The 56,208-nt window shown below is 73.8% G+C and carries 55 protein-coding genes and 3 tRNA genes (2 of these 58 cut by a window edge); 30 read left to right on the forward strand and 28 right to left on the reverse strand.

Features of this window, described 5'->3' with window-relative positions:
- Positions 1 to 527: the 3' portion of a crotonase/enoyl-CoA hydratase family protein gene (locus C5N14_RS10690; protein WP_117667926.1), read on the forward strand. 241 nt of this gene lie to the left of the window's left edge; only the last 527 of its 768 coding nucleotides appear in the window; the start codon falls outside the window, past its left edge; the stop codon is at positions 525 to 527.
- A gap of 68 nt (positions 528 to 595) precedes the next feature.
- Here the strand turns inward: C5N14_RS10690 and C5N14_RS10695 are convergent, their stop codons facing one another.
- Both C5N14_RS10695 and C5N14_RS10700 read right to left on the reverse strand, forming a co-directional pair.
- Entirely contained in the window at positions 596 to 2,044 is a 1,449-nt protein-coding gene (locus C5N14_RS10695) for an NAD(P)/FAD-dependent oxidoreductase (RefSeq protein ID WP_117667927.1), read from the reverse strand.
- A 160-nt stretch (positions 2,045 to 2,204) separates the two neighbouring features.
- On the reverse strand, positions 2,205 to 3,128 hold the full coding sequence (locus C5N14_RS10700) for a phytoene/squalene synthase family protein (RefSeq protein WP_117667928.1): 924 nt from the start codon (positions 3,126 to 3,128) through the stop codon (positions 2,205 to 2,207).
- Positions 3,129 to 3,193: 65 nt separating this feature from the next.
- Here C5N14_RS10700 and C5N14_RS33010 point away from each other — a divergent pair, with 65 nt between their 5' ends.
- The 10 genes from C5N14_RS33010 (at position 3,194) to C5N14_RS10750 (ending at position 10,779) form a co-directional block, all read left to right on the forward strand.
- Positions 3,194 to 3,457 carry a hypothetical protein gene (locus tag C5N14_RS33010; protein ID WP_243639426.1) on the forward strand — a complete coding sequence of 88 codons (264 nt, stop codon included), beginning with the start codon at positions 3,194 to 3,196 and terminating at the stop codon, positions 3,455 to 3,457.
- On the forward strand, positions 3,445 to 4,926 hold the full coding sequence (gene crtI / locus C5N14_RS10710) for a phytoene desaturase family protein (RefSeq protein WP_117667929.1): 1,482 nt from the start codon (positions 3,445 to 3,447) through the stop codon (positions 4,924 to 4,926). Before C5N14_RS33010 ends, crtI begins: the two co-directional genes overlap by 13 nt.
- A complete protein-coding gene (idi, locus tag C5N14_RS10715; protein ID WP_117667930.1) occupies positions 4,923 to 5,534 on the forward strand; it encodes an isopentenyl-diphosphate Delta-isomerase in 612 nt (203 codons plus the stop codon). Before crtI ends, idi begins: the two co-directional genes overlap by 4 nt.
- Complete coding sequence (locus tag C5N14_RS10720) at positions 5,524 to 6,483, forward strand: MerR family transcriptional regulator (protein ID WP_117667931.1); 960 nt, start codon at positions 5,524 to 5,526, stop codon at positions 6,481 to 6,483. The genes idi and C5N14_RS10720 overlap by 11 nt, the downstream gene beginning before the upstream one ends.
- Before the next feature lie 69 nt (positions 6,484 to 6,552).
- Positions 6,553 to 7,359 (forward strand): polysaccharide deacetylase family protein, encoded by an 807-nt coding sequence (locus C5N14_RS10725; protein WP_117668014.1) that lies wholly within the window; start codon positions 6,553 to 6,555, stop codon positions 7,357 to 7,359.
- 155 nt (positions 7,360 to 7,514) lie between these two features.
- A tRNA-Glu gene (locus C5N14_RS10730) sits at positions 7,515 to 7,587 on the forward strand.
- 31 nt (positions 7,588 to 7,618) lie between these two features.
- Positions 7,619 to 7,692, forward strand: a tRNA-Asp gene (locus C5N14_RS10735).
- A 103-nt stretch (positions 7,693 to 7,795) separates the two neighbouring features.
- Positions 7,796 to 7,869, forward strand: a tRNA-Phe gene (locus C5N14_RS10740).
- A gap of 1,664 nt (positions 7,870 to 9,533) precedes the next feature.
- Positions 9,534 to 9,905: a hypothetical protein gene (locus C5N14_RS10745; RefSeq protein WP_128763554.1), complete on the forward strand. Its 372-nt coding sequence runs from the start codon at positions 9,534 to 9,536 to the stop codon at positions 9,903 to 9,905.
- A gap of 364 nt (positions 9,906 to 10,269) precedes the next feature.
- Positions 10,270 to 10,779, forward strand: a complete 510-nt coding sequence (locus tag C5N14_RS10750; RefSeq protein ID WP_117667933.1) for an SRPBCC family protein — start codon at positions 10,270 to 10,272, stop codon at positions 10,777 to 10,779.
- Positions 10,780 to 10,799: 20 nt separating this feature from the next.
- Here C5N14_RS10750 and C5N14_RS10755 read toward each other — a convergent pair whose 3' ends face one another.
- The gene (locus C5N14_RS10755) at positions 10,800 to 11,501 is read right to left on the reverse strand and encodes a DUF2786 domain-containing protein (protein WP_117667934.1); all 702 of its coding nucleotides are present in this window, start codon (positions 11,499 to 11,501) and stop codon (positions 10,800 to 10,802) included.
- A gap of 124 nt (positions 11,502 to 11,625) precedes the next feature.
- Between C5N14_RS10755 and C5N14_RS10760 the strand changes: the two genes are divergently transcribed.
- Positions 11,626 to 12,072, forward strand: coding sequence for a hypothetical protein (locus C5N14_RS10760; protein ID WP_117667935.1), 447 nt, complete (start codon positions 11,626 to 11,628; stop codon positions 12,070 to 12,072).
- 46 nt (positions 12,073 to 12,118) lie between these two features.
- On the opposite strand, the gene C5N14_RS10765 is transcribed toward C5N14_RS10760, so the two are convergent.
- Positions 12,119 to 12,508 (reverse strand): hypothetical protein, encoded by a 390-nt coding sequence (locus tag C5N14_RS10765; protein WP_117667936.1) that lies wholly within the window; start codon positions 12,506 to 12,508, stop codon positions 12,119 to 12,121.
- Between the two features lie 169 nt (positions 12,509 to 12,677).
- Between C5N14_RS10765 and C5N14_RS10770 the strand changes: the two genes are divergently transcribed.
- Complete coding sequence (locus tag C5N14_RS10770) at positions 12,678 to 14,015, forward strand: ABC transporter substrate-binding protein (RefSeq protein WP_117667937.1); 1,338 nt, start codon at positions 12,678 to 12,680, stop codon at positions 14,013 to 14,015.
- Positions 14,016 to 14,108: 93 nt separating this feature from the next.
- Here the strand turns inward: C5N14_RS10770 and C5N14_RS10775 are convergent, their stop codons facing one another.
- Both C5N14_RS10775 and C5N14_RS10780 read right to left on the reverse strand, forming a co-directional pair.
- Entirely contained in the window at positions 14,109 to 14,852 is a 744-nt protein-coding gene (locus C5N14_RS10775) for an enoyl-CoA hydratase/isomerase family protein (RefSeq protein ID WP_117667938.1), read from the reverse strand.
- Positions 14,849 to 15,706: a 3-hydroxyacyl-CoA dehydrogenase family protein gene (locus C5N14_RS10780; RefSeq protein WP_117667939.1), complete on the reverse strand. Its 858-nt coding sequence runs from the start codon at positions 15,704 to 15,706 to the stop codon at positions 14,849 to 14,851. The genes C5N14_RS10775 and C5N14_RS10780 overlap by 4 nt, the downstream gene beginning before the upstream one ends.
- A gap of 161 nt (positions 15,707 to 15,867) precedes the next feature.
- On the opposite strand from C5N14_RS10780, the gene C5N14_RS10785 reads away from it, so the two are divergent.
- Positions 15,868 to 16,155 (forward strand): hypothetical protein, encoded by a 288-nt coding sequence (locus C5N14_RS10785; protein WP_117667940.1) that lies wholly within the window; start codon positions 15,868 to 15,870, stop codon positions 16,153 to 16,155.
- Between the two features lie 78 nt (positions 16,156 to 16,233).
- Here the strand turns inward: C5N14_RS10785 and C5N14_RS10790 are convergent, their stop codons facing one another.
- Complete coding sequence (locus C5N14_RS10790; RefSeq protein WP_117668015.1) at positions 16,234 to 17,013, reverse strand: bifunctional 2-polyprenyl-6-hydroxyphenol methylase/3-demethylubiquinol 3-O-methyltransferase UbiG; 780 nt, start codon at positions 17,011 to 17,013, stop codon at positions 16,234 to 16,236.
- A gap of 53 nt (positions 17,014 to 17,066) precedes the next feature.
- Here C5N14_RS10790 and C5N14_RS10795 point away from each other — a divergent pair, with 53 nt between their 5' ends.
- Positions 17,067 to 17,447, forward strand: a complete 381-nt coding sequence (locus C5N14_RS10795) for a PPOX class F420-dependent oxidoreductase (protein WP_117667941.1) — start codon at positions 17,067 to 17,069, stop codon at positions 17,445 to 17,447.
- 79 nt (positions 17,448 to 17,526) lie between these two features.
- Here the strand turns inward: C5N14_RS10795 and C5N14_RS10800 are convergent, their stop codons facing one another.
- Both C5N14_RS10800 and C5N14_RS10805 read right to left on the reverse strand, forming a co-directional pair.
- Complete coding sequence (locus tag C5N14_RS10800; RefSeq protein WP_007073996.1) at positions 17,527 to 17,736, reverse strand: BldC family transcriptional regulator; 210 nt, start codon at positions 17,734 to 17,736, stop codon at positions 17,527 to 17,529.
- 283 nt (positions 17,737 to 18,019) lie between these two features.
- Positions 18,020 to 18,859: a hypothetical protein gene (locus tag C5N14_RS10805; RefSeq protein WP_117667942.1), complete on the reverse strand. Its 840-nt coding sequence runs from the start codon at positions 18,857 to 18,859 to the stop codon at positions 18,020 to 18,022.
- Between the two features lie 213 nt (positions 18,860 to 19,072).
- On the opposite strand from C5N14_RS10805, the gene C5N14_RS10810 reads away from it, so the two are divergent.
- Both C5N14_RS10810 and C5N14_RS10815 read left to right on the forward strand, forming a co-directional pair.
- Positions 19,073 to 20,155, forward strand: a complete 1,083-nt coding sequence (locus C5N14_RS10810; RefSeq protein WP_117667943.1) for a Glu/Leu/Phe/Val dehydrogenase — start codon at positions 19,073 to 19,075, stop codon at positions 20,153 to 20,155.
- Between the two features lie 313 nt (positions 20,156 to 20,468).
- Positions 20,469 to 20,684 carry a DUF3073 domain-containing protein gene (locus C5N14_RS10815; protein ID WP_117667944.1) on the forward strand — a complete coding sequence of 72 codons (216 nt, stop codon included), beginning with the start codon at positions 20,469 to 20,471 and terminating at the stop codon, positions 20,682 to 20,684.
- 148 nt (positions 20,685 to 20,832) lie between these two features.
- Here the strand turns inward: C5N14_RS10815 and amcA are convergent, their stop codons facing one another.
- The 5 genes from amcA to C5N14_RS10840 form a co-directional block, all read right to left on the reverse strand.
- Positions 20,833 to 21,069 (reverse strand): multiple cyclophane-containing RiPP AmcA, encoded by a 237-nt coding sequence (gene amcA / locus C5N14_RS10820; RefSeq protein WP_117667945.1) that lies wholly within the window; start codon positions 21,067 to 21,069, stop codon positions 20,833 to 20,835.
- Entirely contained in the window at positions 21,038 to 22,144 is a 1,107-nt protein-coding gene (amcB, locus tag C5N14_RS10825; RefSeq protein WP_305792064.1) for a cyclophane-forming radical SAM peptide maturase AmcB, read from the reverse strand. The genes amcA and amcB overlap by 32 nt, the downstream gene beginning before the upstream one ends.
- A 130-nt stretch (positions 22,145 to 22,274) precedes the next feature.
- Complete coding sequence (purM, locus tag C5N14_RS10830) at positions 22,275 to 23,429, reverse strand: phosphoribosylformylglycinamidine cyclo-ligase (protein WP_117667947.1); 1,155 nt, start codon at positions 23,427 to 23,429, stop codon at positions 22,275 to 22,277.
- Between the two features lie 64 nt (positions 23,430 to 23,493).
- A complete protein-coding gene (gene purF, locus C5N14_RS10835; RefSeq protein ID WP_117668016.1) occupies positions 23,494 to 25,032 on the reverse strand; it encodes an amidophosphoribosyltransferase in 1,539 nt (512 codons plus the stop codon).
- A 161-nt stretch (positions 25,033 to 25,193) separates the two neighbouring features.
- Positions 25,194 to 25,529 carry a sterol carrier family protein gene (locus C5N14_RS10840; protein ID WP_117668017.1) on the reverse strand — a complete coding sequence of 112 codons (336 nt, stop codon included), beginning with the start codon at positions 25,527 to 25,529 and terminating at the stop codon, positions 25,194 to 25,196.
- A gap of 132 nt (positions 25,530 to 25,661) precedes the next feature.
- On the opposite strand from C5N14_RS10840, the gene C5N14_RS10845 reads away from it, so the two are divergent.
- On the forward strand, positions 25,662 to 27,902 hold the full coding sequence (locus tag C5N14_RS10845; protein ID WP_133305762.1) for a carboxypeptidase-like regulatory domain-containing protein: 2,241 nt from the start codon (positions 25,662 to 25,664) through the stop codon (positions 27,900 to 27,902).
- Positions 27,903 to 28,024: 122 nt separating this feature from the next.
- Here the strand turns inward: C5N14_RS10845 and C5N14_RS10850 are convergent, their stop codons facing one another.
- The 4 genes from C5N14_RS10850 to purS all read right to left on the reverse strand — a co-directional run bounded on the left by C5N14_RS10850 (position 28,025) and on the right by purS (position 32,615).
- The gene (locus C5N14_RS10850) at positions 28,025 to 28,780 is read right to left on the reverse strand and encodes a 2-phosphosulfolactate phosphatase (RefSeq protein WP_117668018.1); all 756 of its coding nucleotides are present in this window, start codon (positions 28,778 to 28,780) and stop codon (positions 28,025 to 28,027) included.
- 4 nt (positions 28,781 to 28,784) lie between these two features.
- Positions 28,785 to 31,607: a phosphoribosylformylglycinamidine synthase subunit PurL gene (purL, locus tag C5N14_RS10855; RefSeq protein ID WP_117667949.1), complete on the reverse strand. Its 2,823-nt coding sequence runs from the start codon at positions 31,605 to 31,607 to the stop codon at positions 28,785 to 28,787.
- A gap of 64 nt (positions 31,608 to 31,671) precedes the next feature.
- Entirely contained in the window at positions 31,672 to 32,355 is a 684-nt protein-coding gene (purQ, locus tag C5N14_RS10860) for a phosphoribosylformylglycinamidine synthase subunit PurQ (RefSeq protein ID WP_117667950.1), read from the reverse strand.
- Entirely contained in the window at positions 32,352 to 32,615 is a 264-nt protein-coding gene (purS, locus tag C5N14_RS10865) for a phosphoribosylformylglycinamidine synthase subunit PurS (RefSeq protein ID WP_117667951.1), read from the reverse strand. The genes purQ and purS overlap by 4 nt, the downstream gene beginning before the upstream one ends.
- 367 nt (positions 32,616 to 32,982) lie before the next feature.
- Here purS and C5N14_RS10870 point away from each other — a divergent pair, with 367 nt between their 5' ends.
- Together C5N14_RS10870 and C5N14_RS10875 are read left to right on the forward strand one after the other, a co-directional pair.
- Entirely contained in the window at positions 32,983 to 33,666 is a 684-nt protein-coding gene (locus tag C5N14_RS10870) for a DUF1986 domain-containing protein (RefSeq protein ID WP_117667952.1), read from the forward strand.
- Positions 33,667 to 33,726: 60 nt separating this feature from the next.
- Positions 33,727 to 34,293, forward strand: coding sequence for a YbjQ family protein (locus C5N14_RS10875; RefSeq protein ID WP_117667953.1), 567 nt, complete (start codon positions 33,727 to 33,729; stop codon positions 34,291 to 34,293).
- An 80-nt stretch (positions 34,294 to 34,373) separates the two neighbouring features.
- Here the strand turns inward: C5N14_RS10875 and purB are convergent, their stop codons facing one another.
- From purB to C5N14_RS10900, 5 genes are all read right to left on the reverse strand, one after another.
- Positions 34,374 to 35,798 carry an adenylosuccinate lyase gene (gene purB / locus C5N14_RS10880; protein ID WP_117667954.1) on the reverse strand — a complete coding sequence of 475 codons (1,425 nt, stop codon included), beginning with the start codon at positions 35,796 to 35,798 and terminating at the stop codon, positions 34,374 to 34,376.
- A 53-nt stretch (positions 35,799 to 35,851) separates the two neighbouring features.
- Positions 35,852 to 36,490, reverse strand: coding sequence for a hypothetical protein (locus tag C5N14_RS10885; RefSeq protein ID WP_128763555.1), 639 nt, complete (start codon positions 36,488 to 36,490; stop codon positions 35,852 to 35,854).
- Positions 36,491 to 36,627: 137 nt separating this feature from the next.
- Positions 36,628 to 36,879, reverse strand: coding sequence for a hypothetical protein (locus C5N14_RS10890; protein ID WP_117667956.1), 252 nt, complete (start codon positions 36,877 to 36,879; stop codon positions 36,628 to 36,630).
- Positions 36,880 to 36,908: 29 nt separating this feature from the next.
- Positions 36,909 to 37,739, reverse strand: a complete 831-nt coding sequence (locus tag C5N14_RS10895; protein ID WP_128763556.1) for a TNT domain-containing protein — start codon at positions 37,737 to 37,739, stop codon at positions 36,909 to 36,911.
- A gap of 155 nt (positions 37,740 to 37,894) precedes the next feature.
- Entirely contained in the window at positions 37,895 to 39,187 is a 1,293-nt protein-coding gene (locus tag C5N14_RS10900; RefSeq protein WP_117667958.1) for an acetyl-CoA C-acetyltransferase, read from the reverse strand.
- Positions 39,188 to 39,243: 56 nt separating this feature from the next.
- Between C5N14_RS10900 and C5N14_RS10905 the strand changes: the two genes are divergently transcribed.
- From C5N14_RS10905 to C5N14_RS10930, 6 genes are all read left to right on the forward strand, one after another.
- Positions 39,244 to 40,602 carry a 3-oxoacyl-ACP reductase gene (locus tag C5N14_RS10905; RefSeq protein WP_117667959.1) on the forward strand — a complete coding sequence of 453 codons (1,359 nt, stop codon included), beginning with the start codon at positions 39,244 to 39,246 and terminating at the stop codon, positions 40,600 to 40,602.
- Positions 40,602 to 41,465 (forward strand): MaoC/PaaZ C-terminal domain-containing protein, encoded by an 864-nt coding sequence (locus C5N14_RS10910; RefSeq protein ID WP_117667960.1) that lies wholly within the window; start codon positions 40,602 to 40,604, stop codon positions 41,463 to 41,465. Before C5N14_RS10905 ends, C5N14_RS10910 begins: the two co-directional genes overlap by 1 nt.
- Before the next feature lie 96 nt (positions 41,466 to 41,561).
- Positions 41,562 to 42,314: an NUDIX domain-containing protein gene (locus C5N14_RS10915; protein WP_117667961.1), complete on the forward strand. Its 753-nt coding sequence runs from the start codon at positions 41,562 to 41,564 to the stop codon at positions 42,312 to 42,314.
- On the forward strand, positions 42,311 to 43,285 hold the full coding sequence (locus C5N14_RS10920; protein ID WP_117667962.1) for a serine/threonine protein kinase: 975 nt from the start codon (positions 42,311 to 42,313) through the stop codon (positions 43,283 to 43,285). The genes C5N14_RS10915 and C5N14_RS10920 overlap by 4 nt, the downstream gene beginning before the upstream one ends.
- A 10-nt stretch (positions 43,286 to 43,295) precedes the next feature.
- The gene (locus C5N14_RS10925; RefSeq protein WP_117667963.1) at positions 43,296 to 44,261 is read left to right on the forward strand and encodes a hypothetical protein; all 966 of its coding nucleotides are present in this window, start codon (positions 43,296 to 43,298) and stop codon (positions 44,259 to 44,261) included.
- Positions 44,258 to 45,511: an adenylosuccinate synthetase gene (locus tag C5N14_RS10930; RefSeq protein ID WP_117668019.1), complete on the forward strand. Its 1,254-nt coding sequence runs from the start codon at positions 44,258 to 44,260 to the stop codon at positions 45,509 to 45,511. The genes C5N14_RS10925 and C5N14_RS10930 overlap by 4 nt, the downstream gene beginning before the upstream one ends.
- Here C5N14_RS10930 and C5N14_RS10935 read toward each other — a convergent pair.
- Both C5N14_RS10935 and C5N14_RS10940 read right to left on the reverse strand, forming a co-directional pair.
- Complete coding sequence (locus tag C5N14_RS10935) at positions 45,508 to 46,752, reverse strand: HEAT repeat domain-containing protein (RefSeq protein WP_128763557.1); 1,245 nt, start codon at positions 46,750 to 46,752, stop codon at positions 45,508 to 45,510. The two genes, C5N14_RS10930 and C5N14_RS10935, sit on opposite strands and share 4 nt — an antisense overlap.
- Positions 46,753 to 46,794: 42 nt before the next feature.
- A complete protein-coding gene (locus C5N14_RS10940) occupies positions 46,795 to 47,433 on the reverse strand; it encodes a TetR/AcrR family transcriptional regulator (protein WP_207892697.1) in 639 nt (212 codons plus the stop codon).
- A 74-nt stretch (positions 47,434 to 47,507) separates the two neighbouring features.
- Between C5N14_RS10940 and C5N14_RS10945 the strand changes: the two genes are divergently transcribed.
- From C5N14_RS10945 to C5N14_RS10960, 4 genes are all read left to right on the forward strand, one after another.
- The gene (locus tag C5N14_RS10945) at positions 47,508 to 47,960 is read left to right on the forward strand and encodes an SCP2 sterol-binding domain-containing protein (RefSeq protein WP_117667966.1); all 453 of its coding nucleotides are present in this window, start codon (positions 47,508 to 47,510) and stop codon (positions 47,958 to 47,960) included.
- Between the two features lies 1 nt (position 47,961).
- A complete protein-coding gene (locus C5N14_RS10950; RefSeq protein ID WP_117667967.1) occupies positions 47,962 to 49,176 on the forward strand; it encodes an acyl-CoA dehydrogenase family protein in 1,215 nt (404 codons plus the stop codon).
- Positions 49,177 to 49,379: 203 nt separating this feature from the next.
- Positions 49,380 to 50,942 (forward strand): AMP-binding protein, encoded by a 1,563-nt coding sequence (locus C5N14_RS10955; RefSeq protein WP_117667968.1) that lies wholly within the window; start codon positions 49,380 to 49,382, stop codon positions 50,940 to 50,942.
- Between the two features lie 140 nt (positions 50,943 to 51,082).
- On the forward strand, positions 51,083 to 52,288 hold the full coding sequence (locus tag C5N14_RS10960; protein WP_207892698.1) for a serine hydrolase: 1,206 nt from the start codon (positions 51,083 to 51,085) through the stop codon (positions 52,286 to 52,288).
- 177 nt (positions 52,289 to 52,465) lie between these two features.
- Here C5N14_RS10960 and purD read toward each other — a convergent pair whose 3' ends face one another.
- The 3 genes from purD to C5N14_RS10980 all read right to left on the reverse strand — a co-directional run.
- Positions 52,466 to 53,716, reverse strand: coding sequence for a phosphoribosylamine--glycine ligase (gene purD / locus C5N14_RS10965; protein ID WP_117667969.1), 1,251 nt, complete (start codon positions 53,714 to 53,716; stop codon positions 52,466 to 52,468).
- Between the two features lie 91 nt (positions 53,717 to 53,807).
- Positions 53,808 to 54,794, reverse strand: a complete 987-nt coding sequence (locus C5N14_RS10970) for a type IV toxin-antitoxin system AbiEi family antitoxin domain-containing protein (protein ID WP_371685830.1) — start codon at positions 54,792 to 54,794, stop codon at positions 53,808 to 53,810.
- Positions 54,795 to 54,946: 152 nt separating this feature from the next.
- On the reverse strand, positions 54,947 to 56,208 hold the 3' portion of the coding sequence (locus C5N14_RS10980; protein ID WP_117667971.1) for an adenylosuccinate synthase. It continues 28 nt past the right edge of the window; only the last 1,262 of its 1,290 coding nucleotides appear in the window; its start codon lies off the right edge, out of view; it ends in the stop codon at positions 54,947 to 54,949.

A 56,208-nucleotide genomic window follows, 5' to 3' on the forward strand; every position in this document is an offset into this window, starting at 1 on the left:
GCCCGATGGGCCCGACGCGGATGCGGCTGTCCAAGCCGGTGCTCGCGGCGATCTCCGGGTACGCCGTGGCCGGCGGGCTGGAACTGGCCCTCTGGTGCGACCTGCGGGTGGCCGAGGCCGACGCGGTGCTCGGGGTCTTCTGCCGACGCTGGGGGGTGCCGCTGGTCGACGGGGGGACTTTCCGGCTGCCGAGGCTGATCGGCGAGAGCCGGGCGATGGACCTGATCCTTACCGGCCGCCCGGTGCCGGCCGACGAGGCGTACGCGATGGGTCTGGTGAACCGGCTGGTCGCACCGGGTGAGGCCCGGGCGGAGGCCGAGCGGCTGGCCGCCGGGATCGCCCGCCACCCGCAGACCTGCCTGCGCAACGACCGGGCGGCGGTGCTGGCCGGCGCCAACCTGCCCGAGCCGGAGGCCCTCGCGGTCGAGCTGGCCCACGGCGCGGAGTCGCTGGCGGCCGACGGGGCGGCGGGCGCGGCCCGCTTCGCCGCAGGCGCCGGCCGGCACGGCGCGCCCGCGTCATCCTGACCGTCCGCACCGCACCGGCCCGACCCGCCGGGGAGGTGTCACGGCGGACGATCAGGGAGCGCGCGGCGCTACCTCAGGTTGCGCAGAGCGTCCTCGATGGCGCGGTGGAACGTCGGGTACGCGTAGATCATGTGCCGGAGCTGGCTCAGCGGTACCGCCGCGTGCACCGCCACCACCAGGCCCGACAGCACCTCACCGCCGGCCGGGCCGACCGAGGTCGCGCCGACCAGGACGCCCCGGTCGGCGTCGGCGACCAGCTTGATCAGGCCGTCGGCCCGGTGGATCCAGCCCCGGGTGGACGAGCCGAGCTGGCTCACGCCGACCTGCACGTTGAGGCCGCGCTCGCGGGCCTGCCGCTCGGTCAGCCCGACCGCGCCCACCTCGGGATCGGTGAAGGTGACCCGGGGCAGCGCCCGGTAGTCGGCGTGCGGCACCCCGCCGGCGGTCCCGGCCCCCGCCGTGCTCGCCGCGCCGCCGACCGCGCTGGCGGTGCCGCTGGCGTCCGCGCCGGAGCGCGCCCGCCGGACGTGGTCGAGCACGTCGGCGACCACGATGGCCGCCTGGTACATGGCGATGTGGGTGAACGCCCCCTCGCCGGTCAGGTCGCCGACCGCCCAGAGGCCCTCGGCGACGCGCATCCGGTCGTCGACGGCAAGGTACCGCTGGGACGGGTCCACCCCGACGCCGTCCAACCCCAGCTCGTCGAGGTGCGCCCGCCGGCCGGTCACCACCAGTAGCCGCTCGGCGGTGAACTCGACGCCGCCGGCCGCGCCCAGGGTGAACGCCCGCCCGTCGTGGTCGACCTGCTCGGCCTGTATCCCGGTGCAGATCCGCACCCCGTCCGCGCGCAGCGCGGCGGTGGCCACCTCGGACGCCTCGGGCTCCTCGACGGCGAGCACCCGGTCCGCCGCCTCGACCACCGTCACCGCCACCCCGAACCGGGCGAAGACCTGGGCCAGCTCCAGCCCGATCGCGCCGCCGCCGAGCACGAGCAGCGACCCGGGCAGCTCCTCGACCTCGACGGCCTGGTGGTTCGTCCAGTACGGCGTGTCGGCGAGCCCGGCGATCGGCGGCACGGAGGGCCGGGTACCGGTGCCGAGCACGATTCCGTGCCGGGCCTGGAAGACCTGGTCGCCCACGCGTACCCGGCCGGGGCCGTCGAGCCGGCCGCTGCCCCGCACGAACCGGCCGCCCCTGCCGGTGAACCGTTCCACCGCGACCCGGTCGTCCCAGGTGTCGGTGGCCTCGGCACGGATCCGCTTCGCCACCGGCGCCCAGTCCGGCTGGACCTGCGCCGCGCCGGCGAAGTCGTTCACCCGCCGGGCCTCGGCGACCGCGTTCGCCGCCCGGATCATCATCTTGCTCGGGATGCACCCCCAGTAGGGGCACTCCCCGCCGACCAGGCTCCGCTCGATGCCGACGACGCTGAGGCCCGCCTCGGCGAGCCGCCCGGCCACCTCCTCACCGCCGACGCCGAGCCCGACCACGACCACGTCCACCAGTTCCGGTTCCGCCATGCCGCCAGCATTCCGCACCGCGCGACCGGCCACCACCGCGCCGCCCCGCAGGCCAACGCGTTCCGGCGGCCACCGGCGCCAGACCCGGTCGCCGCTGACCGGGCGCAGCGCGCCGGGCTCGACGACGGTGAGTCCGGGGCAGGTACGGGTCAGCTACGGGTCAGCTACGGGCTGGCGCCAGGGCCGGCCCGGGGACCGCGACCGGGGTGCCGGCCGGGGTGAGCAGGGCCCACCCGGCGACGGCCATCCGCCGCCGCCGGGGCACCAGCGCCCGTCGGGTGAACACGTCGTAGTCCTGGGCGGCCACCTCGTCGAGGATGCCGCCGTAGAGCGCGTACGCGGTGCGCATGCAGGCCTGCGAGGCCGGCGAGAGCAGGGTGACGCCCGGGGCGGCGGCCTCGTAGTGGGCCTGGGCGCGGGTCACCTCGTACTCGATCAGCTCGCGGATCTTCGCGCTGGCGCGGCGGCGCGCGGCGGCGCCGGACAGGTCCTCGCGGGTGACGTCGAACTTGGCCAGATCCTCGTCCGGCAGGTACGTCCGGCCGCGCGCCAGGTCCTCGGCCACGTCGCGGATGAAGTTGGTGAGCTGGAAGGCGAGGCCGAGCTGGCGGGCCGGCTCCCGGGCGGCGGCGGGGTCGGAGCTGCCAAGGATCGGCAGCATCATGCTGCCGATGACGGCGGCCGAGCCCTCCATGTAGTCGAGCAGGTCGTCGTAGGTCGGGTACGCGGTGACCGTCAGGTCCATCGCCATGCTGCGCAGAAACGACGCGAAGTCGGCCCGGTCGAGGTCGAAGACGGCGATGGTGTGCAGCACGGCGGGCAGCAGCGGGTCGTCGACCGGCGCGCCGTGCAGTCCGGCCAGGAAACGGGCCGACCAGTCGTCGAGCCGGGCGGCCCGCCCGGCGGGCGGCAGGTCCTCGGTGCGGTCGACGATCTCGTCGGCGTACCGGGTGAAACCGTACAGGGCGTGCACGTGCCGACGTTTCCAAGCGGGGAGCAGGCGGGTGGCGAGATAGTAGGTGCGGCCATGACGTTTGTGCAGCTCGCGGCAGCGATCATAGGCAGCGGTGAGGTCGACTTTCACCGGCCCTCCTCGGATAACGACGCAGGAATCGACGCAACTCGTAACCCTAGGGTACGCTCGCCCGCATGGCCAACGACGCAGTTGCGGGTAAGGCGCTCCGCGTCGCGCCGGCACAGCCGGAGGCGACGGACGATCCGGTCCGCGGCGTACTGGCCGCGTTCCCGAACGACCTGGCCCAGGGGGTGGAGGTGGCCCGGCTGGTCGGGCTGGACAGCGCGCCGGTCGACGGGTACCGCGCGCACCGCGCTGACGGGCCTCGCCACCGCCGCCACCGACCGGTGGGCATGATGAGCGACATTTCGAGGGAGGTGGTCACGTGCGGACCGTGACGGGACGTACCGACCGGGTGGTGGTCGTCGGCGCCGGGCTCGGCGGGCTGGCCTGCGCGCTGCACCTGGCCGGCGACGGCCGGCAGGTGACGGTGGTCGAGCGGGAGCCGGTGCCGGGCGGCCGGGCCGGCCGGCTCAGCGTCGACGGGTACGAGTTCGACACCGGCCCGACCGTGCTCACCATGCCCGACCTGATCGCCGAGGCGCTCGGCGCGGTCGGCGAGGAGTTGGGCGACTGGGTCGAGCTGATGCCGCTGGACCCCGCGTACCGGGCGTACTACCCGGACGGCTCGACGCTCGACGTGATCACCGACAGCACCCGGATGGCGGCCGAGATCGCCTCCGTCTGCGGGCCCCGGGAGGCCGACGGGTACCTGCGCTTCGTCGACTACGCCCGCGAGCTGTGGCGGCTGGAGCGGGCCGACTTCATCGAGCGCAACCTCGACGCCCCGACCGACCTGCTCACCGGCAACCTGCTGAAGCTGCTGGCCAACGGCGCGTTCCGCCGGCTCCAGACGAAGATCGGCCAGTTCTTCAAAGACCCGCGCACCCAACGGATCTTCTCCTTCCAGGCGATGTACGCCGGGCTCGCCCCGCACGACGCGCTGGCCATCTACGCGGTCATCGCGTACCTCGACTCGGTGGCCGGGGTCTACTTCCCGCGCGGCGGCATCCACGCGGTCTCCCAGGGGATGGCCGGTGCGGCGGAGAAGCACGGCGTGCAGATCCGCTACGGCACCACGGTGACCCGGGTGGAGACCGCGAACGGCCGGGCCACCGGCGTGGTCACCGCGGACGGCGAGTTCATCCCGGCCGACGTGGTGGTGCTCAACCCCGACCTGCCGGTGGCCTACCGGGACCTGCTCCCCGCGGCCCGGCGGCGCCGGCTCACCTACTCGCCGTCCTGCGTGGTGCTGCACATCGGGTCCCGCCAGGGCTATGAGAAGATCGCCCACCACAACATCCACTTCGGACGATCCTGGAAGGGCACGTTCGACGAGGTGATCCGGCGAGGGGAGCTGATGACCGACCCGTCGCTGCTGGTCACCAACCCGAGCCGAACGGACCCGTCGGTCGCCCCCGCCGGCCGCCACACCTACTACGTGCTCGCCCCGGTGCCCAACCTCGACCGGGCCCCGTTCGACTGGCGCGGCGACCTGACCCGCCGCTACACCGACCAGCTCGTCGGGACCCTCCAGGAACGCGGGTACGTCGGCTTCGGCGACGGCGTCGAGGTGCTGCGCGCGGTCACCCCGGCCGAGTGGGCCGAGCAGGGCATGGCAGCCGGCACCCCGTTCGCGTCGGCACACAGTTTCTTCCAGACCGGCCCGTTCCGCCCGTCGAACCTGCACCGGACGCTCGACAACGTGGTGTTCGTCGGCTCCGGCACCCAACCGGGCGTCGGCGTGCCGATGGTCCTGATCTCCGGCAAGCTGGCCGCCGCCCGCGTCACGGGCGGTAACCGGTGAGCGGCCGGGAGGGCCACCTGGTCGAACTGGTCGACGACGGCGGCCGGGCGCACGGCGCGGCCTTGGTGTCCGCCGCCCACCAGCCGCCGGGCCGGCTGCACCGGGCCTTCTCGGTGCTGCTGGTCGCCCCGGACGGCCGGGTGCTGCTGCAACGCCGGGCCGCCGCCAAGACCCGGTTCCCGCTGCGCTGGGCCAACTCGTGCTGCGGCCACCCGGCGCCGGGTGAGTCGCCGATCGAGGCCGCCAACCGGCGGCTGGGCGAGGAACTGGGTGCCGGGCCCGTCGACCTCACCGAGGTCGGGGTGTACGTCTACTACGCGGAGGACCCCGCCACCGGGCGGGTCGAGTTCGAGTACGACCACGTGCTGCGCGCCGACGTGCCGGCCGACGTACCCCTGCGTCCCGACCCGGACGAGGTGGCCGAGCTGCGCTGGGTCGACCCGGCGGCGCTGGAGGCCGACCTGGACGTCGACCCCCGCGCGTACGCGCCCTGGCTGGGCGGGGTGGTGAACCGCCTGCTGCGTCCCTCGGCGGGCACCCCCGGTCCCAGCGCGGCCCCGGCCGGCCTTCCGGCGGATGACGCGTCGGAGCGGTCGGGTGGCCGATGAGGCGCTGAGCGCGGGGGCCGTGGCACGCCGACTGGGCGTCGCGGTCACCACGCTGCGCACCTGGCACCAGCGCTACGGACTCGGCCCCAGCCAGCACGTGCCGGGCCACCACCGGCGGTACACGGCGGCCGACCTCGCCCGCCTGGAGATCATGCGCAGGCTGACCGCGGAGGGGATCACCCCGGCCGAGGCGGCCCGCTGGGCCCGGCAGACGCCGGCCCCGGGTCTGGCCGGCGAGGTGTCCACCGACGCCCTCGTCGAGGTCCGCCCCCTCGGGGTCCGCGACGGCGGCGGACAGACCATCCCGGTCGGCCGGGCCGGCCCGGCGGCCCGCGGGCTGGCCCGGGCCGCGATGCGGCTGGACTCGGTGGCGATCGGCGAGACGATCGCCCGCGCCCTGGCCGCCGACGGCGTCGTCGCCACCTGGGACGGGCTGCTGCGGCCGGTGCTCGTCGGCATCGGAGAGCGGCACGCCGCCACGGGCGGGCTGGTCGAGGTGGAGCACGTGGTGTCCCGGTGCGTCTCCGAGGCGTTCGCCACGGTGACCCGGGCCGGCCCGGCCACCGGCCCGGCCCGGATCCTGCTCTCCTGCGCCGATGAGGAACAACACACCCTGCCGCTGGAGGCGCTGGCCGCCGCGCTGGCCGAGGCCAACGTGGCGTACCGGATGCTCGGCGCCCGGGTGCCGGCGGCGGCCCTGGTCGAGGCGGTCAACCGCACCGGCCCGGCCGCCGTGGTGGTCTGGTCACACCTCCAGGCCACCGCCGACCCGGCCCAGCTCACCGTGCTGCTGGCCAGCCCGCGCCGGCCACTGCTGGTGCTGGCCGCCGGCCCGGGCTGGCGGGCCGACTCCCTGCCGGCCGGCGTGGTCCGCCCGGTCGACCTCGCCGAGGCGGTCGCGCTCGCCCTCGCGGTACGCGACTCCCTGGGCCAGCCGGCCGGGCACTGACCGCGCTGCCGTTTTCGCGTCCCGTCCACTAGCGTCGAGTAGCCCACGTACCCGCCCCTCGGAGTGACGATGAGTGCACGCGCCGCCCTGGCGTTCGGCATCAGCCTGATCCTGTTCCTCGCCGGCTGCGGCGAGCGGACGACCGGCGGCTCCCCGGAGGCAGTCGCCCCCGCACCGTCGGCCTCGACATCGCCGAAGCCGACAGCGAAACCGACACCGAAGCCGACCGCGTCGCCCAAGCCGACCCGGACCGTCCCGCCGAGGCTGCGTCCGGCGCCCACCACGCTCCCGGCCGGGCTGCGCCGGACCTCCGGCGGGCGGGCGGTCGCGTTGACGTTCGACGACGGGCCCGACCCGATCTGGACGCCGAAGATCCTGGACCAGTTGCGCCGGGCCGGGGCGAAGGCCACCTTCTGCGTGATCGGCACCCGGGCCCGGGCGTACCCCCAGCTGGTCGCGCGGATCGTCCGGGAGGGCCACCAGCTGTGCAACCACAGCTGGCGGCACGACCTGGACCTCGGCCGGCGGCCGGTCGCCGATATCCGGGCCGACCTGGTACGCACCAACCGCGCCATCCAGGCGGCGGTGCCGGGCGCCAAGGTGCCGTTCTACCGCCAGCCGGGCGGGAAGTGGACCCCGGAGGTCGTGGCGGTGGGCCGACAGCTCGGCATGCGACCGCTGCACTGGAGCGTCGACCCGCAGGACTGGGCCAAGCCGTCCGCCTCGACGATCACGCGTCGGGTGACCGGCGCCGTCCGCCCCGGCGCGATCGTGCTGATGCACGACGGCGGCGGGAACCGGGCCGCCACGATCTCCGCGTGCGCCCACCTCATCGGCGACCTGAAGCGGCGTTACGGGCTGGTGCGACTCAGCTAGAACCGGCCCTGACCTGCGAGTTTTCGGGCGGGCGTGCCCTCGGCCATACCGATTTGTTTCGCGGGCCGCCCGTCACGTATGCTTTCCAAGCCTCCGGCGGGGCCGGATGGGAGCAAGTCCGCTTGAAGTTGCGAGTGTGCAATGATGGCGGGGCCGCCCTCATCGTCTAGCGGCCCAGGACGTCGCCCTTTCAAGGCGGTAGCACGGGTTCGAATCCCGTTGGGGGCACGACCGGCGCAAGCCGGAGCAACACCAGCCAGGTCCTGTGGAGCAGTTGGAGTGCTCGCCGCCCTGTCAAGGCGGAGGTCGCGGGTTCAAGTCCCGTCAGGACCGCAAGCGCTGACGCCGCGCGTACCATGCGCGGCGTTCTGCGTATCGGAGCAGGTCCCCGGCCGGCGGTGATCCCGCCGTTTGGGTACCATGAGCCGAGCGGCACGGCCAGGTAGCTCAGTTGGTACGAGCGTCCGACTGAAAATCGGAAGGTCGGCGGTTCGACCCCGCCCCTGGCCACATAGCCTTTCGCCGGGCTACAGAGGTCCCCACCTGCGGAAACGCCGGTGGGGACCTTGCTATTGGTACCCCCGGCGCATCAATCGCCGTGGCCCCTGGTTGACCGCTCTTGACCCTTGATCACCGTCGTTCGTTGCACGTTCGCTGCACGCCGCATGCGAGTCCAAGCCTTCTGATGGTCCTCGGGCAGTCCAGGGCGCTAGCGTGCCGTATGCCCGTTATTGATCTGGATGTGCCACCGCGCAGCTCGCCGCCTCTGCGACGCCCGCACCCTCGGTTTGTCATTGCAGCCGGCGTGATGCTGGGCCTTGGCTTTCTCACCGGCGAGCCGGCGGGACGACCCTTGCGGGTTGATCCGGTGTCGGTTTGCGGGCCTCCTACGGTTGAAGCAGATAACACGGCGGCTCCCACAGCTTTTGGGTCGAGCGTCGAGCTCACCATCGATTCTCAGACCGGCTGTATCGTTTCGGTGCGGTGCCACACTCCTCAGCTGCTCGCTGACCCGGAGCGTTGCGTACGGGCCGCGCGCCCGCTCTCCCCGCTGCTGCCATCCCGTCTGCCGCCGACCCACACACCGTCGGGTCACCTCACTGACCCAGGCTGACGCGCGGGGCGGGGCGTGGGGTCCGGGCCGGTTGATTTTCCGCCCCGCCGCCGGAGGCGGGCGGGGCGGCGGCTCCGCAGGAGCCGTTTACCACGCCCCGGCCCGCGCCGCGCGGAGCGCCTTGACGATCTGGCCTTTCACGACCTGCGGCACACCGGGCAGACCTCGCCGCGCAGACCGGCGCGACCCTGGCCGACCTGATGAAGCGACTCGGGCACTCGTCCATGGCTGCGGCCCGCCGGTACCTACACGCCGTCGATGGGCGTGACCGGCCCCTGGCCCGCTCGGCTCTGCCTGGGACTCATGGGGGAGATGGCGACCCGCGCAACCATCGACTACCGCACCGTCCGGACGGGCCTCCCCCCGTCTCTGTCGAAGATCCCCGCCCGGAGGGCAATAGCTCTTGCAGTCCGCCAACTGTCCCGTCCGGCCGAACCTGGCACCTTCCGTGGTCAGCCCGCTTCCGAGCCTCGATCGGCAACGATGGGCGGCATGGCTCGGCGGATGAAACTGAAGACGTGCAACGAGACCTACCCGGGGGAGGCAAGGTGACTCAGCGCTCGCAGCACCAGCGGGGCCGGTGCCCCGTCTGTAAACGCCTCGTAGCCCTCACCGCTGACGGAAGAGTTGCGCGGCACAACGGCACCATTCGTGCCTACGCCCCGCCGGAGGAGTGCTTCGGGGGTGGACAGCGAGCGGAAGCCACGGGGTCATGATCAACAGCGCGGCCCTGCGTAGATGCCAAGTCAGTCCGGACAGGTGCCACGGTGGTGCCGACTACAGCCGGACGGTGCCAGGTTCGTCCGGACGGGACACCAACGCGGCCGGCCGGCCCGGCCGATGCCGGCCGGAGGTCGCCAGCGGGCCGGGGCCGGGCCGGCGCGGCCCGCTTGCGGGCCGCCGCTCCGACCGGAGGACAGGCGTGGCGACCGACGACATAAAGGTTCCGTGAACCCAGCCACCGGAGGCATCCGTGCTCCCATAGACGCGCCTTTTACACGCGTGTCAGGCGCAACTGATCCACGGCACTACGCCACGACACGGCCCCAGGAGGCCCCAGATGACAGCTTCGACTCGCACGCGCAAGGCATGGCGACCGGTCCTGATCGGCGCCCTGGCCCTGGCAGGAATGGCCACCACCGCGACGCCGGCAAGCGCAGCCACCACCAACCGCACCGGACTCTGCAACAAGGCGACCTACTCGGCGACCCTGGAGTTCCCCTCGCGTGGCGGGTTCTCCAGCTATCTGGTCACGCAGGGCAAGTGTTGGAGCATCACGCTCGCCGCCGGCAGCACTGAGCCTGTCTACGTGTATGCCCACGGGAACGGCGCGAAGGTCTTCCTCGGCTCGCGGACGATCAAGACGGGCGAGCACAACGTCTTCCGGACCTACGGCACGATCTTCTCGCCCTCCTACAGCTTCTCGCACTAGCTGACGGCCGCAATCGCCCCGCGCGCCCTTTGGGAAGGGCGCGCGGGGCCAGGGCGAATCGCGTAGCCGGGCGGTGCAGGTGCCCTGGTGCTCGATGACGCGGTGCCCCACGCTCTCCAGCTTCCACGGTGGGCGGGTCGAGCTGGTCATCTCGGCGCGATAGTCGCGCGCTTCCAACTGCTGGCGCCGCCCGATCATCCGGCATCCGGCTGCGGACGCCCGTTTCACCCGTATCGTGCCCACGTTCACCGCCCTGTCGCGTCCGCAGGTGGATCGGGACTGTCCGCAATCCGGACGCGCCCTGTCCGATTCAGGGCAAGCAGGAAGCTGCACGCTGGGGCATCAGCCGGTATGGTCCGGACCTATGGGACAGGAGATGGCCGGACCTGCGGGCGTCCGGCAGGACGTCGGGCGGTACTCGCTGCGCAGCAGTCTCCTCGTCCCTTCCTCCGCCGAACAGGCCTTCGCCGTGTTCACCGGGGCGCTGGCCGACTGGTGGGTCCGGGAGTACACCTGGTCCGGCCCGGCGGCGCTGGCGGAGCTGGGCATCGAACCGCGCGCCGGCGGCATGCTCTACGAGATCGGCCCGTACGGCTTCCGGAGCGACTGGGGCCGGGTGCTCACCTGGGACCCGCCCCGGCGGCTGGTGTTCACCTGGCAGATCGGCCCGGACCGGGTGCCGGTCCCCGACCCGGCGCGGGCCAGCGAGGTGGAGGTGCTGTTCCTGCCGGAGGGGTCGGAGCGGACCCGGGTGGAGGTCGAGCACCGGCACTTCGACCGGCACGGCGAGGCCGCCGAGGGATACCGGCAGGCGCTCACCGCAGGCTGGCACGAGTTGCTCGCCCGCTACCTGGCCTCGGCCACCCAGCCCTGACCCGACAGGCGACCGCACGGTCAGTGGGGGAGTTGGTGGGGTCGGGTGGGGGGTAGGCGCTGGCCGCCCAGGTCGGCGCGGCGGCCGGCTGCGGCGCCCGAGCCGAAACCGGTGCCGGCGAGCCGGCGCGGTGCGGCGGCGCGCAGCCGGGGGTAGGCCTCGGCCACCCGGCGCTGGACCCGGTCCGAGCGGTCGGCCAGCACGAGCGCGACCGAGGGCCCGCCGGAGTCGGCGACCGCCCCGGCCTCCGCCTCGACCAGCCGCGTGCCGACCACCTGGGCGAAGCCGGCGAGCCAGGAGCGCCGGAACGCGGCCGGGTGCTCCCCCACCGGGACGACCGCCCCGGCCAGCCCGTGCGCCGCCTGCACCAGCAGCGAGGTGAAGAGCAGGTCGACCCGCTCCAGGTCGCTGGCGAAGCCGAACAGGTGCATCGTGAAGCCGCTGCCGTGCCGGCGACGGACGCAGCGGCAGCGCAGCGGGGCGGCGACGGCGGCGAGCAGGCCGGCCTTGTCCCGGGCGTACGGGGCGACGACCTCGACCAGCCGGTCGCCGACCGGGTCGGTGGCCGGGTCGCGGGCCGCCAGCAGGGCCCGGTCCACGCCGTAGCGGGCGATCAGCTCGGTCGCCTTGGCGGTGAACGCGGCCGACTCCTCCGGCGTGCAGGCCGGGTCCTCGGCCTGCGCCAGCAGCTTGCGCACCTTGGCGAGCATGGCCTCCGACATGCCACCAGAGCTATCACACCGCCCCGGACACCGCGGGGCCGGCGGCGAGATTGATCGACCCGTATCATCGTCGCGCTTGGTGAATCGTCCGGTACGGACGGTCAGTCGACAGTTGGAGGCGCCCATGTCATCCCCGGCCGTCCGCCTGCTGGCCACGACGACGGCAGCGGCGTCGCTGCTCGCCCTCGCGGCCCCCGCCCAGGCGGCCCCCGCGCCCACGAGGCCCGACGCGGGCGCGCCCGTGACGAACCTCGCCGGCACCCTCGCCACCTGCTACGGCGGCGCGGTGCGCTCGTACTTCCAGACCGGGAGCTGGGGTGGGGAGGCCGGCACCTACCGGACCACCAGCCGCTGCGCGGACGTCAACGTCCGCAACGCGAGCAGCTTCGGCACCCAGGCCTGCGTGGTCTTCGTCGACAAGACCAACAGCTGCAACTACTGGACCTATCTCCCGGCGCAGTCCGGGTGGATCACGGTGGCCACCAACGTCCGGGACGGGGTGAACTTCCGGGTCCGCTTCTCCAACCTGCGCTACGAGTACGAGCCGCTGGTCGCGTACCACGCGTTCTGAGCGGCGGCGCCCCGGCGGCCGGTCCCCCCGGACCGGTGTCGGGGCGTCAGGCGACCCGGCTGCGCAGGGTGGCCACCGTCGAGCCGGCGAGGGTGAGCAGGCAGTCCGGCAGCAGGCCGTCGGCGACCGCCGCACCGAACAGGGCCTCGCCGGTGTCGGCGTCGGCGTTGGCGTACGCGCTGACGAAACGGGCCACCCAGCGGGTGTCGTAGCCGGCCTCGTCGATGCCGGGGAAGTCCAGCGCCGCGCCGCCGGGGGCGGGCACGTCCCCGACCATCGTGGCCGCCAGGCACCAGGCCACCCCGTACGCCCCCGCGAGGCCGGCGCGGTCGACCACCTCGTCGAAGGTGCCCACCACCGCGTCGCCGTCTCCGGCCAGGGCCGAGTGGAGCACGAGGGTCGCGTCGTCCAGCGTCTGCTGCGGTACGTCCGTCACCCGGCGAACTGTACGACGGGTGGTCAACCCGTGACCACCCGAAAGCGCCGACCCGGTCACCCTGCGTGCACATGCGGGACTAGCAGGCGATTGACCGGGATCCACGGCCCCGCCGAACAGCCCGGCACGCTAATGTGCGCAGCGGACCTTCGCCGGAGGAAGGACGACCATGCTCGTATCACACGGCCCGCGCGCCGCCGCTCTGGTGGCCTGCGGGGCGTTGCTCCTCGCCGGTACCGCCTGCGGCGCCGACAAGCCAGAGGAGGCGACCACCACCCAGGTCCGCCTCTACGGCACCGACGGCAACATGACCAATGCGTACGCCGTGGAGCTGAAGGAGCGCGCCGATCTGATCGACGGCATGAAGGGCACCACCCCGCTCACGCCGCTGCCGGACGCCTTCAAGAACCGGCTTCGGTCCGTCGATCCGAAGCTCGGCGACTACCTCTACGCCGGCGAGTCGTACGACGCGGTGATCATCAGCGCGCTGGCCGCGCAGCTCGCCGGCAGCACCGAGCCCGGGGAGATCGCCAAGCAGATCGTCGGCGTGACCAACAACGGCCAGCGTTGCGAGGAGGCGGCGGACTGCCTGCGGCTGGCCCGCGACGGCCAGGACATCGAGTACCGGGGGGTGTCGCTCAACCGGGCCGGGTTCACCGACGCCGGGGAGCCGGCCACGGCCAGCTACGCCACCCTGACCTTCGGGGAGCGCACGCTCGACGACGGCAAGACCGAGTTCGTCGGCGCCGGTGACGACTCGGCGGCGAGCACCAAGAACCCGCCCCGGCCGCGCAAGCAGCGCGGGAAGGTCCCCTCGGCGCCGCTGGTCCTCGGTGGCCTGCTGCCGCGCACCGGCGACCTGGCCCTGTCGTACCCGCCGCTGGCCGCCGGGGTCGCGCTGGCGGTCAAGGAGATCAACAGCGCGGGCGGGGTGCTCGGCGAGCCGGTGGTCTGGCTCGACGGCGACGACGGCACCAACCCGGACGTCGCCAGGGCCACCGTGGCCAAGCACATCCGGGAGGGCGCGCACGTCATCATCGGCGCTGGCGCCTCGGGCATCTCCCGCACCGTGCTGCCGGACGTGGTGGCCGCCGGCCGGGTGCTCTTCTCGCCGTCCAACACCGACGCCGGGCTGACCTCGATGGAGGACAAGGGCCTCTACTTCCGTACCGCCCCGCCGGACAGCCTCCAGGGCCGGGCGCTGGCGGACGTGATCCTCCGCGACGGGCCACACCGGATCGCGCTGGTCGCCCGGAAGGACTCCTACGGCGAAGGTCTCCAGGAGAACGTCCGCGCCGAGCTGGAGCGGGCCGGCATCGGCAGCGACCGGGTGAAGCTGCTGACGTACGAGCCGCCGGCCGACGCGAAGGCCCCGCCGCTGGACTTCACCGCCGGCGCCCGGGAGATCAAGGAGTACGGCGCGGAGGCCGTGCTGATCATCGGCTTCGCCGAGTCCGCGCAGGTGATCCGGGCACTCGCCGACTCCGGGGTGCAGATCCGGCACTGACCCGACGCGCGACGGCCGCCCCGGCAGACTCGCGGGGGCGGCCGTCGCGTTCTCGGCGCGGGTCCGGCGCGCACCGGGCCGGCCGGCGCGCGGTCAGCGGGGCCGGCGGCGGTCCAGGAACTCGGTCATCCGCCGCCGCTTCTCCTCGTCCTCGAAGAGGACCGCCTGACTGACCAGGTCGAGGTGCGGGTGGGCGGCCGGCGGCGCGTCCACGGCCAGTTTGGTCAGCCGCAGCGCCAGGGTGGAGCCCTTGGCGATCTCGTCGAGCAGCCCGTGCGCGGCGGGCAGCAGCTCGGCCGGCTCGTCCACCACCCGGTTGACCAGCCCGATCCGCAGCGCCTCCGCGGCGTCCACCCGGCGACCGGTGAACAGCAACTCCTTCGCCCGGGCCTCGCCGACCAGCGCCGGAAGCCGGTGGGTCGCGCCCGCGCCGGCGAGGATGCCCAACCGCACCTCCGGCTGGCCGAAGACCGCGCGGGCCGTGCACACCCGCAGGTCGCACGCGTACGCCAGCTCGGCGCCGCCGCCCAGCGCCGGCCCGTCGACGGCGGCGACGGTGGGCAACGGCAGCGCCCGGATCCGGGCGAAGGCCGCGGAGTTGATCGCGGCGAGCGCGTCCAGCCGGCCCCGCTCGCGGAGCTGGCCGATGTCCGCCCCACCAGCGAAGATCCCCTCCGCGCCGCCGGTGAGCAGCAGCAGGCGGGGCCGCGCCTCCAGCTCGGCGCAGACGGCGTGCAGCTCGCCGATCAGGTCGGCGTCGATCGCGTTGCGCTTCTCCGGCCGGTCCAACGTCACCACCAGCCGGTCCGGCCGCTCGTCGATCCGTAGCCCACTCACCGCTTCTCGCCCCCTTCCCAGCGGTAGAAGCCCTGCCCGGACTTCCTGCCCAGCCTGCCGTCGGCGACCATCCGCTCCAGCAGCGGCGGCGGCGCGTACCGGTCCCCATACGCGGCCTGGAGGGTGCGGGCGATGTCGAGCCGGACGTCCAGCCCGACCAGGTCGGTCAGCTCCAGCGGGCCCACCGGATGCCGGTAGCCGAGCACCATCGCCTTGTCGATGTCGGCCGGCTCGGCCACCCCGTCGGCGACCATCCGGATCGCCTCCAGCCCGAGGGCCACCCCGAGCCGGGAGGTGGCGAAGCCGGGCAGGTCGCGTACGACGACGGGGTCCTTGCCCAGCCGTCCGGCGAGCGCGACGGCCGCCACGGTGGTCTCCTCGGCGGTGGCCGGGCCGACCACGACCTCCAGCAGCGCCATGGCCCAGACGGGGTTGAAGAAGTGCAGCCCGACGAAGTGCTCCGGCCGGTCCAGCCCGGCGGCCAGCTCCCCGATGGAAATGCTGGAGGTGTTGCTGCCCAGCAGCGCGGGGCGCAGCGCGGCGGCCTCCCGCAGGACGGCGCGCTTGAGTTCCGCCCGCTCCGGCACGGCCTCCACGACCACGTCGGGCTCGGGCGCGACGGCGCCGAGGGAGGCGACCAGCGTCAGCCGCCCCCGGTTGGCCGCCGCCTCGTCGGCGGCGAGCTTCCCCCGCCGGACGGCCCGCTCCCACAGCTCACCGAGCCGCGCCTCGGCGGCGGTCGCCCGGTCGGGGTCGACCTCGACCAGTTCGACGCGGTATCCCGCGCCGGCCGCCACGTAGGCGATGCCGAGGCCCATCGTGCCGGCCCCGACGACGACAAAACGACTCATCACGTCTCCTCGCTGCGCGCGGCGACGCGCGGGGTCTCCGCCGCGCCGGGCCGCCCGCTCCGCTGGCTCATGGGTGCGACCCTATGCAGCACCGGCACCGGCGGCATGCGTGGGGGCGCGCCGAACCGGGTACTGCGGCCGTCAACCGAGGGAAGGACCGGAACATGAGCCAGGCACCGGAGAGCGGGCAGCACGCGGAGACCGTGGAGACCCGCGGCGACGAGCGGGTCGACCTGCTCCGCGCCGACACCAACAACGACGGCAAGACCGACGTCTGGGTCGTCGACACCGACGGCGACGGCCGGGCCGACCTGTTCCAGTTCGACACCGACGGCGACGGCAAGGTGGACATCACCATGGTCGACATCGACGAGGACGGCACCCCCGACGAGGTGGTCGACGGCGACGGTGGCCTCCCGCCCGAGCCGCTTCCCCCGACCGTCCAGGTCTGAGGCGTGTGGACGGGGTCCCTGTCGAGGCTTCCGGCCGGCAGGGGCCCCTTCCGCGCACCCGGGCCGCCCGCGCCCCGGTCAGCCGGCCAGCGTCAGGGTCGCCAGGTAGTACGGGGCGTCCCGGTCGTCCACGTCGGTCAGTCGCCAGGGGGTGCCCCGGACCAGGTCGGCCAGCTCGGCCACCGAGCAGACCAGGTAGTCGAACCACCCGGTGCCCAGTTCCCGGTACCGCAGCCGCAGTCGTAGCTGGCCGCCGAGCCGGCCGCGGCGCCGGTTGAGTTCGTGGTAGCCGGTGTGCACCGGGTCGGTGGTGCCGTACGGGTCTGTGCCGTGCGCGATGACCTGCGCGCCGGGGCGGGCCAGCGCGGCGAGGGCGGCGAGGAACGCCGGCGCCCGGTCCCGCCCCTCGATCAGCCCGAGGTTGTTGCCGAGCAGCAGGAAGGTGTCGTATCGCCGGCCGGCGGCGACGTGCTCGTCGACCGTGCCGTGCACCAGGTCCCGTACTCCGCGCCGGCGGCACACCCTCAGCGCGCCGAGCGAGGTGTCCAGCCCGGTCACCGGCACCCCGCGCTCCTGGAGCAGCAGCGCGATCCGGCCGCCGCCGATCCCGACGTCCAGCGTCTCGCCCCGGACCCGGTCCACCGCCCGGTGGTCGTACGGCTGCCACTCGGCGGGGCCGGCCAGGTAGTGGGCGGCGGGCGCGCCGTTGATCAGGCCGTCGTCCCGCTCGATGATCTCGATGACGGGTCGGGGCAGCCGCCCGCCGGCCATCGGCCGGGGGCCGATGCCGGTCTGTACGGCGAGCGCGTCGCGCAGCAGCTCGCCGAAGACGTCGCCGATCGTGGGTTCCCCGGTCACGGGGTTCACGCTAACCCCACTGGCGTCACGCCGCGCGGTCGTATCCTTGCGGCGTGACCACCTTGGACCGCCTGGCCGCGGAGAAGTACGTGCTGTTGACCACGTTCCGCAGGGACGGGCGGGCGGTGCCCACCCCGGTGTGGGCCGTCCGCGACGGCGACGCGCTGGCCGCCTGGACCGTCACCGACTCGGGCAAGGTGAAGCGGATCCGGCGCAGCGGCGAGGTGACGGTGGCCCCGTGCGACCTGCGGGGCCGGCCGCACGGCGAGGCGGTTTCCGGCCACGCGACCATCTGCGGCCCGGCGGACACCCGCCGGATCCGCGAGCTGCTGAAGCAGAAGTACCGGCTGGTGGGTCGGCTCAGCCTGCTGGGCAGCCGGCTGCGGCGGGGGGAGCGGGGGACGGTGGGCATCCGGATCAGCCTCGCGGAGTGACCGCCCGGGCCGGACACGGAATCAGGGCGGCGGACCGTGTCCGCCGCCCTGATTCGTACGTCTGTAGAATCCCCGTTGGTCAGTCTCCCTGGCGCTGCTGGGGGATCTGCCCCTGCAGTAGAGCCCGAACCTCCGACTCGCGGTAACGGCGGTGCCCCCCCAGGGTCCGGATGGCGCTGAGCTTGCCTGCCTTCGCCCACCGGGTCACCGTCTTCGGGTCGACACGGAACATCGACGCCACCTCGGCCGGTGTGAGCAGCGGCTCCGGTTCGTGCGTTCGCGATGCCATATCGGTCACTCCTCCACAGGTATAGACATCGGCCGGGGTCCCGCCGGCCGACGCGTCTCCCATGGTCCGGCTAGTCCCCGATGTCCGACATGGGCCGAACGGCCGAAGGTCCCTAGACGGACGGATGAACCATGCCCGATTTATACGACTAATACGCCTCAGAAACCACCTTATTCGGACTCATAATCACTGGTCGTGATGATCCAATTACGAGCACACCTCGCGTAGGGAGCGCTCCCACGGTGGTTTGTGGCCCCTTGGCCGGCTCTTCGCCCAGGTGGGGCTAGTTGCAGCGCTCCAGGAGCTGGACCGCCCGCCAGCGGGCGACCAACGTGTCGTACGCCGTGGAAGCGTCCTCGGCCTCCCCCTTGGAGAGCCCGGCGAGGCCGGCCGCGACGAGCGCGGGTGAGTCGTCCGCGGCGAGCGTCTCGTCGGACAACAACTGGACGAGGCCGCCGTAGTCCAGCTCCACCGCCGAGCGCGGGTGGAACTCCTCCAGCCACCGGGCGGCCTCCTCGACCGCCTCGGTGATCGGCGCCTCACCGACGGTCTTGCGCAACACCGACAGCGCCCGGGACGATCGGCGGCGGGCCTTGGAGATCTCCGTCCGGTAGCGCAACGCGCGTCGCCCCGGGTGGGTGACCAGGTCCCGCTCCTCGGCGTCGAACAGGACGAACCAGCGCAGCGGCACGCCCCAGGTGGCGATCTGCTCGTGCACCCGGGGGACGCCGTGCTCCAGCACCCGGGCGCCGCTGCGCCAGTCCTCCACCACCGCCTTGGCCTGACCGGCGAGGACCGGCGGCACGAACGCGTCGGCCAGCACCGACGGCACGCCGTCGCGGGCGCTCAGCGCCGCCTCGGCCACCCGGATCCGCAGGTTCCACGGGCAGACCAGCAGGGTGTCGTCGGCCTCCAGGACGTACGCCTCCTCGGGCGGGTCGGGCAGCCGGGTCCAGCCCGCGCCCAGCGCCTCGATGACCGCCGCACGCTGCCGCCCCGGCCCCTCCGACGGGGCCACCGCCCGCCCCTCGGACACGTAGCGCCGCCAGTACGACTGGCGGTCCCGGTCGAAGGCGGTCAGCGGCTCGTACACCCGCAGGTACGAAGCGAAGAGCGACGGCACTGCGCGATCCTCCCACGAGACGGAATCCGGACGCGGGCAGCGCCCCGGCCGCGCGCCCGACATCCCTGCCCACCCGCCGGCCGCCCGAACGGCGGGCGTGCTGGGACGACAGTACGGCGTCGGCCGATATTAGGCTCGACCCACCGGCATCATCCCGCCGGCGCACCACAGGTCCGCGCCCCACAAGGACGCACACCGACACAGGAGTCAGCCATGGGCGTATTCGCCACCACCGACGGCCCGTCAGCCACCGGCCACGAACAGGTCGTGTTCTGCCAGGACACGCAGACCGGCCTCCGGGCGATCATCGGGATCTACTCCACCGCGCTGGGGCCCGCGCTCGGCGGCACCCGGTTCTACCCGTACGCCAGCGAGGATGCGGCGCTGGCCGACGTGCTCGACCTGTCCCGCGGCATGGCGTACAAGAACGCCCTGGCCGGGCTGGACCTGGGCGGTGGCAAGGCGGTGATCTGGGGCGACCCGGAGCAGCTCAAGGGCGAGGCGCTGCTACGCGCGTACGGCCGCTTCGTCGAGTCGCTGAACGGCCGCTACTACACCGCGTGCGACGTCGGCACCTACGTCGCCGACATGGACGTGATCGCCCGGGAGACCCGCTATGTCACCGGCCGTAGCGTGGAGCACGGCGGCGCGGGCGACTCGTCGGTGCTCACCGCGTGGGGCGTCTTCCAGGGCATGCGGGCCGCTGCCGAGCACGTCTGGGGCGCCCCCACCCTGGCCGGCCGGCGGGTCGGCGTGGCCGGGCTGGGCAAGGTCGGCAAGCACCTGACCCGGCACCTGCTCGACGACCGCGCCGAGGTGGCGGCGACCGACGTCGACCCGCGGGCGCGCGAGTGGGTCCGCGCCAACCACCCACAGGTCGAGCTGGTCGACGACGTCGCCGCGCTGGTCGCCGCCGACATCGACGTCTACGCCCCGTGCGCGCTGGGCGGCACCCTGAACGACGAGACCGTGCCGGCGCTGCGGGCGAAGGTGGTCACCGGGGCGGCCAACAACCAGCTCGCCCACCCGGGGATCGAGAAGCTCCTCGCCGACCGGGGCATCCTCTACGCGCCCGACTACGTGGTGAACGCCGGCGGTGTGATCCAGGTAGCGGACGAGATCGAGGGCTTCAACTTCGAGCGGGCCAAGTTGCGGGCCACGAGGATCTACGACACCACCCGGAACATCCTGCGGCTGGCCGACGAGGAGGGCGTCCCCCCGGCGGTGGCGGCGGACCGGCTCGCCGAGCGCCGGATGGCGGAGGTCGGCCGGCTGCGCACCATCCACCTGCGCTGAGCGCCACGCCCGACCCGGTGCGGAAACCGTGCCGGGTCGGGCTCGTCGGGCGAAACCGGACGGACGGCGGCGTTAAGCTGGAAGAAGGGGTGATTACTGCCCATCTGTCCGGTGTCACGGGCGGTTCGGCATCCGCCCCTTACCCCGGTACACTTGGTGACGGCCGGCTCACTGCGACGCGCAGGGCCGGCAGACAGTAACCCGAGGTGCCGAACAGCGGCATCCCCATGTACCGTAAGAGCCACGAGAGATGCCTGACGTCATCGGGGCCCGCCTTCGGGCTGCCCCGCATTCTGTGCGAGGGGGTCGAGCCATGGGGCGCGGCCGTGCTAAGGCCAAGCAGACAAAGGTGGCCCGGGAGTTGAAGTACCACTCCCCGACCACCGACCTCGCCGCCTTGCAGCGAGAACTCGGCGGCAGCGGCAAGTCGGACCACGACTTCGACGACGACTACAAAGAGTATGTCGACGACGATGACGAGGACCACGCGGACGAGGACCCGGATCCCTGGGTCCGTCCGACCCGCTGACCCCCGGTCGCATCTGAGCACGCGGTGACCCCCGCGTGCTCACGTATGTGCTCACCGGAAGGTGGCCTACCCACCCGACGATCAGGGGCCTGCCGTACCGGAGCCGATCCGGTCGCTGCGGCAGGTCCTTGATCTCGGGCCCGCGCCCTCAGCGGGGCCGGTTGTTCCAGTTGTAGAACGTCGGGATGTTCTCGAAGTGGTTCCAGGCGCAGACCGCGCTCGCGCCCTCGCCCCCCGCCACCTCCGACCGCAGCCGGCGCGCGTCCTCCGCCTCCTGGAGCAGGTCGGCCAGGCCGGCGGCAGTGTCCCGCACCCGGTCGACGACCGGCTGCCCGGTGACTCCCCTGACGCGCTCAGACTGCCGGTTTCCGGTGCTCTCGGGCATGGTCCAACACTCCCTCCAGTAAGTGGATCTTGCTGTTGCGGCAGTGCTCGGTCTCCGTACCGTCGAAACGCCCCAGCTCGAAGTAACGGTTGGCGGCGTGCCCGCCCCCGCAGAAGCCGAAGTACGGGCAGGACGCCCGGCACGCCTCCACGCCGGCCAGGAACTCCCCCACCCAGGGGGTCCTCCGCTCCACCCCGGCCAGGATCTCGGCCAGCGGGGTGGTCAGCACGTTGCCGCTGCTGAAGTCGCCGTACCGGGGATCGGTGAAGCCGGCCAGCTCCGGGGAGAGCACGGTCACCGACCCGTCGTGGCCCACCGTGGGGATCGGGTCGAGCCGCCGCGGCAGCAGGTCGTCGGCGCTGCCGTCGAGCACCGCCGCCACGTACCGCAGCGACCACTCCACCTCGCGCAGGTGGATCCGGGGATCCCGGCGCCAGGCGGCCACCAGCTCGGCCCAGAACGCGCGCACCGGAGCCGCGTCGTGGGCGTTGCCCCGGGTGTTGACCCCCTCGGTCTCCTCGATGTTGACCCCCAGCACGTCGCAGCCGAGGCCGAGGAAGTAGTCGTACAGCTCGGCGGCCCGGCCCGGGGTCGGGTCGCCGACCACCGCCAGCGCCGAGAACGGCAGCCCGTGCCGGCGCAGCGTCTCGATCCCGCGCACGATCCGGTCGTACGCCGGCCGGCCCGCCCGGGTGACCCGGTCGCCGTTGCGCCCGCGCGGCCCGTCCACGCTGACGCTGACCCGCACCCGGTGCGCGGTGAGGAACTCGCACCAGGCGTCGTCGATCAGGGTGGCGTTGGTCTGCACGTGGTGCTCGACCTGCGGCCCGAACGCGGCCAGCAGCGCGGCCAGGTGCTCCCGGCCGGCCGCGAGCGGCTCCCCGCCGTGCCATACCACCGAGAACCGGCCGGCCGTCGCCCACGGGTTCACCGAGGCGGCGACCGCCTCGGCCACCGCGACCGACATCCGGCGGTCCGCCGACCGGTGCGGGAGGTAGCAGTACGCGCAGTCGAGGTTGCAGAGGGTGGTCGGCTGCATCACGACGTACGACGGGACCGGGGAGACTCCCCGCATCCCGCTCGTCGGCCGTCCCCGAGCAGCCATCGCCCTCCTTTTCCTGACCCGAAGGCGCCCTTCAGGCTAGGCGGCGATGGCCACTCGGGTGAACCCCCGATCAGGTGGTCGGACGATCGGCGCTGGGTGATCAACCCCGGGTGTGCTGGCCGACCATCTGCACCTTGCCGGTGCCCTCGATGATCTCGCCGGCCTGCCAGGCGTCCACGCCCCGGCCGGTCAGGGTGGCCAGGGCCCGGTCGGCGTCCTCGGCGGAGACGATCGCGAACATGCCGACGCCCATGTTGAAGGTCGCGTCCATCTCGGCGTCCTCGATCCGGCCCTTGGACTGGATCAGGTCGAAGATCGGCTGCGGCTTCCAGGTGGACCGGTTGACCACCGCGTCGACGTGCTCCGGCAGGATGCGGACCAGGTTGCCCGGGATGCCGCCCCCGGTGACGTGCGCGATCGAGCGCACCTCGGCCTCGGCGATCAGCTTGAGGCAGTCCTGGGCGTAGATCTTGGTCGGGGTGAGCAGCTCCTCGCCGAGGGTGCGCTGCCGGCCGAAGTCCTCGATCACCACGTCCAGCCGCATCCGGCCCGCCCCCAGCAGCACGTGCCGGACCAGCGAGTAGCCGTTGGAGTGCAGGCCCGAGGAGCGCATCGCGATGACCACGTCGCCGATCTCGACCCGGTCCGGGCTGAGGATCTCGCTCTCCTCCACCACGCCGACGCCGGTGGCGGAGACGTCGTACTCGTCCGGGCGCAGCACGCCCGGGTGCTCGGCGGTCTCGCCGCCCAGCAGCGCGCAGCCGGCGTACCGGCAGCCGTCGGCGATGCCGGCGCCGATCTCGGCCACCTTGTCCGGGACGACCTCGCCGCAGGCGATGTAGTCGAGCAGGAACAGCGGCTCGGCGCCGCAGGCCACCAGGTCGTCGACGACCATGGCGACCAGGTCGATGCCGATCGTGTCGTGGATGTCGAGCTGCTGGGCGATCACCAGCTTGGTGCCGACGCCGTCGGTCGAGGACGCCAGGATCGGGTTCTTGTACTTCTTCGTGTCCAGCCGGAACAGGCCGGCGAAGCCGCCGAGGTCGCCCATGACCTCGGGCCGCCGGGTCTGCCTCACCTTGGACTTGAGCAGCTCGACCGCGCGGTCGCCCGCCTCGATCGAGACGCCGGCGTCCGCGTACGAGACCGAGCGTTTGCGCGCCGGGCGGCCGGTGCCGGCCGTCCAGGGCTGGCGGTCGCCGCCGGCGCCGGTCGGGCTGCTTCCTGTGCCGCTGCGCTCGGACACGTGCGTCACGGTTCTCCCCTTTGTGGTTCTCGCGGGACGCCGGGGGTGACCGGCGGGCCCGCGTCGGGCGGTGCTATGGGCGGTGTACGGTCGCGCCGCCCGGAGCGGCGACGAGCGGTGCGGCGACGTGCTCCGGGGCGTCCGGGGCACCAGCGACCCGGCGCTCCACCGCTTCGAGCACGTGCTTGCCGATCAGGTTCCCGGCCGGCAGCTCGATCGGGTACTCCCCGTCGAAGCAGGCCCGGCAGAGCCGGGTCTTCGGCTGCTCGGTCGCGGCGATCAGGCCCGACAACGAGACGTAGCCCAGCGTGTCGGCGCCGATGGAGCGCCGGATGCCCTCGTTGTCCAGCCCGTTGGCGAGCAGCTCGGCCCGGGTGGCGAAGTCGATGCCGTAGAAGCACGGCCAGTTGACCGGTGGGGAGGAGATCCGGACGTGGACCTCCAGAGCGCCCGCCTCGCGCAGCATCCGCACGATGGCCCGCTGGGTGTTGCCGCGCACGATCGAGTCGTCCACGACGACCAGCCGCTTGCCCCGCACGTTCTCCCGCAGCGGGTTGAGCTTGAGCCGGATGCCGAGCTGACGCAGGGTCTGCGACGGCTGGATGAAGGTGCGCCCGACGTACGGGTTCTTCATCAGGCCGGCGCCGTAGGTGATCCCGGACTCCTCCGCGTAACCGATCGCGGCCGGGGTGCCGGACTCCGGAACCGGGATGACCAGGTCGGCCTCGACCGGGTGCTCCTTGGCGAGCTGGCGGCCGATCTGCACCCGGGCGGCGTGCACGTTGCGCCCGGCGATGGTGGCATCGGGCCGGGCGATGTAGACGTACTCGAAGAGGCAGCCCTTCGGCTCCGGCGCGGCGAACCGGCTGGACCGCAGCCCGTCCTCGTCGATGGCGATCAGCTCGCCCGGCTCCACCTCGCGGACCACGCTCGCGCCGACGATGTCCAGCGCGGCGGTCTCGCTGGCCACCACCCAGCCGCGCTCCAGCCGGCCGAGGACCAGCGGGCGCACGCCGTGCGGGTCACGGGCCGCGTAGAGCGTCGACTCGTCCATGAAGACGAAGCTGAACGCGCCGCGGAGCTGGGGCAGCACCTCCAGCGCGGCGGCCTCGACCGAGAGGTCGGGCCGGCTGGCCAGCAGCATGGTCACCAGCGAGGTGTCGTTGGTCGAGCCGTCGGCGACCAGGCCCCGCTCGGCGACCTCGCGCTGGAGTTCGGCGGTGTTGACCAGGTTGCCGTTGTGCGCCAGCGCGATGGTGATGCCCGAACTGGTGGACCGGATGGTCGGCTGGGCGTTCTCCCAGGTCGAGCCGCCCGTCGTCGAGTAACGCGCGTGCCCGATCGCCAGGTGCCCGCGCAGGCTGGCCAGGGTGGGCTCGTCGAAGACCTGGGCCACCAGGCCGAGATCCTTGTAGACCACCACGCCCGAGCCGTCGCTGACGGCCATCCCGGCGGCCTCCTGGCCCCGGTGCTGGAGGGCGTAGAGCCCGAAGTAGGTCAGATTGGCGACCTCCTCCCCGGGCGCCCAGACGCCGAAGACGCCACACGCGTCCTGCGGGCCGGGTCGTTGGGGATCAAGGTCGTGGCTCAGCCGGCCGTCGCCTCGGGGCACCTGCCGCTCCCTCATGCTGGGTCTGGACTGGCCGGGCGGGATCTCGGGGGCGGATCCGCGCTTCCTCGGCCGGGACCACTGTCGTCGCCCACCAGTGTACGCGAATCAGTATCAATACAGAAAGTCACGGTCTAGCTCCCTTCCGTAATCGAAGCCGGGGGCTAATCGCCCAGGGGGAGCGGAAGGTGCGGGGAGAGGTCAGCGCGGACACCACTGACCCGTACGCGGCCCTCGGCGACCGCGTCCGCCCAGCTCCGGCGGCCCGTCGCCAGCTCCAGCCAGGCGGTCGGGTCCAGCTCGACGACGTTGGGCGGGGTGCCCCGGGTGTGTCGGGGACCGGGAATGCACTGAACTGCACCGTAAGGTGGGACACGCACCTCCACCGAACGGCCGGGGGCATGGTCCGCAAGGGCGGCCAACAGGGTACGGACCGCCTCCCGGAACACCGGCCGTTCGGGCGTACGACCCTCATCGAGGGCGGCGAGTGCGGCGGCCACGGCTGCGGAGTTTGTGTGCGGAGAGGACACGACGGGACGATACGGCCCGGCTCCGGCGCTTTCGACGCTGGCCCTGGGTCGCGCCGATCCGGTCCGACAAGGCATAGTTGCCGACGGCGTATTCGTACCGTGATGATCCCCGGCCCGGCGCCCCGCCGGCCAGGGAAGTCAGACCGGAAGGCGGTGGACGTGTCAACACACCGACGTGCCTGGAAGCAGCGGGCCGGTGTGGTCGTGGCGCTGGTGATCGGCGCCCTGCTCGCCGTCCCCGCCACACCCGCCCTGGCGGCCGACGTCACGGTCTCCCCCGGCTCGCTCAACCTGAGCGCTGGCAGCGACGCCACGGTGACCGTCCAGGTCACCCCGCGCGACTTCGACCAGAATGCCAGGATCAGCCTCAGCGGCCTGCCCGCCGGGGTGAGCTGCGCGAGCGGCTGCGGCCAGATCGACTTCAACGGCCAGTCGCCGAAGACCCAACTGCTGACGATCAAGGCTAGCAACAACGCGCCTGACGCCGGCGGCGTCACCGTCACGGTCCGGGTGGAGCCTGACAGGTCCAGCCCGGCCACCGGTAACTTCCAGGTCAACGTGAAGGCGAAGGCCGCGCCGGAGCCGACGCAGGAACAGGTGCAGACCGTCAAGTCGGTCTCCGGCAAGGTGGTGGCCGCGGCCAACGGGGAGGCGGTGCCGAACGCCATCGTCATGCTCCAGGACCGTGCCGGCCACCGCTACGAGACCACCAGCGACGGCAGCGGGAACTTCCGCTTCACCGGCAGCAAGGACCGGCCGATCACCCCGGGCCGGATCGACATCGGCGCCGTCCAGGGCGAGATCCGCACCACCAAGTCCTTCGACGCGAGCGCCGGGCAGAGCGTGACCGGGCAGCGGCTCAGCCTGGCGATCAAGGTCGAGGTGAGCCCGAGCCCCACCCCGTCGGCCACCGAGGAGCCGCTGCCCACCGACGAGCCGACCGAGGAGGCCCCCGACGAGAGCCCCGCGGCCACCCCGGGGGCACCGCAGAACGCCAGCGAGGAGGACTCCGGCGGCCTCACGTCCTGGCTGCTCATCCTGCTCGGCGGCCTCTTCGTGGCCGTCGGCGTCGGCACCATCGTCCTGCTCTGGATGAAGCGTCGGGAGAACGGCGACGACACCGGTGACGACGCCCCGGCCGGTGCCGCCGGGGCGGGCGCGGTGCCCGCCGCCCGCGGGACGTACCACGGGGCGGACGACAAGACCCGGGTGGTCAACCGGGTCGGCGCCGGGCCGGACCCGACGATGGTCGGCGGCACCTCGCTCAGCGACGCGCCGACGATGATGCACCAGCCGGTCGTGGACGACGTCCCGCCGGACCCGTACGGCGCCCCGCCGCCCGCGTACGGCCCCGGTGGCCAGCAGGGCGGTTGGGGGGCCGGCAGCGGCGGGTACGGCGACGAACCCCAGGGCGGCGGCTACGGCGCGGCCGGTGGCTACGGCACCGCGCCCGCTTCCGGGGCCGGCTACGGCACCGCGCCCGCCTCCGGGGCCGGCTACGGCACCGCCCCCACCTCCACCGGCGGCTACGGCACCGACGCCCCGGCGTCCGGCGGCGGGTACGGCAACGCCCCGGCGTCCGGCGGCGGATACGGCAACGCCCCGACCTCCACCGGCGGCGGATACGGCGCCACCGGCGGGTACGGCGGCACGCCCGGCGGCTACGGCACCGACGCCCCGGCGTCCGGCGGCGGGTACGGCAGCCGGGACTACGGCGCGGCGGGCGCGGCGGCCGGGGTCCAGCCGGGCCAGGGCGGCGGCTACGGCGAGCGCTACGACGAGCCGACCGGCCGGTACACCGGCGGCGACACCGGCTCGTACACCCCACCGGCGGATCCTTACCCGACCAGCACCTACCAGGCCGACCAGGGCCACGGTTACGGCCAGCAGGAGCCCGCACAGTACGGCCGCGGCGGCGAGCCCGCCAGCGACGGATACAGCCAGCAGGGCGGCGGCTACGACGCCGGTCAGCAGGGCGGCGGCTACGGCCGCGGCTACGACCAGCGCGGCGGCTACGGTGGCGAGAGCTACGGCCAGCCGGGCAGCTACGGCCAGCCGGGCGGCCACGGTCAGCCGAGCGGCCACGGTCAGCCGGGCGGCCACGGCCAGCACGGCGGCGGGTACGGTCAGCCGGGCGGGTACGACCAGCCGGGCGGCGGGTACGGCCAGGAGCCCCCGCAGCAGCGCGGCGGCTACCCCGACCGCGGCTACGACCAGCCGGCCGGCTACGACCAGCAGGGCGACGGCTACTACGGCGACCAGGCCCAGTCCGGTCGGGCCCGGCCGGACGGCCCGCCGCAGCAGGACCGGGGCGGACGCCGGCTGGACTGGCTGGACGACTGACTCCCGCGGGCGCACCGCCCGCACCACGACGAAGAGAGCGGCTGCCCCGTCGGGCAGCCGCTCTCGGCCGTCTGGGCCGGGACGAAGCCAGCGGAAGGCGGACGAGGGGCGGACGAGCCGGCTCAGGCGGCCGAGAAGACCCCCTGGCGCAGCACCGGGACCACGTCCGAGACGTCGACCTGGACCGCCACCTCCACGTCACCGGCGAAGCCGCCCTCGACGAGTTCCCGGCCGGAGACGCAGCCGCGCACGGCGGCCGGCACGTCCGGAGTGCTGGCCAGCGCGGCGAGGGCCATCGCGGCCTCCACCGACAGCCCGCCGGGCACTGCGGAGAGGGCGTCGAGCACGCCCGCCGCCCCGAGCTGGTCCTCCACCGACGGCCGCAGCGAGCCGTCGGGCCAGCGCTCGCCGGAAGCGACCACGCCGATCGGGGCGTCGGCCGAGCCGTACCCCCGCTCGCACAGCCAGCGCCCGACGGCGCGCGCGTTGCGCAGGCAGGCGGCGACCACCGGAAGCCCGGTGGCGCTGGCGGCGGCGCTGATCGCCGAGCCGTTCGGCGACGGCAGCACCAGGTCGGCGACGACCGGCGCGGTGCGCAGCGCCGCCGGGGAGAGCGACCACGGGTGCTCCGGGGTCGTCTGCCGACGGCCCACGGCGGCGACCGCACCGACCCGGCGCGCGTACTCGGCCGCCTGCTCGCCCCAGGGGAACGGGTGCACCCGCGTCCCCCGGGCGACCGCGACCTCCACGGCGGTGGTGAACGAGAGCACGTCCACCACCACCAGGACGGCGCAGACGCGACCGAGCTCCGCCGCGCCGGTCAGCCCCCAGTCGAACCGGGCGCCGGAGCCGGGCTGGGCGAAGACGGCCGCGGCCACCGCCTCAGCGCTGATCGGGCGCGGCGGACCGGTCGGCGCCACCGGCGTCGGGGTCGGTCGCCCCGGAGGGACCGGTGGCCCGCTCCGCGCCGTCGACCCGCTCGGGCGCCCAGCCTGGGGCGTCCGGGGCGGTGGGTCCGGCCTCGGCCGGCACCGGCGCGTCGTCGGCGACCGGCCCGTCGGCCACGGCGGACCCGGTGTGCTCCGGCGCTGCCTGATCGGCCGGCGCGGCGACGGGCGCCGCCTCCCGGGCCACCTCGACGGTGTCGACCGCCGGCACCGGGGCCACGGCGGCTGCGGTCGCCGCCGGAGCGACGCCCGGCCCTGCCGAGGAGGCCCCGGCCGGCTCCGACCCGCCGAAGAGCCGGGGCAGCGTGGCACCGTGCACGGCGCGCAACTCCTCCAGGTCGATCCGGAACTGGCCGCGCACCTCCAGGCCACCGCCGGCCGGGTCGGTGACCCCGACGAACTCCCACGGCACGCCGCGCTCGGCGCAGAGGGCGGTGAACGCCTTCTCGTGGCCGCGCGGCACCGAGACCAGGGCCCGCCCGGCCGACTCGCTGAACAGGAAGACGAACGGCATCGAGCCGCCGGTGAACTGCTCCGGCACCGCGATCTGCGCGCCGACCCCGTGGCGCAGGCAGGACTCGACCAGGCTCTGGGCGAGACCGCCGTCGGAGAGGTCGTGCGCGGAGCTGAGGTGCCCGACCCGGGCGGCCTCGGCCAACAGATCGGCGAGCTGCCGCTCACGGGCCAGGTCGACCTGCGGCGGGATGCCGCCGAGGTGCTCGTGGGTGACCCAGGCCCACTCCGAGCCGGAGAGCTCCACGTGCGTCTCGCCGAGCAGGAAGAGCTGGTCGTGGTCGCCACCGGCGCGCGGGACGAAGCCCATCGACACCCGCTCGGCCACGTCGTCCAGCACACCGAGCACGCCGACCACCGGGGTCGGGTGGATCGCCGCCGCGCCGGTCTGGTTGTAGAAGCTGACGTTGCCGCCGGTCACCGGGATGCCCAGCTCCAGGCAGCCGTCCGCCAGGCCGCGCACGGCCTCGGCGAACTGCCACATCACACCCGGATCCTCCGGCGAGCCGAAGTTGAGGCAGTTCGTCACGGCGATCGGCTTCGCGCCGGTCACGGCCACGTTCCGGTACGCCTCGGCCAGCGCCAGCTTGGTGCCGTGGTACGGGTCCAGCCGGGCGTACCGGCCGTTGCCGTCCAGCGACAGGGCGACGCCCAGGCCGCTGCCCTCGTCGATCCGGATCACGCCGGAGTCCTCCGGCTGGGCGAGGACGGTGTTGCCCAGCACGTACCGGTCGTACTGCTCGGTGACCCAGGTCTTGTCGGCCAAATTCGGCGACGCGATCATGCGCAGCACGGTCTCGCGCAGCGCCTCCGGGGTCGACGGCCGGGGCAGCGTCTCGGCCCGGTCCGCCTGGAGCAGGATCAGGTCGGCCGGCTCGCGCATCGGGCGGGCGTAGACCGGCCCGTCGTCGACCAGCGAGCCCGGCGGGACGTCCACCACGAGCTGGTCGCGCCAGGTGATCACCAGCCGGCCCGGCTGGCCGTCCGGGGACGGCGCGGTGACCTCGCCGATCGCGGTGGCCCAGACGCCCCACTTCTCGGCGGTCTTGAGCACCGCCTCCAGCTTGTCCGGGGCAACGACCAGCAGCATCCGCTCCTGGGACTCGCTGGCCAGGATCTCCTGCGGCTCCATCGAGGCCTCGCGCAGCGGGACCCGCTCCAGCCAGACCCGCATGCCGGTGCCGGCGGAGGCGGCGGTCTCGGTGAGCGCGCAGGTCAGCCCCGCGCCGCCGAGGTCCTGGATGCCGACGACCAGCTCGGCGTCGTACAGCTCCAGGCATGCCTCGATGAGCAGCTTCTCCATGAACGGGTCGCCGACCTGCACCGACGGGCGGCGCTGCTCGCTGCCCTCGTCGAAGGTGGCGCTGGCCAGCACCGACACGCCGCCGATGCCGTCCCGGCCGGTCCGGGCGCCCATCAGCACCACGACGTTGCCGGGGCCGGTGGCCTCCTTCCGCTGCAGCCGGTCGACCGGGAGGACGCCGAGGCAGAGCGCGTTGACCAGCGGGTTGCCCTGGTAGCAGGGGTCGAAGACGACCTCACCGCCGATGTTGGGCAGGCCGAGGCAGTTGCCGTAGCCGCCGACGCCGGCCACCACGCCGGGCAGCACCCGGGCGGTGTCGGGGTGGTCGGCCGCGCCGAAGCGCAGCGGGTCCATCACGGCGACCGGGCGGGCGCCCATGGCGAGGATGTCCCGGACGATGCCGCCGACGCCGGTCGCCGCGCCCTGGTACGGCTCGACGAAGCTCGGGTGGTTGTGCGACTCGACCTTGAAGGTCACCGCCAGCTTGTCGGAGACCTGGACCACGCCGGCGTTCTCGCCGATGCCGGCCAGCATCCGGTCGCTCGGCGGGGCCTTCTCACCGAACTGGCGCAGGTGCACCTTGCTCGACTTGTAGGAGCAGTGCTCGCTCCACATGATCGAGTACATGGCCAGCTCGGTCTGGGTGGGGCGACGGCCGAGGATGTGCCGGATCCGGTCGTACTCGTCGTCGCGCAGGCCCAGCTCGGCGTACGGCTGGAGCTCGCCGGGGGTGTCCGTGGCGCGCGGCACGGTGTCGGGGCCGTGCGCCCAGTCACCGGCCGGCGCGGACCGGCCCTGGTCGGGGTGGCGGACCGCCTCGACGGGCCGAGCCGGGGCGACCGGGCCGGCCTGCGGCGCCACGGGGGCCGCGAACGGCTCCGCCGGGGCGACCGGGAAGCCGCCCGGGTTCTCCCGTACCGCCGGGTCCGGATGGGTGGTCATGGCCTCTCCTCGCTGCGCTCGCCGCCGCTGGGGCGGTGGAGCCGAACGGTGGTGCCGCGCACGGTCACGCCGGGGCCCCCACCAGGTGCTTGAGCACCGAGGTGAAGAAGCCGAGGCCGTCCAGGGAGGGGCCGGTGAGCGCCTCCACCGCGTGCTCGGGGTGCGGCATGATGCCGACCACGTTGCCGGCGGGGTTGGTGATCGCGGCGATGTCGCGCTGCGACCCGTTGGGGTTGCCGCCGACGTAGCGGGCGACGACCCGGCCCTCGGCTTCGAGTTGGTCGAGCGTCGCGGCGTCGGCGACGTAGCAGCCCTCGCCGTTCTTGACCGGGATCAGCACCTCCTGGCCCGGCTGGAACGTGTTCGTCCACGCCGTGCCGGCGGCCTCGATCCGCAGGACCTGGTCCCGGTTGCGGAAGTGCAGGTGCTGGTTGCGGGTGAGCGCGCCGGGCAGCAGGTGGGCCTCGCAGAGGATCTGGAAGCCGTTGCAGATGCCGAGCACCGGCAGGCCGCCCCGGGCGGCGTCCACCAGGGTCTCCATCACCGGGGCGAACCGGGCGATGGCACCGCAGCGCAGGTAGTCGCCGTAGGAGAAGCCGCCGGGGAGGACGACGGCGTCCACCCCGCGCAGGTCCGCCTCACCGTGCCAGAGCCGGACCGGCTCGGCGCCGGCGATCCGGACGGCCCGGGCCGCGTCCCCGTCGTCGAGCGAGCCGGGGAACGTCACCACACCGACCCGCGCGGTCACGGGTGCGCGTCCACGATCTCGTCGGCCTCGACCATGCGGACGGTGAAGTCCTCGATGACCGGGTTGGCGAGCAGCTTGTCGGCGATCTCCCGGGCCCGGTCAAGGTCCGGTTCACCGGTGAAATCGATCTCGATCCGCCTGCCGATCCGGACAGAGGCGACGTCGCTGACGCCGAGCCGAGGCAGCGCGTTTGCGACGGCCTGACCCTGAGGATCGAGGATCTCGGGCTTGAGCATGACGTCGACGACGACGCGAGGCACTGGGCACTCCTGACTGTGTACGCAGTTGGGTGCCGACCCACAACGGGCGAGCGCAGCCAGCCTACCTGGCAGATACCGCCTCAGCCGCATCGGCCGGGGGCAGTTCAGGCAGTGATCAACATAACCGACGGAACGCGGGCGGCATGGTGTCCGATCCCGCGTGAAACGTCCCCGAGCAGGCCGTTAGCCACGCCACAGAATGCCAAATTGTTACATCGGCCAGTCTCGATCACACCCTTGCCGCAAGATACGCCGACCCCTACTATCCATCGACAAAGCCCTATGTAAGGCCGGCGGGTGACCCGCAACCCCCACCGGCGCGACCGACCCGGCGATCCCGGGTCCGTGAGGCAAGGAGTACGTCCCGATGCGTATCCGTTCCCTGCTCGCCGTGGTCGGCACCGCACTGGTCGGCGTCCTGGGCGCCACTGGTGGCGCAGCCGCCGCCCCGGCCGGTCCCCAGCCGATCATCGGCGGCGGCACCGTCTCCTCCGCCCCCTGGGCGGCCGCCGTGTTCAGCAACGGCTCGTTCACCTGCTCCGGCAGTGTCATCGCCGCGCAGTGGGTGCTCACCGCCCGGCACTGCGTCAGCGGCACCATGTCCGTCCGGGTCGGCAGCGTCTACTACGCCTCGGGCGGCACCACCCGCACCGTGAGCGCCTCGTACACCCGCTACGACCTGGCCCTGCTGCGGCTGTCCAGCGCGGTCAGCACGTCCACCGTGACGCTGGCCAGCAGCAACCCGCCGATCGGCTCCACCAACACGATCTACGGCTGGGGTATGACCTGCTACAGCGGCTGCTCCGCCTCCAGCCAGCTCAAGACCGCCAGCGTCCAGGTGACCAGCACCAGCGTGACCGACGCGTACGGCGGCCAGGCGATCCGGAGCACCCGGATCAACGGCAACGCGTGGCGGGGCGACTCGGGCGGCCCGCAGTTCTACAGCGGCCAGCAGGTCGGGGTGGCCTCCACCGCCGACGGGTCGAGCATCCAGAACTACGGCAGCGTCGCGTACAACCGGGCCTGGATCACCTCGGTGGCCGGTGTCTGACCGTCACCCTGCCCGGCCCGTCTGGGGCCTGTCGGGTGGTTGACACCGCGAGCGGCGCGGATGGTCGGCGGAGCGCCGGCCGTCCGCGCCGACCCGTTTTGCAGCATCCGGGCAGCTGACCACGGCCGACGAACCGGCCCCCGGCCGGTACGACAGCATCGAACCGTGCTGGTCGTGACGACGGATCAACTGCCCGGCTACGAGATCCGCCAGATCCTCGGCGAAGTGGTGTCCTCGATGGCCAGGACGCGCAACCCGTACCGCGAGGGGGTGAAGAACCTCCGTGGCGGCGCGTACGACCCGATGGCACCGGACAATCTGACCCGCTGGCGGACGGACTCGGTGGCCCGCCTCGGCGAGGAGGCCCGCCGGCTCGGCGCGAACGCCGTGATCGGCATGCGCTTCGACAGCCGGGACTGCGGCGAGATGTGGATGGAGATCTGCGCGTACGGCACGGCGGTGATCGTGGCCCCCAAGACCCCGGACATCATGCCCCCGGACCAGCCCATGATCGCGGCCGAGACGGCCAACGACCCGGCGATCACCGGGTCCCCCGGCGGCATCGCCGAACCGGCCAGCGCCCCCGACCTCAGCTCCGCCGCCGAAACCCCCACCCGCAACTCCTGACCCACCCACCGCCCCACCTGCCCCGCCCCCACCCCCGCCGGCGGGGCGAGGCCGGGGGGGTGGGGGGCTGGGGGGTGGGGTCAGAGGATGGGGGGCGGGGAGTAGTTCGCCGCGGTGGGGTGGGCGGTTACGATCTTGGCGATTCGGGTGGTGACCGCGTTGACCTGGGCCTCGGCGGCGCCGGCGAAGGCCGTGCGGTCGGCGACCAGGGCGTCGATGTCGGCGCGGGACAGGCCCAGGCGGGCGTCGGCCGCCAGGCGGTCGAAGAGGTCGTTCTCGGCGGCGCCCCGCTCCCGCATGGCCAGCGCCACGGCGACCGCGTGCTCCTTGATCGCCTCGTGCGCGGCCTCCCGGCCGACGCCCCGCCGGACCGCCGCGACCAGGATCTTCGTGCTGGCCAGGAAGGGCAGGAAGCGCTCCAACTCCCGGTTGATCACCGCCGGGTACGCCCCGAACTCGTCCAGCACGGTGAGGAACGTCTGGAACAGCCCGTCGGCGGCGAAGAACGCGTCCGGCAGGGCGACCCGGCGGACCACGGAGCAGGAGACGTCCCCCTCGTTCCACTGGTCGCCGGCCAGCTCGCCGACCATCGACAGGTACCCCCGGATGATCACCGCGAAGCCGTTCACCCGTTCGCTGGACCGGGTGTTCATCTTGTGCGGCATCGCGCTGGAGCCCACCTGGCCCGGCTTGAAGCCCTCGGTGACCAGCTCCTGACCGACCATCAGCCGGATCGTGGTGGCCAGCGACGACGGCGCGGCGGCGACCTGGGCCAGCGCGGCGAGCACCGCCATGTCGATCGAGCGCGGGTAGACCTGGCCGACGCTGTCCAGCACCCGGGCGAAGCCGAGGTGTTCGGCAACCCGGCGCTCCAGCTCGGCGACCTTCGCGGCGTCGCCGTCGAACAGGTCGAGCTGGTCGGCGGCGGTGCCGACCGGGCCCTTGATCCCGCGCAGGGGGTACCAGTCGATCAGATCCTCCAGCCGCTCGTACGCGATCAGCAGCTCCTCGGCGGCCGACGCGAAGCGCTTGCCCAGCGTGGTGGCCTGCGCGGCGACGTTGTGCGAGCGGCCGGTCAGCACCAGGCCGGAGTGCTCGTGGGCGAGCCGGGCCAGCCGGGCCAGCGTGGCGACGACCCGGTCCCGGACCAGCTCCAGCGAGGCGCGCACCTGGAGCTGCTCGACGTTCTCGGTGAGGTCCCGGGAGGTCATCCCCTTGTGCACGTGCTCGTGCCCGGCGAGCGCGCTGAACTCCTCGATCCGGGCCTTCACGTCGTGCCGGGTGACCCGCTCGCGCTCGGCGATCGAGGCCAGGTCGACGTCGTCCAGCACCCGCTCGTACGCCTCGACGACCCCGTCGGGGACGGCCACGCCGAGGTCCCGCTGGGCGCGGAGGACGGCGAGCCAGAGCCGCCGCTCCATCCGCACCTTCTCCTCGGGCGACCAGAGGGCGACCAGTTCGGGCGAGGCGTACCGGTGGGCGAGCACGTTCGGGATCGTCGTCACGTACCTCATTCTCCCGCACGCCGCGCTGGTCACCCCAGCCAGGCCACCACGACTCACACCCTGGGCACGTCGTGCACCGGGGCGCTCACCACGATGGTCTTGGTCTGCTTGCCGTGGGAGTTGCGCACGGTCAGCGTGTACGTGTGCTTCTGGATATCGCCCTCCCCACCCGAGCAGGGGAAGTTCAGGACCTCGCTGCCGGCCGGCGGGTAGTCGTCGGCGTAGATGCCGGGGCCGTCGATCGAGAGGGCGACGGAGTCGACGTTGCTGGCCTTCCACTCCACGAGGACCGGGCTCCCGGCGATCGGGTTGACGCTGGTCCCGGCCGGACAGGACGGCTTGTCGGCGACCCGGAAGTAGGCGATGGCGGGCGCGTTCGACGTCGACTTCGTGCCGGACTCGCCACCGCTGCTGCCGGTGCCGCCGCCCTTCGCGCCGCCCCCGGTCGACCCGCCGCCCGTTGACCCGCCGCCCTTCGCGCCGGTGCTGGCCGACGCGCCGGAGCCGGGACCGTTGTCGCCGGAGCCGCCGCCGGCGGCGGCCGATCCCGGCGCGGCGGCGGGGGCCTCGGTCACCGTGGTCGACGCGGTGGACTCCGTGGACGTCGTGGCGGTGGACGTGCAGCCGCTGGCCGCGAGCCCGGCGGCCAGGACAACGACGGCAGCGGGGCGGAGCAGAGCTCGACCGGGCATGACCACTCCTAGAGGAGGCACCGCCACCGGGACGTCCGGGCAGGCTGACACCCACGGTAGGTAGCCCCGACAACGCCGACTGACCTGCGCGAACGCCCCTGCGGGAAGGAGGGCGGGAGCCGGCGACCGGGGCCGGCTCAGTAGGGTGCGGGGCGGCCGGTCAGGGCGGCGTACAGGCCGGCGGCAGCCGCCTGCTCGGAGTCGTACGCCTGGCGGACGTCGTGCACGCCGCGTTCGTACAGGCCGATCTCCCAGCCCCCGTCGGGCGAGCGGCGCAGGAACCAGAAGTCGGGCGGGACCGGCACGTGCTCGTGCACGTCCTCGATCTCGAAGGCGTTCGGCGACAACCCCGCCGCCAGCAGGGCGCCGCGCACCTCGTACCGGTCCACACCCGGCCTCCGTTCCGCGTCACCCGGCGTCAGCAGACGGCCGGAGCGTAGCCGCGCTGGAGCGGAACGGCGCAGGCCCCCGCCGTCAGGTCCTCCTCGACCAGGTACCCGTGCTGGAGCAGCCATGTGATGCTCAGGGTCGCCCCGGCCTGCGGCAGGTACGCCGGGTTGAGCTGGAACTGGGTGCCCAGGCCGGACTGGGCGAACCAGGGCGCGATCGGCCCGGAGTCGACCGCGAACGGCCTGACCACGCAGTAGACGTGGTAGTTGGCCAGCGGGGCGCCGGCCGGTGTGTTGAGGTTCGACGGCGGCAGCGACCGGGCGCCGAACGGCGTGCCGAGCGGGGCGAGGAACGCGCCGCCCGGGAAGCCGAAGCGGTCGAGCCGGTACCCGGGCAGCAGGGTCTGCTGGTTCTTGATCGGCCCGTCGGGGCCGAGGACGAAGCCGCTCGCGGGCGGGTAGACGTACCCGGTCCCGGTGGCGTTGCCGAACTGCCGGAGGAACTCGGTCCCGGTGCGGCCGCCGAAGCGCTGGTAGCCGGCCAGCAGCGGGCCGACCGGCGGCGCGCCGGGCAGCACGGCGGGGCCGAGCAGCGGGTTGTCGTCGAAGTGGGCCGTGGTGGGCGGCGCGTTCGGCGGGTTGCCTGGGCGGCACAGGCCCTGCGCCGGCTGCGGCTGGCCGGCGTCGGCCCGGAGCCCGCCCGCCTGGCGGGACGCCGACGCGCCGGCATGGTCGCTGGCACCCGGGGCGGACGCGCCGGCCTGATCGGTGGCGTTCGGGGCCGCGGCTTGCGCGGCCGTGGGTGCCAGCGCCAGGGCCGCCCCGGAAAGGGCGGCCAACGCCCAACGAGGAATCTTCATTACGAACCTCCAGAATTCGGACAGCAAGCTGTCCTCATCTTCAGGAGGTCGTGCACTAGATGTAGGCTTTAGTCCGCTTTACCACCGGGACGGCTGACCGCTCCGAGCGCACGGCACCCCACCGGCCGGCGCGGCCGGTGGGGTCGAATCCGCCTTCAGCGCTCCAGGATCGCCGTCACGCCCTGGCCGCCCGCCGCACAGATCGAGATCAACCCGCGCCCGGAGCCGGACTCCGCGAGCAGCTTGGCCAGGGTGGCCACGATCCGCCCGCCGGTGGCGGCGAACGGGTGCCCGGCGGCCAGCGACGAGCCGTTGACGTTGAGCCGGTTCCGGTCGATCGCGCCGAGCGGGCCGTCCAGGCCCAGCCGGTCCTTGCAGAACTCCGGCGACTCCCAGGCGGCCAGGGTGGCCAGCACCTGGGAGGCGAACGCCTCGTGGATCTCGTAGTGGTCGAAGTCCTGCAACGTCAGCCCGGCCCGGTCCAGCATCCGGGGCACGGCGTACGCGGGGGCCATCAGCAGCCCCTCGTCGCCGTGCACGAAGTCCACCGCGGCCGTCTCGAACCAGCTGAACCAGGCGAGTACCGGGAGGCTGTGCTCGCGCGCCCACTCCTCGGACGCGAGCAGCACCGTCGACGCGCCGTCGGTCAGCGGCGAGGAGTTGCCGGCGGTCATGGTGGCCCGGTCGGCGTCCGGGCCCCGGTGCCCGAACACCGGCTTCAGCGAGCCGAGCTTCTCCAGGCTGGTGTCCGGGCGCAGGTTCTGGTCCCGGGTCAGCCCGAGGTACGGGGTCATCAGGTCGTCGAAGAACCCCCGCTCGTACGCGGCGGCGAGGCGCTGGTGGGAGCGCAGCGCCAGCTCGTCCTGGGCCTGCCGGTCGACGTTCCAGCGCAGGGCGGTGCGGGCGGCGTGCTCGCCCATCGACAGCCCGGTGCGGGGCTCGGCGTTGCGGGGGATCTCCGGCCGGAACGGCTGGAGCGGGCGCAACTTCGCCGCGATCCTCAGCCGCTCGCCGAGGGTCCGGGCGGAGTTGAGCCGGAGCAGGGTGCGGCGCATCTCCTCGTTGACCGCGAGCGGCGCGTCGGAGGTGGTGTCCACGCCACCGGCGATGCCGACGTCGAGCTGCCCGAGGGCGATCTTGTTGGCGACCAGGATCACCGCCTCCAGGCCGGTGCCGCAGGCCTGCTGGATGTCGTACGCCGGGGTGCGCGGGTCGAGGCGGGAGCCGAGCACCACCTCGCGGGTCAGGTTGAAGTCCTTCGAGTGCTTCAGCACCGCCCCCGCGACGACCTCGCCGACCCGCTGCCCGGCCAGCCCGAACCGGGCCACCAGGCCGTCCAGCGCCGCGCCGAGCAGGTCCGCGTTGGACGCGCTCGCGTACCGGGAGTTGGACCGGGCGAAGGGGATGCGGTTGCCGCCGATGACCGCGACCCGCCGGATGCTCTGCACGATCCCGCCTCCAATTCAGGACTTGCCCACAACCTACTGGCCAGTAGGCTACGCCTATGACCGACAGGTACGCGAGCTTCGTCCGATCGGGTGCCGGCCGCGCGCTGGTCAAGCGCCTCGGGCTGCCCGACCCGCCACGACTGCGCCGGCACACCCCCGGCGACCCGCTGGTCCCCGGGCCGGTGCTGCTCGGCGCGGCAACCGGCGGCCGGCTCGCCGAGCCGGTCGGCAGGGTCCTGACCGCCGCCGGGGTCGCCCTGGCCGACCCGGCCGCCGCGCCCGGCCCGGAGCGGCGGCACGCCGCCCTGGTGTACGACGCCACCGGCATCACCGACTCCACCGGCCTGCGCCAGCTCCACGACTTCTTCCACCCGCAGGCCCGCTCGGTGCTGCCCAGCGGCCGGGTGATCGTGCTGGGCACCCCGCCGCAGGAGTGCGGCTCCCCCCGGGAGGCGACCGCCCAGCGCGCCCTCGAAGGGCTGACCCGCAGCATCGGCAAGGAGTTCGGGCGGGGCGTGACCGCCCAGCTCGTCCACGTCACCCCGGCCGGGGACGCGGGCACGGGCACCGGCCTGGAGGCCACCCTGCGGTTCCTGCTCTCCGGCCGGTCCGCGTACGTCTCCGGGCAGGTGATCCGGGTCGGCGCGGGCCAGGCCGAGCCGCCGGCCGACTGGGATCGACCGTTGGACGGCCAGGTCGTCCTGGTCACCGGGGCGGCCCGGGGCATCGGCGCGGCGCTGGCCCGGGTGCTGGCCCGCGACGGGGCGAAGGTGGTCGCGCTGGACGTCCCGGCCGCCGGGGACGAGCTGGCCGCCGTGGCCAACGAGATCGGCGGCACCGCCGTGCAGCTCGACCTGACCGCCCCGGACGCCCCGACCCGGCTCGCCGACCACCTGGCCGGCCGGCACGGACGCGTCGACGTGGTGGTGCACAACGCCGGCATCACCCGGGACAAGACCCTGGGCCGGATGGACGCCGACCGGTGGGACCAGGTGCTCGACGTGAACCTCTCCAGCCAGGAGCGGATCAACGACGTGCTGCTGGAGCGCGGGCTCGTACCGGCCGGCGGGCGGATCGTCTCGGTCTCCTCGATCGCCGGGATCGCCGGCAACCGGGGGCAGACCAACTACGCCACCTCCAAGGCCGGGGTGATCGGCTTGGTGCAGTCGCTCGCCCCGGTGCTGCGCGAGCGCGGGATCAGCGTGAACGCGGTCGCCCCCGGCTTCATCGAGACCCGGCTGACCGCCCGCATCCCGCTGGTGATCCGGGAGGCGGGCCGCCGGATGAACAGCATGTCCCAGGGCGGCCTGCCGGTGGACGTGGCCGAGACGATCGGCTGGCTGGCCTGGCCGGCCAGCGGGGCGATCAGCGGCAACATCGTCCGGGTCTGCGGCCAGAGCCTGCTGGGGGCGTGATGACCAGGACGGTCGTGGAGCTGGCCCGGTTGCCGCAGGCCGGCCCGCTGTACCGGCGCGCCCTGCTCGGGGCCCTGCCCGGGGCCGGCCGCTGGCGCGGCGACGCGCTGCCCGGGGTCGAGCTGACCGTCGCCGGGGTCGCCGTCGACCGGGCACACCTGGCCGACTACGACCGGGTCTGCGGGTTCCGGCTGACCGACCGGCTGCCGGCGACGTACCCGCACGTCATGGGCTTCCCGCTGGCGCTGCGGCTGATGACCGCGCCGGAGTTCCCGATGCCGCTGGTCGGGTTGGTGCACGTGGCCAACCGGATCACCGTGCACCGGCCGGTCGAGGCCGGCGAGACGCTGGACTTCCGGGCGTACGCCGAGGATCTGCGCCCGCACGACCGGGGCCGGCAGGTCGACGTGGTGCTCGTCGGATCGGTCGGCGGGAAGGAGGTGTGGCGGGGCGTCTCGACGTACCTCGGCCGGGAGCGCACGGCCGGCGGCGGCGAGCGGCGCGACCGGGGCGGGCGGCCCCCGGCGCCGGCCGCCACCGCGCACTGGCGGGTGCCGCCCCGGGTGGGCACCGACTACGCCCGGGTCTCCGGCGACCACAACCCGATCCACACCTCCCGGCTCGGGGCGCGCCTGTTCGGCTTCCCGCGCCCGATCGCGCACGGCATGTGGAGCAAGGCGCGCTGCCTGGCCGCCCTGGAGAGCCGGCTGCCGGACGCGTACACGGTCGACGTGGCGTTCAAGCTGCCGGTGCCGCTGCCGTCCACGGTGGCCCTCACCGCGACCGCCGACGGCGCGTCCTGGACGTTCGCCCTGCACGACGCGCGCGCCGGCCGCCCGCACCTGGCGGGCACCGTCCACTGACCGCCCACCCCTGTCGGAGCCCGGGGGCTTGTCGGTCACTCGTTCGTGGGATAAGTTGTTCTCAGATTGAGTTGTTCTCAGAGTGAGAGAGACGACGTGAACGAGCAGGAGTTCCTTGCCGGCTACGACCCACGGGACTATCCGGCCGTCGCCGTGACCGTGGACGTGGTCGCGCTGACCATTCGCGAGGGCGCGCTGCACCTGCTGCTCGTCCGCCGGGGCGCGCCGCCGTTCGAGGGTCACTGGGCGCTGCCCGGCGGATTCGTCCGCCCCGAGGAGGACCTGGCCGCCGGCGCACGCCGGGAGCTGGCCGAGGAGACCGGGCTCGGCGGCGAGCGGCTGCGCCGCCTCCACCTGGAGCAGCTCGCCAGCTACGGCGTCCCCGACCGGGATCCCCGGATGCGGGTCGTCTCGGTGGCCCACCTCGCGTTCGCCCCCGACCTGCCGGACCCGGCCGCCGGCAGCGACGCCGACGAGGCGCTCTGGCTGCCGGTCAGCGCGCTGGCCAGCCGGCAGCTCGCCTTCGACCACGCCCGGGTCATCGAGGACGGGTTGGAGCGGGCCCGGTCCAAGCTGGAGTACACCCCGCTGGCCACCCGCTTCCTGGACGCCGAGTTCACCGTCACCGAGCTGCGCGGCGTCTACGAGACGGTCTGGGGGCACCCGCTGCACCCGGGCAACTTCCACCGCAAGGTGCTCTCCGTGCCGGGCTTCGTGGAGAGCACCGGCGCCAGCACCGAGCGCGGTGGCACCCGCGGCGGCCCGCGCGCCAAGCTCTACCGGGCCGGCGACGCCCGGCTGCTGCACCCGGCGCTGCTGCGCCCGGCGCGGGAGGAGACGGTGCGATGAGGACCGACGAGGCCATCCGGCTGGTCGCGGCGGCCCGCACCGACGCCGACCTGTTCGGCGCCGACGCGTCGGCGCACCGGTACCGCGAGCTGGTCGCGGCCCTGCACCCCGACCGGCTGGGCGCGCTCGACGAGGCGGTACGCGCCGAGGCCACCGACGCGTTCGTCCGGGTCACCACCCGCTGGCGGGCCAACCAGGTGATCGTCCTCGGGGCGTACCGGCTCGGCCCGCTCGCCCACACCGGCGACCTGGCCGACCTGTACGACGTCGGCGCGAACCGGCTGCTCAAGTTGCCCCGCGACCCCACCGACAACGACCTGATGGACCGCGAGGCGCACGCCCTGCGCACCGTCGAGGAGCGGGGCGACCCGCGCTACCTGCCCTACGTGCCCCGGCTCGTCGACTCCTTCCGGCACCGGGACGCGGCGACCGGCGCCCAGCGGCGGATCAGCGTGCTGGCCACCGCGCCCGGGCTGCACAGCCTGGACGAGGTCCGCCGGGCGTACCCGGACGGGCTGGACGCCCGGGACGCGGCCTGGATGTGGCGGCGGCTGCTGGTCGCCCTCGGCCTGGCCCACCGGGCCGGCGTGGTGCACGGCGCGGTGCTGCCCCGGCACGTGCTGATCGAGCCGGACGGGCACGGCGTGGTGCTCGTGGACTGGTGCTTCTCGGTGGTCGGCGAGGGCACGGTCCCGGCGCTGGTGCCCGGCCACGAGGACTGGTACCCGCCCGAGGTCGCCGCGAAGCGGCCCTGCGGGCCGGGCACCGACCTGGCGATGGCCGCCCGCTGCATGACCTGGCTGATGGGCGACCGGGCCCCGCGCGAGCTGCACGCCTTCGCCGACGGCTGCCGCCGACCGGCCCTGAACTCCCGGCCCGACGACGCCTGGCGGCTGCTCGGCGAGCTGGACGAGGTGCTGGAGCGGCTCTACGGGCCGCGCACCTTCCGACCCTTCACCCTCAACCCCTAGGGAGGCTGCCATGGGCAGTGGAATGTGGTCCACCGACGTGTACGACGCCGCCGACCGGTACCGCCGGGCCACCGGCAAGAGCACGTTCTCCTACAGCGACAGCGGGGCGCGCACCGTGCACCCGGCCCTCGACCCGCGCGGCGCGGTACGGGAGAGCCGCGACTCGGCCGAGCACCCGCAGTCGACGGCCATCTCGGTGCTGTTCGACGTGACCGGCTCGATGGGAAACGTGCCCCGCACCCTCCAGACCAAGCTGCCGCAGCTACTCGGGCTGCTGCTGCGCCAGGGGTACGCCCGCGACCCGCAGATCATGTTCGGCGCGATCGGCGACGCCACCTGCGACCGGGTGCCGTTGCAGGTCGGGCAGTTCGAGTCGGACAACCGGATGGACGACGACCTCGGCCGGATCGTGCTGGAGGGCGGCGGTGGCGGCCAGATGACGGAGTCCTACGAGCTGGCCATGTACTACATGGCCCGGCACACGGTCACCGACTGCTGGGAGAAGCGGGGCCGGCGCGGCTACCTGTTCGTCATCGGCGACGAGCTGGCCTACCCCAGGGTGGACCGGCGGCAGGTCAGCCGCCTGATCGGCGACGACCTGGGCGAGGACGTGCCGCTGCGGCAGATCGTCGACGAGGTGACCCGCCGCTGGGACACGTACTACCTGCTCCCCGCCAGCAGCCACTACGCCGGCAACGCCAAGGTGCTGGACTTCTGGCGCGACCTGCTCGGGCAGAACGCCGTCGTGCTGGACGACCTGGACGCCGTCTGCGAGACCATCGCGCTGACCGTCGGCCTCGGCGAGCAGGCCGTCGACCTGGACCAGGGCCTGGCGGACCTGAAGCGGGCCGGCTCGACGGCCACCGGCACCGTGTCGAAGGCGCTGGCCCGACTCGGCGGCGGCCCGCGGGACCAGGTGTGCGCGCTGCCGGCCCCGTCGGCGCCGCCGGCGACCAGGGGGGTCACCCGGCTGTGAACCACGTGACGGTGGTCGACCTCGGCTACGGCGACGCCGGCAAGGGCACCGTCGTGGACTGGCTCTGCGCAACCCGGCCGGTCCACACGGTGGTCCGCTTCAACGGGGGCGCGCAGGCGGCGCACAACGTCGTCCTGAGCGACGGGCGGCACCACACGTTCGCGCAGTTCGGGGCGGGAACGTTCCGCCCCGGGGTGCGGACCCACCTGGCGCGGCACGTGGTGGTGGACCCGCTGGCCCTGGCCGCCGAGGCCGACCACCTCGCCTCGGTGGGGGTGCCCGACGCGCTCGACCGGCTCACGGTCGACGGGGAGGCGCTGCTGGCGACCCCGTACCACCGGGCCGCCAACCGGGCCCGGGAGCTGGCCCGGGGAGCCGACCGGCACGGCTCCTGCGGGCTGGGGGTGGGCGAGGCCGTCGCGTACGGTCTCGCCCACCCCGACGAGGCACCACGGGTGGCGGACTGCCGCAATCCTGCGGTACTGCGCCGCCGGCTCGCCGCGCTGCGGGACCGGCTGACCGCCGAACTCGGCCCGCTGGACGCTCCGCCGGTGGCGGACTGCCTGCCCGCGTTCACCGGGTTCGCCGGCCGGGTGGCGATCGTCGACCGGGCGTACCTGGCCGGGGTGCTGCGCGCCGGGACCTGCGTCTTCGAGGGGGCGCAGGGGGTGCTGCTCGACGAGTGGCACGGCTTCCACCCGTACACGACGTGGAGCACCACCACGTTCGCCAACGCCGAGGCCCTGCTCGCCGAGGCGGGGCTGGCCGGGCGGGCCGAACGGCTGGGCGTGCTGCGGATCGCCACCACCCGGCACGGCCCCGGGCCGCTGGTCACCGAGGACCCGGCGCTGCCGCTGGCCGACCCGCACAACCCGACCAACCCGTGGCAGGGGCGGTTCCGGTTCGGCCACTTCGACGCGGTCGCCCACCGGTACGCGCTGGAGGTGGCCGGCGGGGTCGACGGCCTCGCGCTCACCCACCTCGACCTGGCCGACCGGGGGCTGCGGATATGCCGGCGCTACGGCAGCGTCGACCGGCTGGCCCCCGGGCCGCCCGGCGACCTGGACCGGCAGGCCGCGCTCACCGCCCGCCTGCTGGCGGCCCGCCCGGTGTACGACGACGGCCCACCGGCCGACTGGCCCTCGGCGGTGGAGGAGGCGCTGGGCACCCCGGTGGTGCTGACCTCCCGCTCGCCCACCGCCGAGGGCAAGGCGGCCCGGACGGGCACCCTGTTGGCGCCCGCCGGCTAGGCCGGGTCGCCGCCCAGGTAGGTGAGCATGGCCTCCCGGCTGCGCGGCAGCCCGTACTCGCCGACGAGCATGCTGAAGTTGCCGAACGTCCGGCCGTTGATCTGCCAGGGCTCGGGCGAGCGGGCCAGCACCTCCACGAGCCGGCGCTGGCGCGGGGCCAGCGCGGCGGGGGGCACCCCCTCGGACAACCGGCCGTCCGGGAACGCGAGGCGCAGCGCCTCGGTGGCCACCGGCAGGGCCGCGGAGCCGGTGACGGTGGGCAGCCGGCCGAGCAGCGCGTCGAACGCCCGGTCCGTGTGCCGGGGGTCCACCAGGCGCAGGGACAGCCCGGCGTACCCGGCCAGGTCGCCGTCGTGGAACGGCACCTCGACCCCGTCCCCCGCCGGTCGACGTCGCGACCCGTCGGGCGAGGCGGCCACCCAGGCCAGCAGCTCGTCCACCGTCGCCTGGTCGGTCTCCGCGCCGAGCACCCGGGCCCGGCCGACCGCTGCGGCCCAGCGGACCACCGGGCGCGGGTCGGCCAGCAACCCGGCGTCCGGCGCGCTGCCCAGCAGCCCGGACGCCACCACGGCGGTGGCCACCTCGTCGGCGTCCGACGCGGCGTCGCGGACCGCGGCCAGCGCGGCCACGCTGCCGGCCGCGTCCTCCGGGAACCAGGCGAGGGCGTAGGCCGCCCCGACCCGCACCCCCGGTTCCGGGCGGGTGAGCAGGCTCCGCAGCAGGGGCACCCCGGCCCGCGCCGCGTCGTACGCGGCCAGCTCGATGTACGCCCACAGCCGCCCCTGATCCTCCGCGCTCAGCGACTCGACGTACTCGTACTCGACATACTCCTTCTCCTCGTCGTCGTCCTCGTCGTCCTCGTCCTCGTCGCACGGGGGCGGCTTGGCGGCGAGCAGCTCCCGCCCACCGTCGGCGGCCCGGCGGAACTCCGCCACCGGGAAGCCCTCGGGCAGCCACCTCTCGTCGTAGCCGATCGCGAGCGCCGTGATCAGGTAGAGCCCCAGCTCCGGGTCCGGTGTGGCCGGGTCGCCGGCCAGTTCGAGCAGGAACGGCAGCGCGTACGCCGAGGCCTCGTACCGGGAGCCCTGGTGGAAGATGTTGGCGTACAGCGCGCCGATGGCCGTCTGCCGCTCCTGCGGGTCGGGCGAGCGCAGGGCGCGAAGCTGGCCGGGCACGTCGCCGGCCGAGCCGTAGGCGTGGCCGAGCCGCCGCCAGTCGATCTGGTCCAGTCCGTCAAGCACGGCCACATCCTCGTGCACCCCACCGACAGTCCCGTGCCGGCCTCACTCCTCCGGCGGGCGCCAGGTGACCCCGCGCAGGAGTTGGTCGGCACCGAGCCAGGCGACGTTCATCATCCGGGTGGCGGTCTTCTCCGGGTCCGCCCCGGGGTGGTCGGCGAGCCAGTCGGCCAGCGACTCGCTCGCGCCGACCAGGGCGTACGCGACGACCTCCAGGTCGGTGCCGCTCACCTCGCGCCCCCGGGCGCGCAGCGCGTGGTCGAGCATCCCGGCGACCACCTCGACGAGCCGGGACCGCATGGCGGCCAGTTCCCCGGCGAACGGCTGCGAGCCCCGGGCCTGCCGGTAGAGCACCGCCCAGCCGTCCCGGTGCGCCCCGACGAAGCCGAAGAACGCCCGCAGCCCGCGCCAGAGCCGCTCGTCGGCGTCCAGATCGGGGGCGGCGGCCCCGGCGATGGCCTCCGTCATCCGGGTGCCCTCGCGGTGCAGGCAGGCGACGAAGAGCTCCTCCTTGGTGCCGAGGTACGCGTAGACCATGGGCTTGGAGATGCCCGCGACCTCGGCGATCTCGTCCATGCTGGCCGCGTGGAAACCGCGCCGGGAGAAGACCCGGACGGCCGCGTCGAGCATCTGCTGCTCGCGTACGGCCCGGGGCAGGCGCTTGAAGGTGGGGGTGCTGGGCACCTTGCGAGCATACCTACTCATGCGTAGGGTTACGCTTGAGTAACCACAGTCGCCGCCCGAGAGGTGCATCTCCCATGACCGACTTCGACCCGGCCAACTTCGCCAACTACGGCCCGAAGGAGTTCGCCCAGCTGGTCAAGTCCACCCCCGACGACAAGATCGCCGAGGTGATGTCCGGCGACCTGCGCGGCAAGGTCCTGAGCGAGGTCTTCGGCCGGATGCCCTCGCTGTTCCGCGACGACCGGGCCGGGGCCACCAACGCGGTGATCCACTGGAACATCACCGGCCGCCCCGACGGTGGCACCGACACGTACGAGATCGCCATCGCCGACGGCGCCTGCACGGTCAACGAGCCCCCGCAGCACGACCCGAAGCTGAGCCTCACCATGGGCCCGGTCGAGTTCCTGAAGATCGTCTCCGGCGGGGCCAACCCGGTCATGATGTTCATGACGGGCAAGCTGAAGGCCAAGGGCGACCTGGGCCTGGCCGCCAACATCGCCAACCTGTTCGACATCCCCAAGGCCTGACATGGCCGAGTTCTCGCTCGACCTGAACGAGGAACAGCGGGACCTGCGGGACTGGGTGCACGGCTTCGCCGCCGAGGTCGTGCGCCCGGCCGCCGCCGAGTGGGACGCCCGGGAGGAGACTCCCTGGCCCGTCATCCAGGAGGCGGCGAAGGTCGGCCTCTACGGCTTCGAGTTCCTCGCCACCTGTTGGGCCGACCCCACCGGCCTGTCCCTGCCGATCGCCAGCGAGGAGCTCTTCTGGGGCGACGCCGGCATCGGCCTGGGCATCTTCGGCACCTCGCTCGCGGTGGCCGCCATCTACGGCGCGGGCACCCCCGACCAGCTCGTCGAGTGGGTCCCGCAGTGCTTCGGCGACGTGGACTCACCCGCCGTCGCGGCGTTCTGCACCACGGAGCCGGAGGCCGGCTCCGACGTCGGAGCGATGCGCACCCGGGCCGGCTACGACGAGGCCACCGACGAGTGGGTGCTGCGCGGGCAGAAGGCGTACGCCACCAACGGCGGGATCGCCGGGGTGCACGTGGTCACCGCCTCGATCGACCCGGAACTCGGCTCGCGCGGCCAGGCCGCGTTCGTCGTACCGCCGGGGACCGCCGGGTTGAGCGCCACCCGGAAGCTGCGCAAGCTGGGGCTGCGCGCCTCGCACACGGCGGACGTCTTCCTCGACGACGTCCGGGTGCCGGGCCGCTGCCTGCTCGGCGGCCGGGAGGCCCTGCTGGAGCGGCTCGACCGGGCCCGCTCCGGCCAGCGCGCCTCCGGCCAGGCCGCGATGCGCACCTTCGAGCTGTCCCGGCCCACCGTCGGCGCGCAGGCGCTCGGCGTGGCCCGGGCCGCCTACGAGTACGCCCTCGACTACGCGAAGGACCGGGTCCAGTTCGGCCGGCCGATCATCGAGAACCAGGCCGTCGCGTTCGCGCTGGCCGACATGAGGATGGAGATCGACGCGGCCCGGCTGCTGGTCTGGCGGGCGTCCTGGATGGGCCGCAACAACCGCCCGTTCACCGCCGGCGAGGGCTCGATGTCGAAGCTCAAGGCCGGCGAGGTGGCCGTGTCGGTCACCGAGAAGGCGGTCCAGTTGCTCGGTGGGGCCGGCTTCCTGCGGGACCACCCGGTCGAGCGCTGGTACCGGGACGCGAAGATCTACACCATCTTCGAGGGCACCTCCGAGATCCAGCGGCTGGTCATCTCCCGGGCCATCTCCGGCGTACACGTCCGCTGACCTGCGGCCCAGCACCCTCGCACCACCACGCGCGACCACCGCGTCGGCCTCTCCCCACCGAGCGCCGGCGCGGTGGCGACCGGCACCGGAGGGGCCCGCGAGCCGGGCGTGGCCGGCCCCCAGGACGACGCTGGCGACCCGACCAGCCACGCCCGGCGAGGAGCCCCCGGTGGGCCCTTACGCACCGCCGAAGGAGGCCGCGCATGGACCTGCCGTTCGTCGTCGCCACGCTGACCCGGCGCGGGCTGCTCACCCCGGGCCGGCCGATCCGGGTCGTCTCCCAGCTCAGCGCGCTGCGCAGGTGGGGCTGGGGCCTCGCCGGTGAGCTGCGCCAGGCCGCCGCCCGGGACCCGGGCCGCACCGCCGTCGTCGACGAGTTGGGCGCCGAGCTGACGTACCGGGACCTGCTGGACCGGGCCGAACGGCTGGCGAAGTCGCTGCGCGGCGCGCTCGGCGTCCAGGTCGGGGACCGGATCGGGCTGCTCTGCCGCAACCACCACGGGCTGATCGAGGCCATGGTGGCCACCACCCTGCTCGGCGCGGACGCGGTGCTGGTCAACTCCGGGCTCTCCGCCGCGCAGCTCGCCGCCGTGGCCGAGGAGCAGGCGCTCAGGGTCCTGGTGCACGACGCCGAGTTCGCCGACCGGCTCCCCGGCCTCCCCGCCGGGCTGCACCGGGTCGACGAGGCCCGGCTGGAGAACCTGGTCGCGGGCGGGCCGCCCGGCGACCTCCGGCCGCCGCCGCGCGACGGCCGGACCGTCGTGCTCACCTCCGGCACCACCGGCGCGCCCAAGGGTGCCCGCCGGCCCACCCCGCACGGCTTCGGCCCGCTGGTGTCCATCATCGACCGCATCCCGCTGCACGTCCGGGACACCGTGCTGATCGCCGCGCCGCTGTTCCACACCTGGGGGTACGCCGCCCTCCAGGTCTGCTTCGCCCTGCGGGCGACCATCGTGCTGCACCGCCGCTTCGACCCGGCCGCCACGCTGGACGCGCTGGCGGCGCGGCGCTGCGACGCCATGTTCGCCGTCCCGGTGATGGTGCAGCGGCTGATGGAGGTTCCGCCGCCCGACCGGAGGCCGCCGCTGAAGGTGGTCGCCGTCAGCGGATCCGCGCTGCCCGGCGGGCTGGCCACGACGTTCATGGACACCTACGGCGACGTCCTCTACAACCTGTACGGCTCCACCGAGGTCTCCTGGGCGTCCATCGCGGGCCCCGCCGACCTGCGCCGGGCACCCACCACCGCCGGCCGGCCGCCGCACGGCACCCGGCTGCGGATCCTCGACGAGGAGGGTCGACCGCTCCCCGACGGCCGGGTCGGCCGGATCTTCGTGGGCAACGAGATGCTGTTCGAGGGCTACACCTCGGGGGCGGGCCGGGAGAGCCGGGACGGCCTGCTGGACACCGGGGACCTCGGCCGGGTCGACGCCGACGGGCTGCTCTTCGTCGACGGGCGGGCCGACGACATGATCGTCTCCGGCGGGGAGAACGTCTTCCCGTCCGAGGTGGAGGACCTGATCGCCCGGCTCCCCCAGGTCCGGGAGGTGGCCGTGATCGGCGTGCCGGACCCCGAGTACGGCCAGCGACTCGCCGCGTTCCTCGCCCTGCGTCCCGGCGAGACGCTGGACCCGGAGGCGGTCCGCGAGTACGTCCGGCACTACCTGGCCCGGTTCTCCGTACCCCGGGACGTGGTCTTCGTGAAGTACCTGCCGCGCAACGCCACCGGCAAGGTGCTGAGCCGCGAGCTGCGCCGCTACTACGGCTGACGGGCCGTCCCGGCACGGCTGAGGGGTTCTCCCCGGCCGCCGACCGGGCACACCAGGGTCTCTCCCGAGCCGCCGACCGGGGTGTGCCGGGGGACTCTCCCGGATGCCCCCGGGCTCCCCCGACGGGCAGGCTCGACGGCATGAAGATCATGAATCGCCGGACCGTCCTCGTCGCCACGTCGCTCGGCGCCCTGCTGACCATCACCGCCCCCGGCGCGGTCACCGCCGCTCCGCGCACCCCCGACGCCGGGGCTGCCGGCTCCGGGGCGGCCTCGACGGCGGCGCTCGGCCGGGGCGGCACCCTCGACCCCGGCCCCCTCCGGGCGGCGATCGCCGGCCTACCCGGCGCCGACGCGACCAGCGCCCAGGTGCGGATCACCACCCCGGAGGGCTGCTGGACGGACGCCACCGGAGTACGGGACCTGCGCACCCAGGCCCCGGTGCCGCCGCACGCGCGGTTCCGGGTGGGCAGCGTCAGCAAGGTCTTCACCGCCGCGTTGGTGCTGCGACTCGCCAGCGAGGGGCGGGTCGACCTCGACGGGTCGGTGCAGGGGTACCTGCCCGGCCTGCTGCCCGCCGACTACCCGACCGTGACCGTCCGCCAGTTGCTCGACCACACCAGCGGCATCCCCAGCCCGGCCGTGCCGGGCGACGTCGAGTGGCAGCTCGCCCACCGGTACGACCGGTGGACCCCGGAGCAGATCGTCCGGCTCGGGCTGGACAACCGCCGGGAGTTCGAGCCCGGGGAGAAGCAGCACTACACCAACATGGGCTACATCGTCGCCGGCCTGCTGATCGAGAAGGTCACCGGCCACTCGTACGCGGCAGAGCTGGACCGGCGGATCGCCCGGCCGCTCGGCCTGCGGGACACCTACGCGCCGGGCGACGACCCGCGCATCCACGGCCCGCACGCGCACGGCTACCAGGCCGTGGTCCGCGGCGGGGCGACCGAGCTGGTGGATGCGACCACCTGGAGCCAGACCTTCACCCCGGCCTCCGGGGACGTCATCTCCAGCCTGGCCGACCTGGACACCTTCACGACGGCGCTGTTCGCCGGCCGAGTGGTGCCGGAGCCGCAGCTCACCGAGATGTTCACCCTGCCGCCGGTGGACGATGCGGAGGGCGGGCCGGCCCGGTACAGCGCCGGGCTGACCGCCCTGGCGCTGCCGAGCGGCGAGACCCTGTGGGCCAAGACCGGCTCCCGGTTCGGCTACCTGGCCGCGGTGGCCTCGACGCGCGACGGCCGGTTCCGGGTGGAGTACTCGATCACCGCGACGGACGCCAAGGGCGAGGAGTTGAGCGTCACCGCCCAGGCCGTCATCGCCGCCGCCCTCGGCCTGGCCTGACCGCCGGGCCGAGCCGGCCGCCGCGAACGCCGGCCACCCTGCCGCGCGCGGCCCCGCGCGTTCGGGGCGGCGTCCGGGTGGCCCAGACACGCCACCAGGGGTGAACGTGACAGCCGGGCCCACAGTGGCCGGTGTCGCCCCTGAGCCGTCCACCCGACGGGAGCGGGGGCAGCCCGATCAGCCGGGGATCGTGATCCGGCCGTCGACCGCCGCGGCGGCGATGTCGGTGCGGTGGTGCGAGCCGGCCAGCCCGATGCCGCCGACCAGCGCGTACGCGGCGTCCCGCGCGGCGGCGAGGGTGGCCCCGGTGGCCGTACCGCAGAGGACCCGGCCGCCCGCGGAGAGCAACGCGCCGTCGGCGGCCCGGCGGGCGGTGCCCGCGTGGATCACGCCCGGACGGTCGGCACCGGTGATCACGTCGCCGGTGCGTGGGGTGCCCGGGTAGTTGTCGGCGGCCACCACCACGGTCACCGCCGCGCCGTCGCGCCAGCGCAGCGGCGGGTGCGCGGCCAGCGTGCCGGTCGCAGCCGCGTGCAGCAGGCCGCCGAGCGGGGTCTCCAGCAGGGCGAGGACGACCTGGGTCTCCGGGTCGCCGAAGCGGGCGTTGAACTCGATCACCCGCGGCCCGTCGGCGGTGATCGCCAGGCCGACGTAGAGCAGGCCGGCGAACGGGGTGCCCCGGCGGCGCATCTCCGCCAGGGTCGGGTGGACGACGTCGGCCATCACCTCGTCGACCAGGCCGGACGGCGCCCAGGGCAGCGGCGCGTACGCCCCCATGCCGCCGGTGTTCGGGCCGGAGTCGCCGTCGCCGACCCGCTTGAAGTCCTGCGCGGGCAGCAGCGGCACCGCCGCCTCGCCGTCGGTGACCACGAAGAGGGAGACCTCGGGGCCGGCCAGGTACTCCTCGACGACGACCCGGCCGCACTCCTGCGCGTGCCGCAGCGCGGCGGCCCGGTCGTCGGTGACGACGACCCCCTTGCCGGCGGCCAGCCCGTCGTTCTTCACCACGTACGGCGCGCCGAACTCGTCCAGCGCGGCGGCGGTGGACGCCTCGTCGGCGCAGGTGTACGCCCGCGCGGTCGGCACGCCGGCGGCGGTCATCACGTCCTTGGCGAACGTCTTCGAGCCCTCCAGCCGGGCGGCCTCGGCGGACGGCCCGAACGCGGCGACGCCCTTGGCGCGCACGGCGTCGGCGACCCCGGCGACCAGCGGCGCCTCGGGCCCGATCACCACCAGGTCGGCCCGGGTCTCCACAGCCAACGCGGCGACCGCGTCGGGATCGGCAACGTCCACCGCCCGCACCCCGGCCACCCCGGCGATCCCGGGATTACCGGGCGCCGCGATCAGATCCTCGACGTCCGGATCCGCGCAGAGCCCGAGCGCAAGCGCATGCTCCCGCCCCCCACCACCCAAAAGAAGTACCCGCACGACCCGGAATCCTACCCACCCCCACTCCCCCGCCCGTTGATCATGAAGTTGTTGTCGGCCGCCTGGCGTGTCGCGGGCAACAACTTCATGATCACCGGAGGTGGGCGGCCCTGAGTGCCTGGCGGACGGCCCAGGGGATGTAGTCGGGGCGCAGGGTGTCCGACCAGGTGAAACGCAGGACCCGCCAGCCCGCGTTGACCAGTCGGTTCTGGCGTCGACGGTCGGCGTAGACCGCCTGCGGACCGCTGTGCGGCTCCCGCCCGTCAGCCTCGGCGATCAGACGCGCGGCACGCCAACCGAGGTCACCGATGCCGAGCAGGTAACCGTCGGCGTCACGCACCTCCAACTGGAGCACCTCGGGCGGCACCCCGCCGTCGACGCAGCGCAGCCTCGTCCGGGTCTCCAGCGGCGACTGCGCCAGACCGTCCGCCTCGGTGAGGTGGAGGCGGGCCGAGACCGCTCCCCGCCTCCCCCGGATCATGGACGGGATCAGGCGCAATTCCTCGGGCCCGAGGAGCCCTCGGTTCAGCGCGGAGTCGAGCAGGGACACAGCGGCGTAGCGGTGCTCACGAAGGATGAGGTCGGAGACGGTACGCAGGGGCCCGGTCGCCGCGATCCCCCCGACCGATCCGAGCTGACCCGGCGCGATCACCAACTGGTGGACGACCACCTCGGGATACGTGGCGCGGGCCGGCCTGGCGACCGCCCCGGGCACGGACAGGTGTATCGCGTCGGACCGGGGCAGCCCCGCGATCCGGTGCAACTCGGCGGCGGTCCCGAGGACGGCGGCTGCGCCCGGGCCGAAGGACGCCACCGCCGCCCTGATCCGGGCCACCCGGGGGACGCCGTCATACAGGTCGGCGTCCACGAGGTAACCGCCTCGCGCGATCGCCCGCCACCGCCCCGAGCGGCACAACCGTTGCACCTCGTGCACGGTGAGACCGGCGGCACGCGCCTGCGCCAACGTCACGACGCCGTCCTGCGCAGCGGCAACCCGCCGCACCACCCCCACCGCATCCACCAAACCAGATTCCCGCCCCCACCCGCCCCCCCGAAACCCCCTGTGGAAAACCCCCACCCCCCTGTGGAAAACCCCCGCCACCCGCCTGCGTTGATCATGAAGCTATTGCCTCGACACGCCGAGATGGCGGGCAATAACTTCATGATCAACGGGGCTGGAGGGGTGGGAGGGAGGGAGGGTGGGAGGTGGGTGGGAGGGAGGTGGGTGGGTTAGGGGAGGAGGGGGTGGCGGGTGACGTTTTCTTCGCGGCCTGGGCCCACGCCGACGATGCTGACTCGGGTGCCGCAGATCTCCTCGATGCGGGCGATGTAGCGTCTCGCGTTCTCCGGGAGTTCGGCCTCGGTCCTCGCCTTGGTGATGTCCTCCCACCAGCCGTCGAGCTCCTCGTAGATCGGAGTCGCGTGGTGGAACTCGGTCTGCGTCATCGGCATGTCGTCGAAGCGCTCGCCGTCGATCTCGTACCCGACGCAGATCGGCACCTTGGGCAGGCCGGTCAGCACGTCCAGCTTGGTGACGACCAGGTCGGTGACGCCGTTGAGGCGGCAGGAGTACCGGGCGACGACGGCGTCGAACCAGCCGCACCGGCGCTCCCGGCCGGTCGTCGTGCCGTACTCGTGGCCGACCTTGCGCAGGTGCTGGCCGTTGTCGTCGAACAGCTCGGTCGGGAACGGGCCGGAGCCCACCCGGGTGGTGTACGCCTTGCTGACCGCGATCACCTTGTTGATCGCCGTCGGCGGGATGCCGGCGCCCACGCACGCCCCGCCCGCAGTCGGGTTCGACGAGGTCACGAAGGGGTACGTGCCGTGGTCCATGTCGAGCATGGTGGCCTGGGCGCCCTCCAGCAGGACCGTCTCGCCCCGGTCGAGGGCGTCCCAGAGCATCACCCGGGTCTCGGCGATGTACGGTTTGAGCCGCTCGGCGTACTCCAGGTACTCCTCGACGGTCGCCTCGACGTCGATCGCCTTGCGGTTGTACACCTTGAACAGGATCTGGTTCTTCTCGCGCAGCGCGAGTTCCAGCTTCTTGCGCAGGATGCCCGGGTCGAGCAGGTCCTGGAGCCGGATGCCCATCCGGGCGACCTTGTCCCCGTAGGCCGGGCCGATGCCCCGGCCGGTGGTGCCGATCCGGGAGCTGCCCAGGTACCGCTCCACCACCCGGTCGAGGGCCCGGTGGTGCGGCATGATCAGGTGCGCGTCGCCGGAGATCCGCAGCCGGGACACGTCCACCCCGCGCTCGGCGAGGCCGTCGATCTCGGTCAGCAGCACCTTCGGGTCGACCACCACACCGTTGCCGATGATGATCATCGCGCTCGGCGAGAGCGCGCCGGACGGCATCAGGTGCAGCGCGTACTTCTGCCCGTCAGGGGTGATCACCGTGTGGCCGGCGTTGTTGCCGCCGGAGTAGCGCACGACGTAGTCGACCCGCTCACCCAGCAGGTCGGTAACCTTGCCCTTGCCCTCGTCGCCCCACT

Source organism: Micromonospora sp. MW-13, from assembly GCF_003434305.1.
GTDB lineage: Bacteria > Actinomycetota > Actinomycetes > Mycobacteriales > Micromonosporaceae > Micromonospora.

Coding starts and splice junctions, on each gene's coding strand:
- C5N14_RS10695 (WP_117667927.1), bottom strand. CDS start 2,044: ATGGCGGAACCGGAACTGGTGGACGTGGTCGTGGTCGGGCTCGGCGTC.
- C5N14_RS33010 (WP_243639426.1), top strand. CDS start 3,194: ATGGCCAACGACGCAGTTGCGGGTAAGGCGCTCCGCGTCGCGCCGGCA.
- C5N14_RS10725 (WP_117668014.1), top strand. CDS start 6,553: ATGAGTGCACGCGCCGCCCTGGCGTTCGGCATCAGCCTGATCCTGTTC.
- C5N14_RS10745 (WP_128763554.1), top strand. CDS start 9,534: ATGACAGCTTCGACTCGCACGCGCAAGGCATGGCGACCGGTCCTGATC.
- C5N14_RS10750 (WP_117667933.1), top strand. CDS start 10,270: ATGGGACAGGAGATGGCCGGACCTGCGGGCGTCCGGCAGGACGTCGGG.
- C5N14_RS10755 (WP_117667934.1), bottom strand. CDS start 11,501: ATGTCGGAGGCCATGCTCGCCAAGGTGCGCAAGCTGCTGGCGCAGGCC.
- C5N14_RS10760 (WP_117667935.1), top strand. CDS start 11,626: ATGTCATCCCCGGCCGTCCGCCTGCTGGCCACGACGACGGCAGCGGCG.
- C5N14_RS10770 (WP_117667937.1), top strand. CDS start 12,678: ATGCTCGTATCACACGGCCCGCGCGCCGCCGCTCTGGTGGCCTGCGGG.
- C5N14_RS10785 (WP_117667940.1), top strand. CDS start 15,868: ATGAGCCAGGCACCGGAGAGCGGGCAGCACGCGGAGACCGTGGAGACC.
- C5N14_RS10800 (WP_007073996.1), bottom strand. CDS start 17,736: ATGGCATCGCGAACGCACGAACCGGAGCCGCTGCTCACACCGGCCGAG.
- C5N14_RS10810 (WP_117667943.1), top strand. CDS start 19,073: ATGGGCGTATTCGCCACCACCGACGGCCCGTCAGCCACCGGCCACGAA.
- C5N14_RS10815 (WP_117667944.1), top strand. CDS start 20,469: ATGGGGCGCGGCCGTGCTAAGGCCAAGCAGACAAAGGTGGCCCGGGAG.
- amcA (WP_117667945.1), bottom strand. CDS start 21,069: ATGCCCGAGAGCACCGGAAACCGGCAGTCTGAGCGCGTCAGGGGAGTC.
- amcB (WP_305792064.1), bottom strand. CDS start 22,144: ATGCGGGGAGTCTCCCCGGTCCCGTCGTACGTCGTGATGCAGCCGACC.
- C5N14_RS10845 (WP_133305762.1), top strand. CDS start 25,662: ATGATCCCCGGCCCGGCGCCCCGCCGGCCAGGGAAGTCAGACCGGAAG.
- purL (WP_117667949.1), bottom strand. CDS start 31,607: ATGACCACCCATCCGGACCCGGCGGTACGGGAGAACCCGGGCGGCTTC.
- C5N14_RS10870 (WP_117667952.1), top strand. CDS start 32,983: ATGCGTATCCGTTCCCTGCTCGCCGTGGTCGGCACCGCACTGGTCGGC.
- C5N14_RS10875 (WP_117667953.1), top strand. CDS start 33,727: ATGGTCGGCGGAGCGCCGGCCGTCCGCGCCGACCCGTTTTGCAGCATC.
- C5N14_RS10885 (WP_128763555.1), bottom strand. CDS start 36,490: ATGCCCGGTCGAGCTCTGCTCCGCCCCGCTGCCGTCGTTGTCCTGGCC.
- C5N14_RS10895 (WP_128763556.1), bottom strand. CDS start 37,739: ATGAAGATTCCTCGTTGGGCGTTGGCCGCCCTTTCCGGGGCGGCCCTG.
- C5N14_RS10905 (WP_117667959.1), top strand. CDS start 39,244: ATGACCGACAGGTACGCGAGCTTCGTCCGATCGGGTGCCGGCCGCGCG.
- C5N14_RS10910 (WP_117667960.1), top strand. CDS start 40,602: ATGACCAGGACGGTCGTGGAGCTGGCCCGGTTGCCGCAGGCCGGCCCG.
- C5N14_RS10920 (WP_117667962.1), top strand. CDS start 42,311: ATGAGGACCGACGAGGCCATCCGGCTGGTCGCGGCGGCCCGCACCGAC.
- C5N14_RS10925 (WP_117667963.1), top strand. CDS start 43,296: ATGGGCAGTGGAATGTGGTCCACCGACGTGTACGACGCCGCCGACCGG.
- C5N14_RS10945 (WP_117667966.1), top strand. CDS start 47,508: ATGACCGACTTCGACCCGGCCAACTTCGCCAACTACGGCCCGAAGGAG.
- C5N14_RS10950 (WP_117667967.1), top strand. CDS start 47,962: ATGGCCGAGTTCTCGCTCGACCTGAACGAGGAACAGCGGGACCTGCGG.
- C5N14_RS10955 (WP_117667968.1), top strand. CDS start 49,380: ATGGACCTGCCGTTCGTCGTCGCCACGCTGACCCGGCGCGGGCTGCTC.
- C5N14_RS10960 (WP_207892698.1), top strand. CDS start 51,083: ATGAAGATCATGAATCGCCGGACCGTCCTCGTCGCCACGTCGCTCGGC.